Genomic DNA, 57671 nt, shown 5'->3' on the forward strand with positions numbered 1-57671 from the left:
GCGGGCCAGGGAGCGCACCATCCAGCGGTACGGCTCGATCGAGCAGTGCGCCGTGGAGGGGATGCACATGGCCCGCCGGTAGGTGGCCAGCGCTTCCTCGTCCGGCAGCCGCGGCCCGGACCAGTCCCGGATGAGCTCGGCCACCAGCGCCCCGTCGTCCGCGGTGAGCCGGCGCTCGGGGATCCAGGGCCGCTGGAATCCCCAGATGTGCGACAGGGCGGCCGACTGCCTGGCGTCGGAGAGCATCGCCGACCGCCAGCGCCGCGGGTGCGGCATGGACACGACCGCCAGGCGCCGTACGAGCTTGGGGCGCATCGCCGCCGCCGTCCACGCCAGGTAGCCGCCCAGGTCGTGGCCGACCAGCGCGGCGTCCGGCTCCCCGAGGGAGCGGACCACCCCGGTGATGTCCAGCGCGAGGTTGGCCGGGTCGTAACCGCGCGGTGTGCGGTCGCTGCCGCCGACGCCCCGCAGGTCCATGGCGACGGCCCGGAACCCGGCGTCGGCGAGCGCCGTCAGCTGGTGCCGCCAGGTCCACCAGAACTGCGGGAAGCCGTGCAGCAGCAGCACCAGCGGGCCGTCGCCCAGTTCCGCGATGTGGAAGCGGGCGCCGTTGGCGGCGACGTCCCGGTGGGTCACCTCGGCACCACCGGGGATGTCGAGGCGTACGACCGAGGTGGGTTGCGCCGGAGGGGATTGCCCCGAAGGGACGAAGGAGCCCGTCATGAGGACGAGCGTGCCACAGCCTCGATGGCCGGGGGGACCCGGTCCTCCGGCAGCTCGGGGCGCGGGTGCGGCTTGGCCTTCTGCAGCACGCCCGCCGTCTCCTTCATCGAGGCGGCGACCTTCTGCGGCCCCTGGCCCTTCTTGGCCTTCTTCGCGAAGACGACGCCGATCAGCGCGAGGGCCGCCGCGACCAGCACGTTCGCCGCGAAGGAGAGGAGGAAGCAGAGCGCGAGGTTCCAGCCGCTCCAGGTGCGGATGCCGTAGGCCAGGGCGAAGTTCAGCATCGGCAGGGAGAACAGGAGCAGCACGCCGGCCGCCGTGAACGCGCCGCCGCTGGTGGCGCCCCGCTTGACGTCCTGCTTGAGCTGCGCCTTCGCCAGCGCGATCTCGTCGTGCACCAGCGCCGACATGTCCGCCGTCGCCGAGGCGAACAGCTGGCCGATGCTGCGTTCGGCGCCGACCGGGCTGCCGTCGGGTGCGCTCATCGCGGTCTCCCTCTTCTGCGTACTTCTGTGTGCCTGCACGTACGGTTCAGTCTGCCGTCCGACGGTCCGTGTCCGGCCGCTTGCCTCCGGTTGTCCGGGTGCGACTGCCGTGGTTCTGTCTTTTGTACCGTCTCGTCAGATCATGCCGGACCGTCGTGGTCCTCGCCTGCCCTGCCCGGCACTTCGGCAAGCCCGTCCCGCTCGTAGGCCTTCTCCCGGGCGAGTCGCCGGTGCTCGGCGGCCTTGCGCTCGTGGATCTCCGCCATGCGCAGGTGGTACGCCGGGTCGTCCTGCTCGTAGACGTCCGGGACGCCGCTGAGGTCCTCGTCGCGCTCCTCCTCCTCGGCCAGCTTGCGGTACTTGGCGTTCCGTACCTTCAGCAGCACCGTCGCGAGGACGGCGGCGATCAGCGAGCCGGTCAGCACGGCGGCCTTGACGCTGTCGGTCATCGCCGCGTCGCCTTCGAAGGCCAGTTCGCCGATGAGCAGCGAGACGGTGAAACCGATCCCGGCGAGGGCCGACACGGCGAACACGTCCGCCCAGGCGAGGTCCTCGCTGAGCGAGGCCCGGGTGAAACGGGCCGTCAGCCAGGTGCCGCCGAAGATGCCGAACATCTTGCCGACGACGAGTCCGAGCACGACGCCGAGCGTCTCGGGCTGGGCGAACACGTCCACGAGCGCGCCGCCGGAGACGGCCACGCCCGCGCTGAACAGCGCGAACAGCGGGACCGCGAGACCCGCCGAGAACGGCCGGACGAGGTGCTCGATGTGCTCGCCGGGGGACTGCTCCTCGCCCTCGCGGCGGTGGCAGCGCAGCATCAGGCCCATGGCGACACCGGCGATGGTGGCGTGGATGCCGCTGTTGTACATCAGCCCCCACACGACGAGCGCGAGCGGGACGTACACGTACCAGCCGCGCACGCCCTTGCGCAGCAGCAGCCAGAAGACGGCCAGGCCCGCGACCGCGCCGCCGAGCGCGGCGAAGTTCAGGTCGGAGGTGAAGAAGACCGCGATGATCAGGATCGCGAACAGGTCGTCGACGACGGCGAGGGTGAGCAGGAAGGCGCGCAGCGCGCTCGGCAGGGAGGTGCCGATGACGGCGAGCACGGCGAGGGCGAAGGCGATGTCGGTGGCGGTGGGCACGGCCCAGCCGGCCAGCGAGCCGCCCCCGGCGGTGGTGGTGAGCGTGTAGACGAGCGCCGGCGCGGCCATGCCGCACAGGGCGGCGACGACCGGCAGCGCGGCCGCCTTGGGGTCGCGCAGGTCGCCCGCGACGAGTTCACGCTTGAGTTCGACCCCGGCGACGAAGAAGAAGACCGCCAGCAGTCCGTCGGCGGCCCAGTGCGCGACCGACAGGTTCAGCCCGAGGGCCTCGGGGCCGAGGTGGAAGTGGCTGACGCTTTCGTAGCTGTCGCGCAGCGCGGGTACGTTCGCCCAGATCAGCGCGGTGACGGCGGCGAAGAGGAGCAGTACACCGCCGACGGTCTCGGTGCGCAGGGCGTCCGCGACGAACGTCCGCTCGGGCAGGGAGAGACGTCCGAGAGCCTTGCGGGGGGTGCGGGGCGCGGTCACAGGTGGATCCTCAGGTTGTCGGGTAGCACGAATCGCGTGCCGACCAGACTTCCCGGCGCTCCATGAGACGGTTCTTACCGTTTAGCTTACCTAACGTGCTCCTGGGCCGCACCGGAAGATCCCTGGTCACGTCCCCCACGCACGTTCCCCGCACGCCGCACGGGGCATCCGGCACGTGTCGGATGCCCCGTCGGGCGGTGATCGGTCGGGGACCGGTCCGGTGACCGGCCCGCGCCCGCTCAGTCCTCGCTGGGCGTCTGGGGCAGCTTGGACTGGATGAGATCCATGACGGTGGAGTCGGTCAGCGTGGTGACGTCTCCCAGCTGACGGTTCTCCGCGACGTCGCGCAGCAGCCGGCGCATGATCTTGCCGGAGCGGGTCTTCGGCAGCTCGGCCACCGGCAGGATCCGCTTGGGCTTGGCGATCGGGCCGAGCGTGGCGCCCACGTGGCCGCGCAACTCGGCGACCAGGTCGTCGGTCTCCGCCGCCGTACCGCGCAGGATCACGAAGGCGACGATCGCCTGGCCGGTCGTCTCGTCCGCCGCGCCGACCACGGCCGCCTCGGCGACCGACGGGTGGGAGACGAGGGCGGACTCGACCTCGGTGGTGGAGATGTTGTGGCCGGACACGAGCATGACGTCGTCGACCCGGCCGAGCAGCCAGATGTCGCCGTCGTCGTCCTTCTTGGCGCCGTCACCCGCGAAGTACTTGCCCTCGAACCGCGACCAGTAGGTGTCGATGAACCGCTGGTCGTCGCCCCAGATGGTGCGCAGCATCGACGGCCACGGCTCGGTGATCACCAGGTAGCCACCGCCGCCGTTGGGCACCTCGTTCGCCTCGTCGTCGACGACGGTCGCCTCGATGCCGGGCAGCGGGGTCTGGGCGGAGCCCGGCTTGGCCGCGGTCACACCCGGCAGCGGCGAGACCATGATGCCGCCGGTCTCGGTCTGCCACCAGGTGTCCACCACCGGGGTGCGGTCCGCGCCGATGTTCTTGCGGTACCAGATCCACGCCTCGGGGTTGATCGGCTCGCCGACGGAGCCGAGGACCCGCAGCGAGGACAGGTCGAACTTCGCGGGGACGTCGTCGCCCCACTTCATGAACGTCCGGATCGCGGTGGGCGCGGTGTAGAGGATCGTCACGCCGTACTTCTGCACGATCTCCCAGAAGCGTCCCTGGTGCGGGGTGTCCGGCGTGCCCTCGTACATGACCTGGGTGGCGCCGTTGGCGAGCGGGCCGTAGACGATGTACGAGTGCCCGGTGACCCAGCCGACGTCGGCCGTGCACCAGTACACGTCGGTCTCCGGCTTGAGGTCGAAGACGGCCCAGTGCGTGTACGCCGTCTGGGTGAGGTAGCCGCCGGAGGTGTGCAGGATGCCCTTCGGCTTACCCGTCGTGCCCGAGGTGTAGAGGATGAACAGCGGCTGCTCGGCCCCGAACGCCTCCGGGGTGTGCTCGGTGCTCTGCCGCCCGACCATGTCGTGCCACCACACGTCGCGGCCCTCGGTCCAGGCGACGTCCTGGCCGGTGCGGCGGACGACGAGGACGTGCTCGACGTGCTCCACGCGCCCGACGGCCTCGTCCACGGCCGGCTTGAGCGCGGAGGGCTTGCCGCGCCGGTAGCCGCCGTCAGCGGTGATGACGACCTTGGCGTCGGCGTCCTGGATGCGGGTCGCGAGGGCGTCCGCGGAGAAGCCGCCGAAGACGACGGAGTGCGCGGCACCGATGCGGGCGCAGGCCAGCATCGCGATCGCCGTCTCCGGGATCATCGGCATGTAGACGGCGACCCGGTCGCCCTTGCGGACCCCCAGCTCGAGCAGGGCGTTGGCGGCCTGGGAGACCTCGTCCTTGAGCTGGGCGTAGGTGAGGGAGCGGCTGTCGCCCGGCTCGCCCTCGAAGTGGATGGCGACCCGGTCGCCGTGGCCGGCCTCGACGTGCCGGTCGACGCAGTTGTAGGCGACGTTGAGCTCGCCGTCCGCGAACCACTTGGCGAACGGTGGATTCGACCAGTCGAGGGTCTCCGTGGGCTCCTTGGCCCAGGTCAGTCGGCGGGCCTGCTCGGCCCAGAAGCCGAGCCTGTCAGCCTTGGCCTGTTCATACGCCTCTGCCGTGACGTTGGCGTTCGCGGCCAGGTCGGCGGGGGGCGTGAAGCGACGCTCCTCCTTCAGCAGGTTGGAGAGGGAAGAATTCTCGCTCATCGTCCCGCCCCCTCCTTCAGAAGGTTGGCCAGGCTTTCATTGCTCACGGCATCTGCCTTTCCCGGAGTGTCCGTTGTGTCCCAGACCACAGCTCATCAGACCTGGAGTGCGCTGACAAGGGCCGACGGCAAAATGGTTTAGACCTATCGGGTGGAGGTGGACCGCCGTCCGTCGTCCCGGTCAACCGTTCCCACGGACACCGGAGCAAGCCGGTTCAAGGGGTGTAACGCCTCTCACACCCGTACGGGCCCCCTCGCGCCGCCGGACTCCGGGGACGGGCCGGTTCGCCGCGCGCCAGAAGGGCGGCGCCGTGCTGGAACGTGCTGGCGCCCCGCACCCGTGCGGCACGGCGTGGAGCGGTGGGGTGCGTCAACGGTCCGTAAGTGAGCCGTAATTAAGAGTGAAGGTCGAGTCGGGGCTTTCTGTGCAAATGGGCGAGGTGATCATCCTCGCGAGTGAAGCGGTCATTTCATCGGCTTGTCGTACTTATTCCTTCTCGGTTCCGTGCGACGTTGGCGGCGCCGTCGGCCCGGAGCGGCACGGCACCAGACATCGCCCCCATCGGGGCCGGTCCGAGAGAAGGAAGAAGGTGGGCGGATGGCCGCCACCCACAGGATCGCCGCGGGCACCGTGGTCGCCGCGGTGTGCGTCGCCTCGCTCGCCGGCTGCGGAGCCGGAGCCGACGGCACCGGCGAGCGGGAGAGGAGCCGGGAGAAGGCCGAACCGGCTCCCGGGCCGAAGAGCGTCGTCCGGCTGATCGGCGACGGCTCCACCGCGTACACCGGGGCGCAGCCGCACCTGCCCCGGCCCGAACGGCTGGAGCCGGGCGAGAAGCCGCCGCAGTTCGTCGTCTTCTCCTGGGACGGAGCGGGCGAGGACAGCCAGAAGCTCTTCTCCCGCTTCCGCGAGGTCGCCAGGAAGAACGACGCGACCATGACGTACTTCCTGAGCGGTGTGTACCTGCTCCCGGAGGAGAAGCGCGACCTGTACCACCCGCCGCGGCACTCCCCGGGCCGCTCCGACATCGGCTTCAACGACCGGCAGGGCATCGCCGACACCGTGCAGCAACTGCGCCTGGCCTGGCTGGAGGGCAACGAGATCGGCACCCACTTCAACGGGCACTTCTGCGGCAGCGGCGGTGGGGTCGGCGAGTGGTCGGTGGCGGAGTGGAAGGACGAGATCCGCCAGGCCAAACGCTTCGTGAAGACCTGGAAGACCAACACCGGCCTGAAGGACGCGGCTCCGCTGCCCTTCGACTACGACGAGGAGCTCATCGGCGCCCGCACCCCGTGCCTGGAGGGCCAGGAGAACTTCATGGAGGCAGCCCGCGACCTGGGCTTCCGCTACGACACCAGCGGCGTCAACCCCCAGGTGTGGCCGAAGAGGAAGCAGGGCCTGTGGGACCTGTCGCTGCAGCTCGTGCCCTTCCCCGGGCACTCCTTCGAGCAGCTCGCCATGGACTACAACTTCATGGTCAACCAGTCCGGCACCGCCACCCAGGGCGACCCGGCCCAGCACGAGCGGTGGGGCGACCAGATGCGGGACGGTCTGCTCCAGGGGTTCGAGCGGGCCTACCGGGGCAACCGCGCACCCCTGATCATCGGCAACCACTTCGAGTCCTGGAACGGCGGCACCTACATGCGGGCCGTCGAGGAGGTCGTCGAGACGGTGTGCACCAAGTCCGAGGTGCGCTGCGTCTCCTTCCGGCAGCTCGTGGACTGGCTGGACGCCCAGGACCCGAAGACGCTGGCGAAGCTGCGCACCCTGGACGTCGGCGAGGCCCCGCAGCAGGGCTGGAAGTCCTTCCTGTCCGCCGCCCCCGCCCCGGCGCCCAAGGGGGCGCCCGGGGCGCCGGCGAAGAAGAAGCGGTGAGGGTCAGACGGGCGTCGTAGCCCTCTCGCCGAGCACGAAGTCCGGGTCGACCTGCGCCGCCAGGTCGACCCCGGTGCGCTCGTCGCCCCACGACCGGGCGTTCTTCAGGTGGAAGTGCACCATCTGGCGGGTGTAGCGCTCCTCGTCGCGCAGCCGGTACGTCACGTCGGCGGTGGTGTGCAGCAGGCGCAGGGCACGGCGGTTCGGTTCCTCCAGGAGGGAGAAGCGGGGCGGCCGGCCCTTCTCCATGGCCCGGACCCAGTCCGAGTGCCCCACCGTCACGAGCAGGTCGTCCCCGACCTCCGCACGGAGGAAGTCGAGGTCGTCCGGGCCCTGCACCTTGTTGCCGACGACCTTCAGGGTCACTCCGAAGTCGCGGGCGTACTCCTTGTACTGGCGGTAGACGGAAACCCCCTTCCGGGTCGGCTCGGCCACGAGGAACGTGACGTCGAAGCGGGTGAACATGCCGGAGGCGAAGGAGTCCGAGCCGGCCGTCATGTCCACCACGACGTACTCGCCGGGGCCGTCCACCAGGTGGTTCAGGCACAGCTCCACCGCTCCGGTCTTGGAGTGGTAGCAGGCGACCCCCAGGTCGGCGTCGGTGAAGGGGCCGGTGACCATCAGACGGACGGTCCCGCCGTCGAGTTCCACCGGCCGTGCGCAGGCGTCGTAGACCGGGTTGTCCTCGCACACCCGCAGCAGCCGGGAGCCCGCGCCGGGCGGTGTCGTCTTGATCATCGTCTCGGCGGACGCGATGCGCGGGTTGGTGCCGCGCAGGTAGTCCTTGATCAGCGGCAGGTGCTCGCCCATCGCGGGCAGCGCGGCCGCCTCCGCCTCGTCGAGGCCCAGCGCGGCTCCCAGGTGCTGGTTGATGTCGGCGTCGACCGCGACGACCGGGGCACCCTCGGCCGCGAGGTGACGGATGAACAGGGAGGACAGGGTCGTCTTTCCGCTGCCGCCCTTCCCAACGAAAGCAATTTTCATGTTCACCAAGCGTAGTGGATCAATGGCTGCGGGTGAGGGGTGGGCGTGAAGAAGACCACTCCAACGTGGGGCCGGTGCCCGGGGTGCGTAGGGTCGTACTCATGAGTACGAGAGGCGCTACCGCCGACCCCCTCGCGGCCCTGGGCTCCCTGCCCGGCGTGGCCGACTCCGTGGAGTCCGTGCGCAAGGCCGTGGACCGGGTCTACGGACACCGGGTCATGCGGCGGCGCAGCAACGAGATCACCTCCGAGGCGGCGCTGCGCGGCGCCCGCGGCTCGGCGGCGCTCTCGGGCGCCGACTGGGCCCTGGAGGAGGTGCGCCGGCGCAGCGACTTCAGCGGTGACGCCGAGGCGCGCACGATGGGCGCGGCCCTGCGCCTGACCGCCGAGGCGGGCCAGCTGCTGTCGATCTGGCGGCAGTCGCCCCTGAGGGTGCTGGCCAGGCTGCACCTGGTGGCGGCGGCCGACAAGGCCGAGCGGGTCGGGCGGCCCCGGCAGGAGGGCGAGCCGGTCGACGAGCCCCTGATCGGGCTCGGGCTGCCGAGCGCGGCGGAGGCGCACGGCCGGCTGGAAGGGCTCTCCGAGCTCGTCATCGCGGGCGGTTCCGCCCCGGCGCTGGTGACGGCCGCCGTCGTCCACGGCGAGCTCCTCGCCCTGCGCCCCTTCGTCTCCCACAACGGCCTGGTCGCACGGACGGCCGAACGGATCGTCCTGATCGGCAGCGGCCTCGACCCGAAGGCGGTCTGCCCGGCCGAGGTGGGCCACGCCGAACTGGGGCGCGAGGCCTATCTGGCGGCCCTGGAGGGCTATGTCTCCGGCACGCCCGAGGGCGTGGCGGCCTGGATCGTCCACTGCGGGCGCGCGATCGAACTCGGGGCGCGCGAGTCGACGGCGGTGTGCGAGGCGCTCCAGCGGGGAGCGGCGTGACGCGCGCACGGGATGTGACGCGCACGCGGTGACGCGCGTACGGAATGCGGCATGCACGCGATGCGGCACGCATGCGGGGTGAGAAGGAAAAGGGCCCGTGCGGGCGGACAGAAATGCGGCGGTACGAGTTCTCGTACCGCCGCTGGCATGCCCACCGGGTTACCAGGCGTCCTCGATACATGCCCATCAGGTCGGGTACTTTGCCCGTCACCTGGTGCGGCTGGCCCGTAATCGACGGGTCGACGTCGCGTGGGTGCCCGGTGTCCATGCGCGGTCCGTGGGGCCATATGCGTGGTGAAGGTGATCCTCTCGGATGTCCTTGGTCTCGCGGGCCGTCGATTCCTTTGTACTCCAGGACCAAGGGAAGCGGAAGTGCCGGTCTCGCTTCTTTACTTTTAGGTTCAAACAGGTGCGGAACGGGCGCCGATGTGCGCGGGGGACGGCCGGCGATCGGCGGAGTGTTTCCGCAAGGCGGTCAGGCCACCGTCGCGCGGCGCCGGCTGGCGAACCAGACGAGGCCCGCGGTGGCCGCGGCCGCCCCTATGGCGGCCGCCGCGACCAGGGCGGGGCGCGGCGGCACGGAGAACGCCGGGAAGCGCTGCTTGAGCCGGACGGGCCGGTGGAAGTCCAGGATCGGCCACTCGCGCGCGAGGGCCTCCCGGCGCAGCGCGCGGCCCGGGTTCACCGCGTGCGGGTGGCCCACGGCCTCCAGCATCGGCACATCGGTCACCGAATCGCTGTAGGCGTAGCAACGGGCCAGGTCGTAGCCCTCGGACTCGGCCAGTTCCCTGATCGCCTCGGCCTTCGTCGGGCCGTACGCGTAGTACTCCACCTCACCGGTGAAGCACCCGTCGTCCCCCACGGCCATGCGGGTGGCCACGACCCGGTCGGCGCCGAGCAGTTCGCCGATCGGCTCGACGACCTCGGCGCCGGAGGTGGACACGATCACGACGTCGCGGCCCGCGGTGTGGTGCTCCTCGATCAGGGTGGCGGCCTCGTCGTAGATGATCGGGTCGATCAGGTCGTGCAGCGTCTCGGCGACGATCTCCTTGACCTGCTGGACGTTCCAGCCGCGGCACAGTGCGGACAGGTACTTGCGCATCCGCTCCATCTGGTCGTGGTCGGCGCCGCCGGCCAGGAAGACGAACTGGGCGTACGCGGTGCGCAGGACCGCTCTGCGGTTGATCAGACCGCCTTGGTAGAACGACTTGCTGAACGTGAGTGTGCTCGACTTCGCAATGACCGTCTTGTCCAGGTCAAAGAAGGCGGCTGTGCGGGGCGACGAGTGGTTTTCCACGCCCTTGAGCATAGGCGCAGCCCATTCGGCGTAAGGTGGGGCGTGTGGGTTTGCCTGAGAGGGCTCTCGGGTACACCATGGAAGTCACGGATCGTTCGCGACCGTGCTAACCCGGTCCGACTCCTCCCCCCCGAGTCGGCCGTGGGGACGACCCCCGCTCTCCCCCCCGGCGGGGGTCGTCGCATGTCCGGGTGGGTTTTCTTCCTCTCTTCGTAACCAAGGCCCTGTGCCGGTGTGGTGAGCGAGGAGAGATTGTCATGCGCATGAATGATAGCTGTGGGTAGTCGTCGGACTGCTCTGCGGTAATCGCGCAGGAGATGTGCACGGCTCACCGCTATGGGTGACGGCGATATTCACAACGGTCGAGGCGTCCACAGTTTTCCACCAAGATCCACGCGGTTTTTCCGATCGCTGCACCGTGTTTCCAGCGCGTCCCGCTCGTCACGAGTTCACGCCCGGTTCGTCGTTTGCCGGGGCGCGTATGGCCGGTTTCCGTCCGCCTTCCCCCGGGAGGCGGCTCGCCGGCTCTTCACACGTCGGGAATCGCGGGCCGCAGGAGCCCGCGAAAGATGCAGCAAAGAAGGACGACCATGGCTGGAACCGTCACGCGTGATCCGCTGCCCGCCGCCGGAGGCCGCCAGGGCGCACCGCTGATCGTCACCGAGGACGCCGGACTCCTCGACGACCTGCTGCGCCTGTGCGCGGCGGCCGGCGCCACACCGGAGGTCCATCACGGGATGCCGGAGCCGAGGAGCGGCTGGGAGGCCGCGCCGCTCGTCCTCGTCGGCGACGACGCCGCGCGGCGCGTGCGCGGGGCCCCGAGACGACGAGGGGTGGTGCTCGTCGGCCGCGACCAGGACGATTCCGGGGTCTGGCGCAGGGCCGTCGAGATCGGCGCCGACCACGTGCTGATGCTGCCCGACGGCGAGCAGTGGCTGGTGGACCGCATCGCCGATGTGGCGGAGGGCGTCGGACGGCCCGCCCTGACGGTCGGCGTCATCGGCGGCCGGGGCGGGGCCGGAGCGTCCACGCTCGCGTGCGCGCTCGCCGTCACCTCCGCGCGGGAGGGGCTGCGCACCCTCCTGGTGGACGCGGATCCGCTGGGCGGCGGACTCGACGTGGTGCTCGGCGGAGAGACCGCCGAGGGGCTGCGCTGGCCCGCGTTCGCCGCCTCGCGCGGACGGGTCGGCGGCGGGGCCCTGGAGGAGTCGCTGCCCGAGCTGCACTCCCTGCGGGTGCTCAGCTGGGACCGCGGCGACTGCGTCGCCGTACCGCCCCAGGCCGTACGCGCGGTGCTCGCCGCGGCGCGGCGCGGGGGCGGCGTGGTCGTGGTCGACCTGCCGCGCCGCGTCGACGACGGGGTCGCCGAGGTCCTCGCCCAGCTCGACCTCGGACTCCTCCTGGTTCCCGCGGAGCTGCGCGCCGTCGCGGCGGCGGGACGCGTCGCCTCCGCCGTGGGCATGGTCCTGCGCGACCTGCGGGTGGCGGTCCGCGGGCCGTACGCGCCCGGTCTGGACGACCGCGAGGTGGCCCGGCTGCTCGGACTCCCCCTGGCGGGGGACGTGCCCGTCGAACCCTCGCTGCAGCGCCCGCAGGAGACGGGGCGACCGCCCGGGGTGTCGCGCCGGGGTCCCCTGGCCCGCTTCTGCAGGGAGTTCTGGGAGCGGGTGCTGGTGGAGGCGAGGGCGGCATGAGGGGGCCTGCGGTGACCGGGGCGGGCATGCCGCCCGGTCTGCTCGACGGAGTGCGGCGGCGGCTGGCCGAGAGTGGGGCCGAGCCGACGCCCGCGCGGGTGGCGCAGGCGCTGCGGGACCAGGGGCGGGTGCTCGGGGACGCCGAAGTGCTGCGAGCGGCCGAGCAGTTGCGCTCCGAGCTGGTCGGCAGCGGGCCGCTGGAACGGCTCCTCGCCGACGCGTCGGTGACGGACGTGCTGGTGTCCGCGCCGGACCGGGTCTGGGTCGACCGGGGCGGAGGGCTGGAGCTCACCGACGTCTCCTTCCCCGACGCGGTGGCCGTTCGGCGTCTCGCGCAGCGGCTCGCCGCCGTGGCCGGCCGGCGCCTGGACGACGCCCGGCCCTGGGTCGACGCGCGCCTGCCCGACGGGACGCGGCTGCACGCGGTGCTGCCCCCGGTGGCCGTCGGCTGTGCCTGTCTGTCGCTGCGGGTCGTGCGGCCCCGCGCCTTCACGCTCGACGAGCTGGTGGCGGCCGGGACGGTGCCGCCGGGCGGGGACCGCGTGCTGCGGGCGCTGCTGGACGCCCGGTTGTCGTTCCTCGTCAGCGGGGGCACCGGCAGCGGCAAGACGACCCTGCTGAGCGCCCTGCTGGGACTGGTCGGGCCGGACGAGCGGATCGTGCTGGCCGAGGACTCGGCGGAACTGCGGCCCGATCACCCGCACGTCGTGCGGTTGGAGACCAGACCCGCCAACCAGGAGGGCGCGGGGCTCGTCACCCTCGAGGACCTGGTGCGGCAGGCGCTGCGGATGCGGCCGGACCGGCTGGTCGTGGGCGAGGTGCGCGGCGCGGAGGTGGTCCATCTGCTGGCCGCCCTCAACACGGGCCATGAAGGCGGCTCCGGAACTGTTCACGCCAACGCCGCCGCCGACGTGCCGGCCCGGCTGGAGGCGCTCGGTACGGCCGCCGGGCTCGACCGGCTCGCGCTGCACAGCCAGCTGGCGGCCGCCCTCTCGGTGGTGCTGCACCTCGTGCGCGACCGGACCGGGCGGCGGCGGATCGCGGAGGTGCACGTGCTGGAACGGGACCCGTCGGGACTGGTCCGGACGGTGCCGGCGCTGCGGTGGGGCCCGGAGGCCTTCGCGTACGAGCGGGGGTGGGAGCGGCTGCGGGGACTGCTGCGGACCACGGACCGCGGCAGCGGACCACGGGAGGGGACCGGGGCATGAACGGGACGTTCAGGATGCCGGCCGGGATGCCGACGGGCGCGGCCGCGGCGTGCCTGGGGATCGCGGCCTGGCTGTGGGGCGGTGGCCGGGCCGGGGTCCGGCGGGCGCGATCGCTGCTGGCCGGCGGGGCAGCGGCCGGGGACGGGCCGCCGGGATGGTCCCGCGCGACCCGCGAGTGGCGGCGGATCCGCGGGCGGTTGCACGCGGAGTGGTGGTCGCCGGCCGCCGGGGTGGTGCTGGCGGTGCTGGGGGCGTCGGTGCTGCCCGTCGTCGCGGGGGCGGCCGGGGTGCCCCTGCTGCGGCGGGTGCGGTTGGCCGCCCGGGAGCGCCGGGTGCGCGAGAGCCGGGAGGACGCGGTGATCGCGTTGTGCGGCGCGCTCGCCGGGGAGGTGCGTGCGGGGCGGCAACCCGGCGCGGCGCTGCTGACCGCCGTGCGGGACTCCGGCGGGCTCGGTGACGCCCAGGCGGCCGTGCTGGCGGCGGCGCGCTTCGGCGGGGACGTTCCGGAGGCGCTCGCGGCGGCGGCGCAGCCGGGCGCCGAGGGGCTGCGAGGGCTCGCCGCGTGCTGGCGGGTGGCGGTGGACCAGGGTGCCGGGCTCGCGGACGGACTCGACCGGCTGGAAGCGGCGCTGCGGGCCGAACGCGACCGGCGCGCCGACCTGCGCGCCCAGTTGGCCGGTGCCCGTGCCACGGCGGTGATGCTCGCCGGGCTCCCGGCGGTGGGCCTCGCGCTCGGCGCGGCCCTCGGCGCCGACCCGCTGCGGATCCTGCTGCACACACCGTCGGGGCTGGGCTGTCTGGCGGCCAGCGGGGTGCTGGAGGGGCTGGGGCTGTGGTGGGCGCTGCGGATCATGCGGGGCGCCGAGGAGGTGGCGGGGTGAGCGGGGACGTCGTCCACAGGCTGGGGGCAGTGGTGGGGGTGGTCTCGGCGCTGGTGTGGCCGGCGTGGTGGTGGCACCGGAGGCGACACGAGCGGCGGGTGCGGCGGCGACTGGCCGAGGTGCTGGCCCTGGAGCGGGCAGCGGCCGCCCCACGCCTCACGGTGCCGGACGCCGCGCGGATCTGGCTGCCGCACGCCGGCGTGGCGTGTGCCGGATGGGTGCTGGTGGGCGGTCTCGCCGGGGCCGCCGCGGGACTGATCGCCGCGGCCGGACTGTGGCGGTGGCGACGGCGGCGGGCGGCGGACGGTCCGCAGGCGCGCGAGCGGGCGCGCCTCGCGGCCGGGGCGGCGCGTCAACTGCCCCTCGCCGCCGACCTGCTCTCCGCCTGCATCGCGGCGGGCGCCGGTCCGGTGACGGCCGCGCAGGCCGTCGGGGAGGCCCTGGGCGGACCGGTCGGGGAGGCCCTGGCGCGGGGTGCGGCGGAGGTGCGGCTCGGTGGTGAACCGGATGCGGCGTGGCAGCGGCTGGCCTCGGTGCCGGGCGCCGCGGCTCTGGCCCGGCTGCTGGAGCGGGCCGACGTGTCCGGGCTGCCCCTGTCCACCCCCGTGGCCCGGCTCGCCGCCGAGGCCCGCGCGGAGTGGGCCCGCGCGGCGACGGCACGGGCCCGGCGGGCGGCCGTCATGGTCAGCGCGCCGGTGGGGCTGTGCTTCCTCCCCGCGTTCGTCGCGGTCGGCGTGCTGCCCGTGGTGATCGGGCTCGCGGGCGGGGTGCTGGGAGGAGGTGCCTGACGGGGGAGCGACCGGGCGGCCGGTGAGCGGGCCGCGCAGACGAGTGGTGTTTCACATGGTGTTCCGACAGGACCTTTCCTCATGGGGGTTGTGATGTATCAGGCGGTGCGGGCACGGCTGCGTGCCCTGGTGTGCAAGGCGCGTGCGGCGCGGAGGGACGCGGGGATGGTGACCTCCGAGTACGCGATGGGGATCGTGGCGGCGGTGGCGTTCGCCGTGGTGCTCTACAAGGTGGTCACGAGCGGGCCGGTCGGCACGGCCCTGCGCAACATCGTGCAGCAGGCACTCGATGGCCGGATGTGAGCGGGGCCGGGACCGGGGGTTCGTGACGGCGGAGTCGGCCGTGGTGCTGCCCGTGCTGGTGGTGTTCGCGACGGCACTGGTCTACGGGCTGCTGGTGGTGGCGGCACAGATCCGGTGCGTGGACGCGGCACGCACGGGCGCCCGCGCGGCGGCCCGGCAGGACCCGCCCGACGCGGTCACCGAGGTGGCCCGGGAGGCGGCACCGTCCGGCGCGGAGGTCACGGTGCGCAGGGAGGCCGGGCACGTCCGAGTGGTCGTCGTGGCCAGGCCCCCGCTGCTGGACGGACTGCCCTTCGACGTCCGGGAGGAGGCCGTGGCGGCGGTGGAGGAGACGGTGGGGGCGGGGGCATGAGCACCGCCCACCGGGTGCGACGGCCCGGGGTCCCCGGCCGGGGCGTCGCCGACCGGGGTTCCGCGACCGTCTGGAGCGTCGGGGCGATCGCCGTGCTGTGTGTCGTCTTCGGCGTCGTCCTGGCCCTCGGGCACGCGGTGGTGGTCCGGCACCGCGCGGCCGGGGGCGCGGACCTCGCGGCGCTCGCGGCGGCGGACCACTGGACGCGGGGCGGTACGGTCGCCTGTGCCCGGGCGGACCGGGTGGCCCGGGCACAGGGCACGCGGCTCGTGCGGTGCGCGGTCGACGGCGAGGTCTCGGACGTGTCGGTGGCGTCAGGCCGGGGTCCGTTCACGGCGGAGGTCAGGGCACGGGCGGGCCCTCCGGGCTCCCCGGGCCCTCCGGGCTCCCCGGGCCCTCCGGGCTCCCCGGGCCCTCCGGGCCAGGCGGAATCCCCGGACCCGGCCCCGCACCCGGATTCGGCCCCGGATCCGGCCCCGGCGTCGGCTCAGGAGCCGATTCCGTCCCCGAGCCCGGTCCCGTCCCCGAGCCCGGTCCTGCCTCTGACGCCGGTCCCGGAGCCGTCGCGGGCCCCGCCCCGTCCGGCGCCCCCTCCAGCAGCACCGTGAGCAGCCGTACCGCGCCCCGTTTGTGCAGGGGGTCGTTGCCGTTGCCGCACTTGGGGGACTGGATGCAGGAGGGGCAGCCGGCCTCGCACTCGCAGGAGGCGATGGCCTGACGGGTGGCGGTGAGCCAGGCGCGGGCGGTGTGGAAGGCGCGCTCCGCGAAGCCCGCGCCGCCCGGGTGGCCGTCGTAGACGAAGACGGTGGGCAGCAGCGTGTCGGGGTGGAGGGGGATCGAGACGCCGCCGATGTCCCAGCGGTCGCAGGTCGCGAAGAGCGGCAGCATGCCGATCGACGCGTGCTCCGCGGCGTGCAGGGCACCGCCGAGGATCTCCGGATTGATCCGGGCCCGGTCCAACTGGTCCTCGGTGACCGTCCACCACACCGCGCGGGTGCGCAGCGTGCGGGGAGGGAGGTCGAGCTTCGTCTCGCCCAGCACCTCACCGGTGATGACACGCCGGCGCAGGAAGGAGACCACCTGGTTGGTGACCTCCACGGAGCCGTAGCACAGGCGGCCGGCGCCCCACGGGACCTCGGTGTCCGTCTCCAGCACGGAGATCGACGTCGTGTCCCGGGCGACCGTCGTGTACGTCGGGTTCGCCTGCTCGACCAGGGCGACGGAGTCCTCCAGGTCGAGGGACCGGACGAGGTACGTGCGGCCCTGGTGCAGGTGGACCGCGCCCTCGTGGACGCTCGCGTGGGCGGCGCCCGCGTCGACCGTGCCGAGCAGCCTGCCGGTGCCGGACTCGACGACCTGGACCGGCCGGCCGCCCTCCCCGCGGATGTCGGTGAGGTCGGCGGCCCGCTCCCGGCGGGTCCAGTGCCAGGCCCTGGTCCGGCGGCGGAGCAGCTTCGCGGCCTCCAGTTGCGGGAGGAGTCCCTCGGCGGCCGGGCCGAACAGGTCGAGGTCCTCGTCCGTCAGGGGCAGTTCCTCGGCGGCCGCGCACAGGTGCGGGGCGAGCACGTAGGGGTTGTCCGGGTCGAGGACGGTGGACTCCACGGGCTGGTCGAACAGGGCCTCGGGGTGGTGGACGAGGAAGGTGTCCAGCGGGTCGTCGCGGGCGACCAGGACGGCGAGGGCGCCCTGCCCGGACCGTCCCGCGCGGCCGGCCTGCTGCCACAGGGAGGCCCGGGTGCCCGGGTATCCGGCGAGCACCACCGCGTCCAGGCCGGAGACGTCCACGCCGAGCTCCAGCGCGTTGGTCGCGGCCAGGCCGAGGAGTTCGCCGGAGTGCAGGGCCCGTTCCAGGGCGCGGCGCTCCTCGGGGAGGTAGCCGCCCCGGTACGCCGCGACCCGCCGGACCAGTGAGCGGTCGACCTCGGCGAGGCGTTCCTGGGCGATCACGGAGATCAGCTCGGCGCCGCGCCGGGAGCGCACGAAGGCGACCGAGCGGACGCCCTGCACGGTGAGGTCGGTCAGCAGGTCGGCGGCCTCGGCGGTGGCGGTGCGGCGGACGGGCGCGCCCCTCTCGCCGTGCAGCTCGGTCAGGGGCGGCTCCCAGAGGGCGAACACCAGTTCACCGCGCGGTGAGGCGTCGTCGGCGACCTCGACCACCGGCAGGCCGGTGAGCCGGCGGGCGGCGACCGCGGGCTCGGCGGCGGTCGCGGAGGCCAGCAGGAACACCGGCGAGGCCCCGTAACGGGCGCACAGCCGGCGCAGTCGGCGCAGCACCTGGGCGACGTGCGAGCCGAAGACGCCCCGGTAGGTGTGGCACTCGTCGACGACGACGTACTTCAGCGCCTTGAGGAAGGAGGACCAGCGGGGGTGGGACGGCAGGACGCCCCGGTGCAGCATGTCCGGGTTGGTCAGCACGTAATTGGCGTACTGGCGGATCCACTCGCGTTCCTCGAACGGAGTGTCGCCGTCGTAGACCGCCGCGCGCACCGAATGGCCCAGCGGATGTGAAAGTTCCTTCACGGACCGGCACTGGTCCGCCGCGAGGGCCTTGGTGGGGGCGAGGTAGAGGGCGGTCGCGCCGCGGCCGTTCGGGGCCTCGGAGCCGTCCAGGAGCGTCGACAGGACCGGCGCGAGGTACGCCAGGGACTTGCCGGAGGCCGTGCCGGTGGCGACCACGACCGATTCGCCGTCCAGGGCGTGCTCGGCGGCGCGTGCCTGGTGGGCCCAGGGGTGGTCGATGCCCGCGGCCCGCACGGCGGCGACGACCTCCGTACGGATCCGGTCCGGCCAGGGGGCATGGCGGCCCGCGCGCGGGGGCAAGTGCTCCGTATGAGTGATGCGCGAAGCCCGGCTCGGTCCGGACGCGAGCCGGTCCAGGACCGTGCCCGGAGCGGGGCCGGACGCGGTGTCCGTCGGGGATCGATCGGATCGGTGATTCTTGGCCATCGGCACCGAGTGTGTCACCGGCGTGACGGACAATGGGGCCAAGGCGTCGTGCACGCCTGCCGGTAAGTGATTGAATGCCATCGCGGCTGGCGAACCGTCCCGGGGGCTGAGCCGAGATGCCCCAAGGGCGACCGCTCGATAGCTAGGTGCTGGAGGATCCGTGGACCTGTCCCTGTCGACCGAGACCATGGGCGATCGCACGATCGTCAGGGTCGGTGGCGAAATCGACGTATATACCGCGCCCAAGCTGCGCGAGCAGCTGGTCGAGCTGGTGAACGACGGCAGTTTCCACCTTGTCGTCGACATGGAAGGTGTGGACTTCCTCGACTCCACCGGTCTCGGCGTGCTGGTCGGCGGCCTGAAGCGCGTCCGTGCCCATGAGGGCTCGCTGCGCCTGGTCTGCAACCAGGAGCGCATTCTCAAGATCTTCCGTATCACCGGCCTCACCAAGGTGTTCCCGATTCACACCTCGGTCGAGGAAGCGGTGGCGGCCACCGACTGATCACCGGTCCCGGGCCGGCGTGCCCGGGCGGCAGAAGTGAAGCACGAGGGGAGGCCGGGCTCTTCGGCGGCCCGGCCCCTCCACAGCACGCCCGTACTTGCGAGGGGGATGCATGGCCACCGTCGAGCTCCGCTTCAGCGCGTTGCCCGAGCACGTCAGGACCGCCCGGCTCGTGGCGGCGGCGGTGGCGCGCAGGGCCGGAGTGGACGAGGCCGTCCTCGACGAGGTCAGGCTCGCGGTCGGCGAGGCGTGCACACGAGCCGTGGGACTGCACCAGAACGGCGGAATCCCGGCACCCGTGAAGGTACTGCTGATCGAGGAGGAGAAGCAGTTCTCCATCGAGGTCGGCGACGAGGCACCCCACGCGGTCCCCGGCGGGCCCGGTGACGGGCCCGGCGACACGGACGTCGAGATCGAGGAGGACGAGATGGGCCTCGCGGTCATCAGCGGCCTCGTCGACGACGTGGAAGTGAGTGCCGGAGAGAACGGCGGATCGATCCGCATGAGGTGGCCCCTCACGCCGCCGGCCACCCTCCCGGCCTGAGCCGGCTCACCCGAACAGCGCTTCTTCCCGACGAAGGGCCCCACCCGTGGGGCCCTTCGTCGTGTGCGGCCGTCGATGCCCGCGCTTACAGTGGTCACGTGCGCTTGATCGAGTGAATTCATTCACGATCAATCGCGCCGCGGAAAACACGGCTGCGTGAATGCGTCAAAAGCATTACCGATTCGGCTTCCCGGCCATCCGGCGATCATCGGGTGAAGGGTGAGTGCAGGACATTTACATTTCACGCGCTCTGTTTTGATCAGGTTCCGGTACCTACAATCCCGTCCACATCTTGAGCTCAGCCCAAGCGTCAAGGAGGACGAATGGCGGGGCTTTCCATCGCATATGAGTCGGGTCAACCCACATCCCTCGCAGCCGCCGTGCTGACCGACGACAACCGCCTGCTCGTGGTGGTCATCGGCGTCGTGGCACTGGCGGCACTGGTCGTCGCGGGAGTCCTGGTGCGCCAGGTGCTCGCGGCCGGCGAGGGCACCGACGGCATGAAGGAGATCGCGGCAGCGGTCCAGGAGGGCGCGAACGCCTATCTGGCCCGTCAGCTGCGCACGCTCGGCGTATTCGCCGTCGTCGTGTTCTTCCTGCTCATGCTGCTGCCCGCGGACGACTGGAATCAGCGTGCCGGACGATCGGTGTTCTTCTTGATCGGAGCGGCGTTCTCGGCGGCCACCGGCTATATCGGCATGTGGCTCGCCGTGCGCAGTAATGTGCGGGTCGCCGCGGCGGCGCGCGAAGCCACTCCGGCCGAGGGCGAGCCGGAAAAGGATCTCACCGCGGTATCGCACAGGGCGATGAAGATCGCTTTTCGCACGGGTGGCGTCGTCGGCATGTTCACCGTCGGCCTCGGCCTGCTGGGCGCCTCCTGCGTGGTGCTGGTGTACGCGGCCGACGCGCCGAAGGTGCTCGAGGGCTTCGGGCTCGGGGCCGCGCTGATCGCGATGTTCATGAGGGTCGGCGGCGGCATCTTCACCAAGGCCGCCGACGTCGGCGCCGACCTGGTCGGCAAGGTCGAGCAGGGCATCCCGGAGGACGATCCGCGCAATGCCGCGACCATCGCCGACAACGTGGGCGACAACGTCGGCGACTGCGCGGGCATGGCGGCCGACCTCTTCGAGTCGTACGCCGTGACCCTGGTGGCCGCGCTGATCCTGGGCTCGGCGGCGTTCGGCGACGCGGGGCTCGCCTTCCCGCTGCTGGTGCCGGCGATCGGCGTCCTCACCGCGATGATCGGCATCTTCGCGGTGGCACCGAGGCGCGCCGACCGCAGCGGCATGAGCGCGATCAACCGGGGGTTCTTCATCTCCGCGGTGATCTCGCTGGCGCTGGTCGCGATCGCGGTGTTCACCTACCTGCCGTCGTCCTACGCCGACCTCGACGGCGTCACCGACGCGACGATCCAGGGCAAGGACGGCGATCCGCGGATCCTCGCGCTCGTCGCGGTGGCCATCGGCATCGTGCTCGCCGCCCTCATCCAGCAGCTCACCGGCTACTTCACCGAGACGACCCGGCGCCCGGTGAAGGACATCGGCAGGACCTCCCTCACCGGCCCGGCCACCGTCGTCCTCGCCGGTATCTCCATCGGCCTCGAATCCGCCGTCTACACCGCCCTGTTGATCGGCCTCGGCGTCTACGGGGCGTTCCTGCTCGGCGGGACGTCGATCATGCTGGCGCTGTTCGCGGTGGCGCTGGCCGGCACCGGCCTGCTCACCACGGTCGGGGTGATCGTCGCGATGGACACCTTCGGGCCGGTCTCCGACAACGCGCAGGGCATCGCCGAGATGTCCGGCGACGTCGAGGGCGCGGGCGCCCAGGTGCTCACCGACCTGGACGCGGTCGGCAACACCACCAAGGCCATCACCAAGGGCATCGCCATCGCCACGGCGGTGCTGGCCGCGGCGGCGCTGTTCGGCTCCTACCGGGACGCCATCACCAGCGGTGCGAGAGAGGTGGGCGAGCGGCTCAGCGGTGAGGGTGCGCCGATGAGCCTGATGATGGACATCTCGCAGCCCAACAACCTCGTCGGTCTGATCGCGGGCGCGGCGGTCGTCTTCCTGTTCTCCGGGCTGGCGATCAACGCGGTGTCGCGGTCGGCCGGTTCGGTGGTCTTCGAGGTGCGGCGGCAGTTCCGCGAGAAGCCCGGGATCATGGACCACAGCGAGAAGCCGGAGTACGGCAAGGTCGTCGACATCTGCACCAGGGACGCCCTGCGCGAGCTGGCCACACCGGGTCTGCTCGCCGTGATGGCACCGATCTTCATCGGGTTCACGCTCGGTGTCGGGGCCCTGGGCGCGTTCCTCGCGGGCGCGATCGGCGCGGGCACGCTGATGGCGGTGTTCCTCGCCAACTCCGGCGGTGCCTGGGACAACGCGAAGAAACTCGTCGAGGACGGGCACCACGGCGGCAAGGGCAGCGAGGCCCATGCGGCCACCGTGATCGGCGACACCGTCGGCGACCCCTTCAAGGACACCGCCGGTCCCGCGATCAACCCCCTGCTGAAGGTGATGAACCTGGTGGCGCTGCTCATCGCGCCCGCGGTCATCAAGTTCTCCTACGGCGCCGACAAGAGCGTCGGGATGCGGGTGCTGATCGCGGTCCTCGCGCTGGCGGTGATCGTCGGCGCGGTGTACGTGTCCAAGCGGCGCGGGATCGCCGTGGGGGACGAGGACGACGCCGAACCGGAGCCCAAGTCGGCCGATCCGGCGGTGGTTTCCTAGCGGACGCCGGAAAGGACGGGATCAATGTGCGGGCGGGCGGCGCGTCTTGACGCGACGTCCGCCCGCTCCTCGCGGGGCCCTCGCGCGTGAGCCTTCTCTCGCCTGGTGCAAACGGCTTCAAAAGTGTCGTATCGGTCGTACGGCGGGCGGGCGTCGCCCATCCGGCGTGTATGTTCCGGGGCCGAGAGCCATGGAAGGGACCAAACCGGTGAACAAGAAGCTCGCGGCCGCACTGTCCGGCGGTGCGGTACTGGTACTGGCGCTGACGGGGTGCAGCAGCGACGACGGCAACGAGAAGCTGGACGCCTGGGCGAAGGAGGTCTGCGACGCGGTGCAGCCGCAGGCCAAGAAGATCGCGGCGGCCAACGCCGCGATCCAGAAGGAGACCTCGGACAACAGCACCCCGGAAGAGGTCCAGAACGCCGACTCGAAGGCGTTCCAGGACATGTCCGACGCCTACAAGGCGATCGGCACGGCCGTGAACAAGGCCGGGGCGCCGGACGTCGAGAACGGCGAGCAGAAGCTGACGAACGCGGTGAAGGAACTCAACGGCATCTCCGCGTCGTACGCCTCCCTGAAGGAGCAGGTCGACGCCCTCGACACCGAGGACCAGGCGAAGTTCGCCGACGGTCTGAAGGGCATCGCCGCCGAGCTGGACAAGCTGAGCAAGAGCGGCAACGACGCCCTCAACGAACTGGAGGAGGGCGAGGTCGGCGAGGCGATGGCCCGGCAGGCCAGCTGCAGGACGGCCACCGCGCCGGCGTCGGCCGCGGAGAGCTGAGACGTCCGCGGCGGCCGGCCCGACCGCGGCACGCGCGGGCCGGGAGCGGCGGTCACAATGGGGGCGTGAGTAACGCCGGCCTGCCGCCCCCGCCCTCGTCCGACCGCCCCGACGCCGCCGCCCGGCTGCGGGACGCGCTGCTCGGAGCCTCCTTCACCGCCGACGGGCTGCTCGAACTGCTCGGGGCCCCCGCGTACGCGGCGCTGGCCCGCGGCGAGACCGTGCCCGCCCTCCGGGCCACCCGCGGGGACACGCCGCTGGAGGTGCTCGTACGACTGTTCCTGCTGCAGCAGCCCGTGCCGCGCGCGCGGGTGGCGGAGATGCTGCCCGTGGACACCTGCCTGGAGAGCGGGTGGCTGACGCGGGCCGGCGCGGACGAGGTCGCCGCGACCGTGGACGTGCGGCCGTACGGCGGGCCGGACGGCGAGGACTGGTTCATCGTCTCCGACCTGGGGTGCGCGGTCGGCGGCGCCGGGGGCATCGGCCGCCGCGACGAGGGGGTCGTCCTCGGTGTCGGCGGGGCGTCCACGACCCTGGCCGGCATCACCGTCCGCAGGCCCGTCTCCTCCGCGCTCGACCTCGGCACCGGCTCCGGCATCCAGGCACTGCACGCCACCCGGCACGCCACGCGGGTGACGGCCACCGACGTCAATCCGCGCGCGCTGCACATCACCGCGCTCACCCTGGCCCTCTCCGGCGCCCCGGCCGCCGAGCTGCGCGAGGGGTCGCTGTTCACGCCCGTCCGGGACGACGAGACGTACGACCTGATCGTGTCCAACCCGCCCTTCGTGATCTCACCGGGCGCGCGGCTCACCTACCGCGACGGCGGGATGGGCGGGGACGATCTGTGCCGCACGCTCGTTCAGGAAGCGGGGGAACGGCTCAACGAGGGCGGATTCGCGCAGTTCCTCGCCAACTGGCAGCACGTCGAGGGGGAGGACTGGCAGGACAGGCTCAGGTCGTGGGTGCCGCGGGGGTGCGACGCCTGGATCGTGCAGCGCGAGGTGCAGGACGTCACCCAGTACGCCGAGCTGTGGCTGCGGGACGCGGGCGACCACCGCGGGGACGAGGCCGAGTACCGGGCGCGGTACGACGCGTGGCTGGACGAGTTCGAGGCGCGCAAGGTGAGGGCGGTCGGCTTCGGCTGGATCACCCTGCGCAGGTCCGGCGCCGCTGTGCCGTCGGTCACGGTCGAGGAGTGGCCGCACCCGGTGGAGCAACCGCTCGGCGAGACGGTCCGGGCGCACTTCGACCGGCTCGACCACCTGCGGTCGCACGACGACGCGGCGTTGCTCGAGGCACGCTTCCGGCTGGCCGCGGAGGTCGTCCAGGAGCAGGTCGGGCTGCCCGGCGCCGAGGACCCGGAGCACATCGTGCTGCGCCAGAACCGCGGGATGCGCCGGGCCACCAGGATGGACACGGTCGGCGCGGGCTTCGCGGGGGTGTGTGACGGCACGATGAGCGCGGGCCGCATCCTGGACGCCATCGCCCAGCTCCTCGGCGAGGACCCCGTGCTGCTCCGGGACCGCACGCCCGCACAGATCCGGTTGCTGGTGGAGCAGGGATTCCTGGAGCCGGTCGACTGAGGGGCGTGAGACGGTCGGCCCGGGGGTGCGAGGTGGTCGGCCCGGGGATGTGAGGTGGCCGGCCCGTGGGATGCGAGGCGGTCGACCGAGGGGCGTGAGGTGGCCGGCCGGGGGCGTGAGACGGCCGGATCCGCTCCGTGACCGTGCCCTTTCACGTCGATCCGGAATCCCGCCGTCGGGATTCCGGACCGGACCGACCCCGGCTCGCCACCGATCCGCCGCCCCCGCGTTCACCTCCGGTTCGCCCGCGCGCCGCCCGGGCGTGGCAGCGTCACTTCCCGACCGGCACCGGCGGACGGGGAAGAGGGGCTCGCGGGACCATGGAGAGCGGACCGGCGATCTTCGCGGGAATGGTGTTCTGCCTGTTCGGAGGCGGGCTGCTGGCGTGGACCGCGACCCGTGTACGGCAGCACCGCCCCGTCGCCCACGGTGTGAGTCCCGTCGCATCGGCAGCCGTCGCCGGGCTCGCCGCGGTGATCTTCCTGACGGTCGGCGCATGGTGCTTCACCCGCCTCTGAAGAGCGGATGGCCGCCCCCGATCCCGGGTAACCGGTAGATAGCACTCCGCATAAGCGCGGGCAGTACTGGACACTCCGGGCGGCAGGAACGGCGGTAGTCGGGTTACCGTTCGAGTGGCCGTTGCGGGCTTTTCCCGTTTGACACGGGGGCGGGATGTACCGTCACACTCCGCAGCGTCACCATGACCCGACCCCGGGAGGACCGCCTGGGGAGGCCCCAGCGTCGACCGGAGAGAAGAGCGAAGTTGTCCCCGACCAGCGAGACCGCGAAGGGCGGCCGCCGACTCGTCATCGTCGAGTCGCCTGCCAAGGCGAAGACGATCAAGGGCTATCTCGGCCCCGGATACATCGTCGAGGCGAGCGTCGGGCACATTCGCGACCTTCCCAACGGCGCCGCGGAGGTGCCGGAGAAGTACACCGGTGAGGTGCGCCGCCTCGGTGTGGACGTCGACCATGACTTCCAGCCGATCTATGTGGTCAATGCGGACAAGCGGGCCCAGGTCAAGAAGCTCAAGGACCTGCTGAAGGAGTCCGACGAACTCTTCCTCGCCACCGATGAGGACCGCGAGGGCGAGGCCATCGCCTGGCACCTCCAGGAAGTGCTCAAGCCCAAGATCCCGGTCAAGCGGATGGTGTTCCACGAGATCACCAAGGACGCGATCCGCGAGGCCGTGGCCAACCCGCGCCAGCTCAACCAGAAGCTGGTCGACGCCCAGGAGACCCGCCGCATCCTCGACCGCCTCTACGGCTACGAGGTCTCGCCGGTCCTGTGGAAGAAGGTCATGCCCCGGCTGTCCGCCGGCCGGGTCCAGTCCGTGGCGACGCGGCTCGTGGTGGAGCGCGAGCGCGAGCGCATCGCGTTCCGCTCCGCCGAGTACTGGGACCTGACCGGAACCTTCGCGACGGGCCGCGCGGGAGACGCCTCCGACCCGTCGTCGCTGGTCGCCCGGCTGCAGACGGTCGACGGCCGGCGCGTCGCGCAGGGCCGCGACTTCGACTCGCTGGGGCAGCCGAAGAGCGCCACCGTCCTCCACCTCGACGAGGCGAACGCCCGCGCGCTGGCCGCCACCCTGGAGAACACGCGGTTCGCCGTGCGCTCCGTCGAGTCCAAGCCGTACCGCCGCTCGCCGTACGCCCCGTTCCGTACGACGACGCTGCAGCAGGAGGCGAGCCGCAAGCTCGGCTTCGGCGCGAAGGCCACCATGCAGATCGCGCAGAAGCTGTACGAGAACGGCTACATCACCTACATGCGTACGGACTCGACGACGCTGAGCGAGACGGCGATCTCCGCCGCCCGCGCCCAGGTCACGCAGCTGTACGGTTCCGACTACCTGCCCCCGCAGCCGCGCACCTACGCGGGCAAGGTCAAGAACGCGCAGGAGGCGCACGAGGCGATCCGCCCCTCGGGCGACCGCTTCCGCACGCCCGCCGAGACCGGTCTGACCGGCGACCAGTTCAGGCTGTACGAGCTGATCTGGAAGCGGACCGTCGCCTCGCAGATGAAGGACGCCACCGGCAACTCCGTCACCGTGAAGATCGGCGGCACGGCGGCCGACGGACGGGACGTCGAGTTCAGCGCGTCCGGCAAGACGATCACCTTCCACGGCTTCCTGAAGGCCTACGTCGAGGGCGCCGACGACCCGAACGCCGAGCTCGACGACCGCGAGCGCCGGCTGCCGCAGGTCGCCGAGGGCGACGCCCTCGTCGCCGAGGAGATCACGGCCGACGGCCACGCCACCAAGCCCCCGGCCCGCTACACCGAGGCGTCGCTGGTCAAGGAGCTGGAGGAGCGCGAGATCGGCCGCCCGTCGACGTACGCGTCGATCATCGGCACGATCCTCGACCGCGGCTACGTGTTCAAGAAGGGCACGGCCCTGGTGCCGTCCTTCCTCTCCTTCGCCGTGGTCAACCTGCTGGAGAAGCACTTCGGCCGGCTCGTCGACTACGACTTCACCGCCAGGATGGAGGACGACCTCGACCGCATCGCGCGCGGCGAGGCGCAGGCCGTGCCGTGGCTGAAGCGGTTCTACTTCGGCGAGGGCACGCACAACGGCGGCGCGGCCGAGGCGGGCAACGGCGACGGGGACCACCTCGGCGGCCTCAAGGAGCTGGTGACCGACCTGGGCGCGATCGACGCGCGCGAGGTGTCGTCGTTCCCGGTGGGCAACGGCATCGTGCTGCGGGTCGGGCGCTACGGCCCGTACATCGAGCGCGGCGAGAAGGACAGCGAGCGGCACCAGCGCGCCGACATCCCGGCCGACCTGGCGCCCGACGAGCTGACCGTCGAGCTCGCCGAGGAACTGCTCGCCAAGCCGAGCGGCGACTTCGAGCTGGGCACCGACCCGGCGACCGGTCACACGATCGTCGCCAAGGACGGCCGCTACGGCCCGTACGTCACGGAGATCCTCCCCGAGGGCACCCCGAAGACCGGCAAGAACGCGGTCAAGCCGCGCACGGCCTCCCTCTTCAAGTCGATGTCCCTGGACACGGTGACCCTCGAGGACGCGCTGCGGCTGATGTCGCTGCCGCGCGTGGTCGGCACCGACGCCGAGGGCCAGGAGATCACCGCCCAGAACGGCCGCTACGGGCCGTACCTGAAGAAGGGCACCGACTCGCGGTCGCTGCAGTCCGAGGACCAGATCTTCACGATCACGCTGGAGGAGGCGCTGGCGATCTACGCCCAGCCCAAGCAGCGGGGCCGGGCGGCCGCCAAGCCGCCGCTGAAGGAGCTGGGCGAGGACCCGGTCAGCGGCAGGCCGGTCGTGGTGAAGGACGGCCGCTTCGGCCCGTACGTCACCGACGGCGAGACCAACGCGACCCTGCGCTCCGGCGACAGCGTCGAGGCGATCACGCCGGAACGCGGGTTCGAGCTGCTCGCCGAGAAGCGCGCCAAGGGCCCCGCCAAGAAGACCGCGAAGAAGGCCACCACCAAGAAGGCGGCGGCCAAGAAGGCCCCGGCGAAGAAGACGGCGGCCGCCAAGAAGACCGCGGCGAAGAAGACGACGACCACGAAGAAGGCGACCGCGGCGAAGAAGACGACCACCGGGAGGGCGACCGCCCCGAGCGGCGCGGAGGACTGACACCTCCCCGGAACCCGTCCGTCACCCGGGGAGGATCTTCGCCCCGGGTTCGGAATGCGAACGCCCCGGCAGCACTTCGCTGCCGGGGTGTGTGCATGTCAGGCGCGTCGCCCCGTGCTGTCCGCGCGGGCCGATAGGCTGAACGCATGACGCGAGCCGAGCGGCCAACGGCCCACCGACCGGATCCGGACGACGCCCTGATCGCGGACTCCCGTGAGCGCGCCGTCCGCGCCCTGCTGCGCCGACCCCAGCTGAAACGACTGTGGAGCGCGCAACTCGTGGGCGGGGTCGGCGATGTCCTCGCCCTCTTCGTGCTGGTCCTCCTCGCCCTCCAGGCGGCGATCGCCGCGGGCTCCTTCGGCGGCGGCCACCGGGGCGCGGCGTTCGCAGTGGCGACCGTTTTCGGGGTGCGCGTCCTGGCGACCGTGCTGTTCGGCGCCGTCCTGCTCGGCCCGCTCACCGCGCTCACCGCGCCGGACGGCCCGCTGGACCGCCGCTGGACCATGGTCGGCGCGGACGGACTGCGGGCCGCGCTGCTCATCGTGGCGCCGCTGTGGATCGACTGGATGCCCGACGACGCCCTGGCCGTCCTCCTCGTCACCGCCTTCGTGGCGTCGGTCGCCGAGCGCTTCTGGACCGTGTGCCGGGAGAGCGCGGCGCCCGCGCTGCTGCCCGCGCCGCCCCCGGAGGGCGCGACGGTACGGCCGCTGCCCGACCACATGGACGCGCTGCGCCGCCTGTCGCTGCGCACGGGCTTCGTGGCGATACCGCTCGCGGCCGTCACGCTCGTCGTCGCGGCCCTGTTCAACAACCTGCTGGGCACGGCGATCGACTGGTTCGCCGAGCACCAGGCGGCCCTCGCCTCGTACGTCGCGGCCGGGCTGTTCGCCGCGTCGCTGTCCGTGCTGACCTTCCTGGAACTGCCCGACACCCGCACCCCCCGCGCGCGGTCGCCGCTGGAGGGGCTGCGCCGCCCGAAGAGCGCCGCCGGCGCCGACAAGGGCCGCACCGGTGCGCTGCCGCTGCTGGTGCTCGCGTCCGCGTCCGTCGCCGCCGCGGTGGCGGCCGCGGTCGCCGTGGCGGTGCTGCACGCCACGGACCTCGGCGGCGGTCCCGTGCTCTACGGCCTGATGACGGGCGCGCTGACCGGCGGGGTCGTCGTCGGCATCCGTACCGCGCCCTCCCTGCTGCCGTCGCTGTCCCGGCGCCGGCTGCTCGCGATGGCGCTCGCCTTCACCGGCATCGCGCTGCTGGCCGCGGGACTGGTGCCGGACGTCACCAGCGTGCTGCTGATCATGGTGCTGGCCGGCGTCGGCGCGGGCATCGCCGCCCACACCGGGCACGCGCTGCTCGACCAGGAGACCGAGGACCAGCGCCGGGCCCGGACGACCGAGCACCTGCACGCGGTCGTCCGGGTCTTCGTGGCGCTCGGCGCGCTGATCGCCCCGCTGGTGGCCGCGGGCATCGGACCGCACCGGCTGGAGAACGGCCGGTTCGTCTTCGCGCACGGCGGCGCCGCCTTCACGCTGATGCTGGTGGGCGCGCTGCTGCTGCCGGTGGCCGCGCTGGTGCTGGCCAAGGTCGACGACCGTTCCGGGGTGCCGCTGCGGCAGGACCTGCGCGACGCGCTGCTCGGCGGCGACCCCGACCAGACGCCCGCCGCCTCCGGCTTCTTCATCGCCCTGGAGGGCGGCGACGGGGCCGGGAAGTCCACCCAGGCCGAGGCGCTCGCCGAGTGGATCCGGAGCAAGGGCCACGAGGTCGTGCTCACCCGCGAACCCGGGGCGACGCCGGTCGGCAAGCGGCTGCGCTCCATCCTGCTGGATGTCTCCAGCGCCGGTCTGTCGCACCGCGCGGAGGCGCTGCTGTACGCCGCGGACCGGGCCGAGCACATCGACACCGTCGTACGGCCCGCCCTGGAGCGCGGCGCGGTCGTCATCTCCGACCGGTACATCGACTCCTCCGTGGCCTACCAGGGCGCCGGGCGCGACCTGTCGCCGACCGAGATCGCCCGCATCAACCGCTGGGCCACCGACGGGCTGGTCCCGCACCTGACGGTGCTGCTGGACGTGGCGCCGGAGACCGCGCGGGAACGGTTCACCGAGGCGCCGGACCGGCTGGAGTCGGAGCCCGCGGAGTTCCACGCGCGCGTGCGGGCCGGTTTCCTCACGCTGGCCGCGGCCGACCCGGGCCGGTACCTGGTGGTCGACGCCGGCCAGGAGCCGGAGGCCGTCACCACGGTGATCCGGCACCGGCTGGACCAGGTGCTGCCGCTGTCCGAGGCCGAGATCCGGGCCCGCGAGGAGGCGCGCCGCAAGGCCGAGGAGGAGGCCCGCCGCAAGGCCGAGGAGGAAGCGGCCCGCAAGGCGGAGGAGGAGCGCCTGGAGCGCGAGCGCCAGGAGCAGCTGGCGCGGCTGCGCGCCGAGGAGGAGGAGCGCAAGCGGCGCGAGCTGGAGGAGGCGCAGCGGCGCGAGGCGGAACGGCAGGCGGAGGAGGCCCGGCAGCGCGCCGAGGAGGCCCGTCGGCGTGCCGAGGAGGAGCGCCGGCGACTCCTCGAGGAGGAGAAGGCACGCGCCGAGGAGGAGGCCCGCCGCAAGGCCGAGGAGGAACGCCGCCGCAAGCAGGCCGAGGAGGAGGCGCGGCTGCGCGCCGAGGCCGAGGCCCTGCGCCTGGAGAAGCAGCGCAAGGCCGAGGAGGCCCTGCTGCGGGCGGAGGAGGCCCGGCGGGTCGCCGAACAGGCGGCGGCCGCGGCGGAGGCGGGACCGAGGACGACGGGTGCCCCGCCGGCCGCGGACGCCCCCGCGCCCCGGTCCCCCTGGCCGGGGGCGGAGGAGGCGGTGACCGTGCCGACGCCGGTGGTGACGCCGACGAACGCGTCGGGCGGACCGGTGGACGAGACGGCGGTGCTGCCCCGGGTGCGGGACGAGGACGCCGTCCGTGACTCCGGCGGGACGTCCGGGCGGTCCCGGGGCTCCGACGCCGAGGTGACGGCCGAGCTGCCGGTGGTGCCGGATCCGGCCGAGGACACCGCGGTCCTGCCTCCCGTACCGCCGGGCGCCGCCGACGAGACCGCGGTGCTGCCCCCGGTGCGGGGGGAGGACCGGGAGGACCGCACGCGCGAGCTGCCCCGGATCGACCCCGAGGGCACGCCCCACCGGCGCCGGCAGCGCTCCGACTGGGCGGAGGAGACCCCGCTGGACGACCTGCCGACGCTGGCGGACGAGCTGCTCGGCCCGCACGACGAGGACGAGCGGCACGGCGACGAGGACGGCCGGGGCCGGGGCCGCCGGCGCTGACCCGGTCCGGCGTTGTCGGCGCCCACCCCCACAATGGATCCCGCAAGCCGAACGTGACGGAAGGGCGGCGTGACCCATGACCGTGTGGGACGACCTCGTCGGACAGGAACGGGTGAGCGGACAGCTCACCGGGGCCGCCCGGGACGCCGACGCGTTCGTCACCGCGGCGGCGGCCGACGCGCCCCCGCCGGAGGCGTCCCGGATGACGCACGCCTGGCTGTTCACCGGCCCGCCCGGCGCGGGGCGCAACCAGGCGGCGCGCGCCTTCGCCGCCGCGCTGCAGTGCGTCAGCCCCGACCGGGCCCTCGGCGGGGTCCCCGGCTGCGGGTTCTGCGACGGCTGCCACACCGCGCTGATCGGCACCCACGCCGACGTCACCACGGTCGCCGCCGTCGGCTCGGAGATCCTCGTCAAGGACATGCGCGACACCGTGCGCAAGTCGTTCACCGCCCCGGCGAACGGCCGCTGGCAGGTCATCCTCGTCGAGGACGCCGAGCGGCTGAACGAGAAGTCCGCCAACGCCGTCCTCAAGGCCGTCGAGGAGCCCGCCCCCCGCACGGTCTGGCTGCTGTGCGCCCCCTCCCTCGAGGACGTGCTGCCGACGATCCGCTCCCGCTGCCGCCACCTCAACCTGAGCACGCCCTCGGTGGACGCCGTCGCCGACATGCTCGTCCGGCGCGAGGGCATCGAGCCGGACGTCGCCGCGGCGGTGGCCCGCGCCACCCAGGGCCACGTCGACCGCGCGCGCCGCCTGGCCACCGACCCGGCGGCCCGCGAGCGCCGCGCCGCCGTGCTGAAGCTGCCCCTGCGGGTCGAGGACATCGGCGGCGCGCTCAAGGCCGCCCAGGAACTCGTCGACGCCGCCGCCGAGGACGCCAAGCAGCTCGCCGAGGAGATGGACACCAAGGAGACCGAGGAGCTGAAGGCGGCGCTCGGCGCGGCCCAGGGCGGCCGGCTGCCGCGCGGCACGGCCGGCGTGGTCAAGGACCTGGAGGACATGCAGAAGCGCCGCAGGACACGGACCCAGCGCGACAGCCTCGACCTCGCCCTGACCGACCTGACCAGCTTCTACCGCGACGTCCTCGCCCTCCAGCTCGGCTCCCGCATCGCCCTCGCCAACACGGACGCCGAGGACGCGCTCGAGCGCCTGGCCCGGGGCAGCTCACCGGAGTCCACGCTCCGCCGCATCGAGGCGATCGCCGCCTGCCGCCGGGCCCTCGACCGCAACGTGGCCCCGCTCCTGGCGGTGGAGGCGATGACGATGGCCCTCAGAGCGGGCTGACGGGGCCCGGCCGACCGCCCGGCGACCCGTCGCCGTGCCTCGTGCGCGAACTCGTTCGCGGCACGGCGTGCGCGTAGAGCACTCATCCCGTCGCCCAGAGTTACGCTCGCAGCATGCACACAAGGCGTACCACCCGTAGGTTCCGCACCGCAGCCTGCCTGCTCGCCGCCGCCGCGCTGCTGGTGTCCGGCTGCTCCTCCGGAAGCACGTCGAGCACCGCCAGCTCGGCGGCGGAGGAGAAGGGAGCGGCACCGACCGCGCTGCCCCGCTCCACGCCGGCGGCGCTCATGTCGTACTACGAGCAGAAGCCGTCCTGGCGCGACTGCGGAGTCCCCGGCTTCCAGTGCGCCACGGTGAAGGCCCCGCTCGACTACGACGCCCCGTCCGCCGGCGACGTCCGCCTCGCGCTGGCCCGCAAGAAGGCCACCGGGCCGGGGAAGCGGCTGGGCTCGCTGCTGGTGAACCCCGGCGGCCCCGGCGGCTCGGCGGTCGGCTACCTCCAGGCGTACGCCGGGATCGGCTACCCCGCCGAGGTCCGCGCCCGCTACGACATGGTGGCCGTCGACCCCAGGGGCGTGGCCCGCAGCGAACCCGTCGAGTGCCTGGACGGGCCCGGGATGGACGCGTACACGCGGACCGACGTGACGCCGGACGACGCGCGGGAGACGGACGCCCTGGTCGCGGCGTACCGGAAGTTCGCCGAGGGCTGCGGGGCGGACGCGCCGAAGCTGCTGCGCCACGTGTCGACCGTCGAGGCGGCCCGTGACATGGACATCGTGCGGGCCGTGCTGGGCGACAAGAAGCTGAACTACGTCGGCGCCTCGTACGGCACCTTCCTCGGGGCCACGTACGCCGGGCTCTTCCCGTCCCGGACGGGCCGGCTGGTGCTGGACGGCGCGATGGACCCCTCGCTGTCCGCGCGGCAGCTGAACCTGGAGCAGACGGCGGGCTTCGAGACGGCCTTCACCGCCTTCGCGAAGGACTGCGGCCGGCGCGACGACTGCCCGCTCGGCGGCCGGGGCACCGGCCCCGAGCAGGCCGGAAAGAACCTCAAGGCGCTTTTCGCCGACCTCGACGCCCGGCCGATCCCCACCGGTGACGCCGACGGCCGCAGGCTCACCGAGTCGCTCGCGACCATCGGCGTGATCGCGGCGATGTACGACGAGGGCGCCTGGCAGCGGCTGCGCGAGGCACTGACGGCGGCGAAGCGGAACGACGGCGCCGGACTCCTCGCCCTCGCCGACAGCTACTACGAGCGCGACGCCGACGGCGGCTACGCCAACCTGATGTTCGCCAACGCGGCCGTGAACTGCCTGGACCTCCCCGCCGCCTTCGACTCCCCGGACGAGGTGCGGGCGGCGCTCCCCGACTTCGAGGAGGCGTCCCCGGTCTTCGGCGAGGGCTTCGCGTGGATGGCGCTGAACTGCGCGTACTGGCCGGTGCGGGCCACGGGTGAACCGCAGCGCATCGAGGCGAAGGGCGCGGCCCCGATCGTCGTCGTCGGCACCACCCGCGACCCGGCGACCCCGTACCGCTGGGCCGAGGCCCTGGCCGACCAGCTGTCCTCGGCCCGCCTCCTCACCCACGAGGGCGACGGCCACACCGCCTACGGCCGGGGCAGCGACTGCATCGACTCCACGATCAACGCCTACCTGCTCCGCGGCACCCCGCCCGCGGACGGAAAGCGCTGCTCGTAGCCGGTGCCCCACCCCCGGAGGCGGACGCTTCGGCCCGCCTCCGGGGCAGGTACGAAGCACCCTCGGAAACTGTGTAGACTTACCGACGTTGCCGATCGCACCATGGGTGCGGGCAGCGTGCCGCCTTAGCTCAGATGGCCAGAGCAACGCACTCGTAATGCGTAGGTCTCGGGTTCGAATCCCGAAGGCGGCTCCACTGGAACCCCAGGACGGTAAGCATCCGGCCTGGGGTTTTGTCGTTCAGTGGAGGCGGTGACGGTGACGGTGGTGGGCGCCGGTCCGGCCGTGCTCGGCGGGACCGGTCCACGCTGATCGGTACGCGTGGCACGGTCGGCACGCGGGGCCGTCCCGGCGATCACCGAGGACGTCCCGGGCCGTCGGCCCGACAGCACCGGGTGAACGCCCGCCCCGTCCCGCTCCGTAGAAAGGGGTGGGACCGGTGACGCGGTGCGTGGGCGGCCGTGCGGTCTCTCGCGGGAGGCCGGGAAGTGAGCGGTTGGCATCGCGGACGCAGTCGTCGGCCGGAAGGGTGAGGTGAGGACATGGAGCCGCCGAGGATCGCCGTCGCCGTGGTGACCATGGGGAACCGGCCCGCCGAAGTGGACGCGCTGCTGGAGTCCGTGGCCAAGCAGGACGTGCCGCCCGCGCGGATCGTGATCGTGGGCAACGGCTGTCCGCTGCCCGAGTTCGCCCGGCGGCTGTCGCTGCCCGGCGAGGTCACCGCCGTCGAACTGGACGAGAACCTCGGCTGCCCGGGCGGGCGGAACGCGGCGATCGCGCGGCTGCGGGAGTTCGGGGACGTGGACGTCGTCGTCGAGCTGGACGACGACGGTCTGCTCGTCGACGCCGATGTCCTGCGCCGTGTGGGGGAGTTGTACGCCGCCGACGAGCGGCTCGGGATCGTCGGCTTCCGGATCGCCGACGAGCGGGGGGAGACGCAGCAGCGGCACGTGCCCCGGATCGGGCGGTCCGATCCCCTGCGGGGCGGGTACGTCACCGGGTTCCTCGGCGGCGGGCACGCGCTGCGGATGGCGATGCTCGACGAGATCGGCGACTGGCCCGCCGCGTTCTTCTTCGCGCACGAGGAGACCGACCTCGCCTGGCGCGCGGCCGACGCCGGGTGGCGGATCCTGTACGCACCCGAGCTGCTGCTCCAGCACCCGAAGACCTCACCCGCCCGGCACGCCGTCTACTACCGGGTGAACGCCCGGAACCGGGTCTGGCTGGCCCGTCGGCGGCTGCCGTTCGCGCTCGTTCCCGTGCACCTGGGGGTGTGGGTGCTGCTCACCCTGGCGCGGAACCGGTCGGCGAGCGGGTTGCGGGCCTGGTTCGCCGGGTTCGCGGAAGGGGTGCGGGAGCCGGCCGGGGAGCGGCGGGCCATGCGCTGGCGGACGGTGTGGCGGCTGACCCGGCTGGGACGGCCGCCGGTCATCTGACCTGGGGGTGAGAAAGGCGCCGGGGGCGGGGACGAGGGCCCCGGCCGTTCACCTCTGCCGCGCCGAGGTCCGCGTCGACCGCGCCGCACCGGCGGCCCGGTCCGCCACCGGTACGGCCCGCCGCTGTCCGAGCGGGGGCCGTGGGGGAGGCGTACGGGGAGCGAGTCGTGGCGGTCGGCGCGCATCGCCCCGGACGGACGGGCGGATGGACGGGCAGGCAGGGGTGGGGAGGTGCGGGGGCCGCCGGTGGGCGAGGCGCACGGTTCCGCTGATCACTTGGCGTCGGCGTAGCACTCCACCACCGCCGTCGTGAACGGGAAGCGCACCGGTGTCTCCCCGAACGTCAGCCGGCCGGCCAGGTCCGCGGCCTCCCGGATCGCCGCCACCACGTCCCGGGCCTCCTCCTCGGGACAGTGCACGATCACCTCGTCGTGCTGGAAGAAGACCAGCTCGGCCGCCCGGTCCGACAGGGCCCGCCGCAGCGCGGCGAGCAGCAGCAGGGCCCAGTCGGCGGCGCTGCCCTGGACGACGAAGTTGCGGGCGAAGCGGCCCCGGGCCCGGGCGTCGGCCGAGGCGTGGCCCGGCACCCACGGCCGGCCGCCCTCGGCCTCCTCCCCGGAAGCCCCGGAACCCCCGGGATCCCCGGCGACCGGGATGCCCGCCTCCTCCACCGCGTCGTCCGTCGTGCGGGCGGCCGGCGGGCAGGTGCGGCCCAGCCAGGTCCTCACGAGCCGGCCCTCCTCGCCCGCACGGGCGGCCTCGTCGACGTAGGCCACCGCCCGGGGGAAGCGGCGTCTGAGCGCGGCGAGGTTCTTCAGGCCGTCGCCCGAGGTCTGGCCGTAGACCGCGCCGAGGACGGCCAGTTTGGCCCGGTCGCGGTCACCGGAGAACACGCGGTCGGACACCGACTGGTACAGGTCGGTCTCCCGGCCGGCCACCTCCATCAGCCCGGGATCGCGGGAGATCGCCGCCAGCACCCGCGGTTCCATCTGGTCGGCGTCGGCGACGACGAGCCGCCAGCCCGGGTCGGCGACGGCCGCGCGGCGGATCACCTTGGGGATCTGCAGGGCGCCCCCGCCGTGGGTCACCCAGCGGCCGGACACGGTCCCGCCCGCGTGGAACTCGGGCCGGAACCGGCCGTCGCGCACCCAGTCCTGGAGCCAGGACCAGCCGTGGGCGACCCAGATCCGGTACAGCTTCTTGTACTCCAGCAGCGGTTTCACGGCCGGGTGGTCGACGGACTCGATCTCCCAGCGGCGGGTCGAGGAGACCTTGACGCCGGCCTGCGCGAAGGCCTTGACCACGTCGGCCGGCAGGTCGGGCCGCACCCGGCGGCCGAAGGCGGCGGACACCTCGTCGGCGAGCTCGGCCAGCCGGCGCGGCTCGCCACCGCCCGCGTACCGCTCGCCGAGCAGGTCGTGCAGCACCGCGCGGTGCACGTCCGCCCGCCAGGGCAGCCCCGCGCGGTTCATCTCGGCGGCCACCAGCATCCCCGCCGACTCGGCCGCGATCAGCAGCCGCATCCGGTCCGGGTGCGCGGTCGCGCCGGTCCGCCGCTGCTGCTCGGCGTAGACGGCGAGGAGGTCGGCCAGCGGCAGGGGGACGCCCGCGGGTTCGAAGAGGGACGACTGCGCGCCCGGGTCGGCCGGTCGCTGCGGCGGGTCGGGCGGTACGGGGCCGCCGCGCAGCCGGGCCAGGGCGGCCGCGGCCGAACGGGGTTCCCCGTACCGCCCCTCGTGACCGAGCAGGAGCGTCTCGGCGGCCTCGACGTCGTAGCACCGCTCGGCTCGCACCCCCGTGGCGAGCAGGCGCGGGTAGACCTCGGCGGTGGACCGCCACACCCACCGCGTGACGCCGGGACGGCTCCGCACGGCCTCGGCGGGATCCGCCTCCCGCCGCACCGGACCGGCGGGCAGCCCGTCCGGACCGAGGGGGGCGACGTCCACGCCGCCGTCCTCGGCCGGAGCGAGCGCCCACCGGTCGGCCATGTACGCGAGTGTGGCAGGGGGGTCTGACAACGCCCCCGGACCTGGGCCGTTGTCAGACCCCCCAGGGCCGGACCAGTCCTCCCAGGGCCCGGATCAGTCCTCCCAGGGCCCGGATCAGTCCTCCCGCGGGGTCTCCCGCTCCTCGTCGCCCTCCTTCCGCGCTTCCAGGAACTGCGCCAGCAGCTCGGTGACGTACCGCTCGGTGGCGTCCTTGCCGACGCCGAGGCCGCTGAGGACGCCCTCGCCGTTCTCGTGCTCCAGCAGGGCGAGCAGGATGTGCTCGGTGCCGACGTAGTTGTGGCCGAGGCGGAGGGCCTCGCGGAAGGTGAGCTCCAGGACCTTCTTGGCCGCCGGGCCGTACGGCACCAGCTCGGGGGCCTCCTCGGCGGCCGGCGGGAGCGCCGCGGCCGCGGCCTCGCGGACCGCCTCCAGGGTGACGCCCTGCTCGGTGATCGCCTTCGCGGCGAAGCCCTCCGGCTCGGCCAGCAGGCCGAGGACCAGGTGCTCGGGGACGCCCTCGGTGTTGCGCGCGGCCTTGGCCTCGTTGTGCGCGGCCATCACCACGTTGCGGGCGCGGGGCGTGTAGCGGTGGAAGCCCTGGCTGAGGTCGAGGTCGACGTCCTCCTTCGGCACGAAGCGCTTCTGCGCCGCCTGCCGGGTGACGCCCATGCTCCTGCCGATGTCCGTCCAGGAGGCGCCCGAGCGCCGGGCCTGGTCCACGAAGTGGCCGATCAGGTGGTCGGCCACCTCGCCGAGGTGCTCACCCGCGAGCACCGCGTTCTGGAGCTGTTCGAGGGGCTCCTCGTGGACCTTCTTGATGGCCGAGATGAGGTCGTCGAGCCGCACGGATGACGTGATGTCGGGGTTCGCGGTCATGTGTCAACCGTAGGTTGACAGCCCCGAGGTGTCAACCGTTGGTTGACACCTTCGGGTGGTGTTCCGGCATGGCACGATCGGTCCGTGAGCACGTCCAGCACCGTCGACCGCGCCTTCCGCACCGCCCTCCACGACGCCACCGACGAGACCCTCGACGCCGGCGCGTCCCTGCTCGCCGCGGATCCCGCGGCCGACGCCGAACTCGACCGGCGCGGACAGGAGTTCGTGGCGGCGGCCTGGCGGCGCGGCTGGCAGCCGGCCGATGTCGTGCGGATCGTGCGGCGGGAGCTGGACGAGGTGCACGTACGGCTCGTCTCGGCGCTGATCCGGGCCCAGGCGCCGCACGACCGGCCCCGCGGCCCCCGCTGGAAGGCCCAGCTCGCCGGGCTGACGGCCGAGGACGCGCCGCGCACCGACCGCTTCTCCTGCGCCACCGCCGTACTGGAGCTGTACCGGCTGCTGCTGCGCCTGCCCGTCCTGGAACCCCTCGACGAGGCGCCGGCGGGGACGGGCCCGCGGGACCGGCGGCCGGAGTCCCGCATGCTCGGCCGGATCCGCGCGCTGCTGGCGAAGGCGGAGGCGACCGGGTTCCCCCAGGAGGCGGAGGCGCTCAGCGCCAAGGCGCAGGAGCTGATGGCACGGCACAGCATCGACGAGGCGCTGCTCGCGGCGCAGGCGCCCTCGGGCGAGACGCCGGGCGCCTGCCGGATCGGGGTGGAGCCGCCGTACGAGCAGGCCAAGGCGGTGCTGCTGGACGCGGTCGCCGGCGCGAACCACTGCCGGGCCGTGTGGAACGAGTCCCTCGGCTTCTCCACCGTCGTCGGCTTCGCCTCCGACCTGGAGGCGGTCGAACTCCTCTACACCTCACTGCTGGTGCAGGCGACCACGGCGATGACCCGGGCGGAGGCCGCGCTGGGGGTCCCCCCTGCCCGGGCGGAGCCGAGAGCCCGGGGCCGGGCGGGCGGAAGGAAACGGACCAAGACCTTCCGGCAGTCCTTCCTCGCGGCCTACGCCCACCGGGTGGGGACGCGTCTGGCGGCCGCCGCCGAGAGCCGGGTGGACGACGACCTGCTCCCGGTCCTCGCCTCCCGCGAGGCCGCGGTCGCCGACCGGGCGGACCGCCTGTTCCCGGAGACGACGACCACCCGGCTGCGCGGGGTGAGCGACGCGGCGGGCTGGGAGGAGGGCACCCGGGCCGCGGACGACGCACGCGTCGGGAGGCGCCCCCCTCTTCCCTGACGCGGGGAGGGTCAGTCGCCCGCCTGCTGGTAGGCGCTCACGGAGGCCTGGTGCCCGCCCTCGCCGTCGGACGCGACCGGGCCGTACGACCAGCGGAAGCTGCTCGTGCCGGGGTCGCCGGGGAGGACGACGCGCAGGGTCTCGGCGTCGAAGGCGCCGTCGCCGCGCGGACCGCGCACATAGGTGATGCCGAAGGAGGCGGAGTCGCCCTCGGCCAGGGTCAGCTTCTGCGCCGTGGCGCCCTCGGTCGGCGGCAGGTCGAGGGCGGAACCGCCGGGGCCGGCCAGCCGCACCTCGGGGAATCCCTCCAGGGTGCAGGTGGCGCCCCGGTTGGTGAGGCCGACGGGCACCTCGCCGGTGTCGCCGGCGGCCGGGGCGGCGCTCGCGGGGCCCACCTCCACGCTCACCTCGTCGAGCGAACACGCCGTGCTCTCCCGCTTCCCGTCGTCGCCCGTGTCGCTGCAGGCGGTCAGGAGGAGGAGTGCGGCAAGGGCAGAGACAGCGGTCGGCGTGGCGCGCATCGGGGATCCTCTGGAGTCGTGGAGGTACCCCCAGATCATCACGTACGCGGTGCCGGTTCCACCGTCGGCCCCGCCGGTCGGCGGTCCTACGACCCGGGCTCCGCCGTCGGCAGCCCGGTCGGCAGCCTGCCGCCCTCGGCCTTCGTGTACGTCTCGGTGCCGAGGGCGCCCTCCCACGTCACCTTCAGGGAGGAGGCGCTGACGGAGTCGACCGTGCCGTTCGCCCGGTCCTCGCTGCCGTCGGTGCACTTCAGGCGGAGGGTGTGCGTCCCGGCGTCCTCCCGGGCGGTGCCGCTGCACACCACGCCGCCGGTGGCGAAGAGGGCGGCCTGTTCGCCGGTGACCATCAGGGCCACGGCCCTGCCCCCGGCCGTGGCGAGCCAACTGCCCTCGAGCGCGCCGGCCGGGGCCGTGCGCGCGTCGGAACCGCCCGCGCCGCCCCCGGTGCCGGAACCGCCCGCGCCGCCCCCCGTGCCGGGGGTCGCCGTGGCGGGCGGGGCGGGGGCGGCGGAGTCCTCGTCGGATCCGCCGTCGCCGCTGCACGCGGTGAGCACCAGCGCGCCCGCCAGTCCCACGACCGCGGCCACCGTGCGCACCCGTCGGCGGGACGCCGCGCGGGGCGGGCGCGAGGAACCCGAGAAGGTCACCGAAGGCACCGAGGTCACCGAAGTCACTGCAAGCCCCCAAGGTGTGGCCGGCCCCGCGGGCCGGAACGAACGGCAGCCAGCTAACAGGACCCGCCCCGCACCCCACCAGACCCCGTGACACACCTCGCACCGCCCGTGGGGGACGAAGGCGAGGAGAACGCACGCCCGGCGGCATGAGGAGGCGACCCGGGGAAACACGAGGGAACAGGACGGCCCCCGTACGCGTCTCTAGAGGGAGCGGGGAGCGGGTGGAGCGTCCGTCGAAGCGGTCACCGTACGGTCCGTGGGGCTGTAACCGTCGCACCACCCCGCGTGCACGTGCATCTGCTCATGCATCTGCACATGAACGAAGCTATGATCCGGGTCAGTTGACCACTGCATCAATGGCCACACCAGCCAGTGCACCAGCGGGGAGCGACCTGTGGACCACGACGTGTACGACGGTGAGGGGCGCGACGGTGCCGCTGCGTCCGGCGTGTACAACGGCATGGCGGCCACCAGGCTGGACGGCGTGGCCTGGCAGAAGAGCCGGCACAGCAACTCGCAGGGTTCCTGCGTGGAGTTCGCCCGGCTGCCCGGCGGGGAGGTGGCCGTGCGCAACTCCCGCTTCCCCGACGGTCCCGCGCTGGTCTACACCCGCGCGGAGATCGAGGCGATGCTGCTGGGCGTGAAGGACGGCGAGTTCGACCACCTCGTGGCCGGCTGACGCGTCCCCGGGCGGGTGTCCTGGCCCCGGTGCGTCCTGCGCGGCGTCCGGGGGGCGGTGTCCGGCGGGCGGTGCCCCGCGCGGAGGGGCGGCGCCCGGAAGCGCCGCTTCCGGTCACACGGCGGCGCAGGTGGGGCCGGTGGGGCGCCGGAGGCGGAACAGCGCCCAGACCACCTTGCCGCTGAGCGCGCCCGCCATGGGGTGCCAGCCCCAGCCGTCGCTGAAGGAGTCGACCAGGAACAGCCCGCGGCCCGACTCGGCGGAGAAGTCGTCCGAGTCGCGGGTGACGGGGCTGTCGTCGCTGGGGTCGCGCACCGCGCACACCAGCCGCTCGGTCCAGCGCATCAGGTGCAGCCGCACCGGCGGGTCCTGCTCCCTCGGCCGCGGGGTGCCGGCCGGCAGGCCGTGCCGCAGGGCGTTGGTGACCAGCTCGGAGACCACCAGGCACACGTCGTCGAAACGGTCGTCCAGGTTCCACTGCTCGAGGGTCTTGCGGGTGAACCGCCGGGCCTCGCGCACCGCTTCGTACCGGGCGGGAAGGGCGCAGGAGGCGGCGTCGGAGGCGGCCGCGAGGTTCAGCGGCGGAAGGCCCTGCCGTAACGGCTCGAGCATGGTCGATCCATTCGTCCCCATGCGAGGCACTCCCGGAATTCGCGGTCGTAGCGATACGGCGGTGGTGCAAGGGCCATGGTTTCGGATGCGTACGGCAGATGCAAGGGCAGATGCACGTGCAGTTGACCGAAATCGGCCTCCCCGTACCGGTTGTTGGCCAATTTTTCCGTCGGCCCCGTGCCCTCTTCCGGCTGTTCCCCGCCTTCCGGCCGCTCCCCGCCCGGCCCTCCCCGCCTCTCTCCTGCCCCTTCCCGACCGGCCTGCGCGGCCGGATTCCGTTTCCGTAACCGGGCGAGTACTGCTCGAAGTGTTTTAGTGGCAGACTGCGGGCCCGGAAAGACGTTGGGGAGGCTGGCGAACGTGAGCGCGGGAGAGCCGGGATCGGTGGTGCGGCGCATGCTGCTCGGATCACAACTCAGGCGACTGCGTGAGGCGCGGGGGATCACGCGCGAGGCGGCGGGCTACTCGATCCGCGCCTCGGAATCGAAGATCAGCCGGATGGAACTGGGCCGGGTGAGCTTCAAGACCAGGGACGTCGAGGACCTGCTGACGCTGTACGGCATCACCGACGAGCAGGAGCGCGCCTCGCTGATCTCCCTCGCCAAGGAGGCCAATGTCGCGGGCTGGTGGCACAGTTACTCGGACGTGCTGCCCAGCTGGTTCCCCACCTACGTGGGCCTGGAGGGCGCGGCCTCGCTGATCCGGGCGTACGAAGTGCAGTTCGTGCACGGCCTGTTGCAGACCGAGGAGTACGCCCGCGCGGTCGTGCGGCGCGGCATGCGGGGCGCGAGCGAGGACGACGTCGAACGGCGGGTGGCGCTGCGCCTGGAGCGGCAGAAGTACCTGGTCTCGGAGAACGCGCCCGAGTTCCACGTCGTCCTCGACGAGGCCGCCCTGCGCCGGCCGTACGGCGACCGCGAGGTGATGCGCGGCCAGCTCCAGCACCTGATCGAGGTCTCCGAGCGGCCCAACGTCCGGCTGCAGGTCATGCCGTTCAGCTTCGGCGGCCACTCCGGTGAGTCCGGCGCGTTCACCCTCCTCAGCTTCCCCGAGTCCGACCTGTCGGACGTCGTGTACCTGGAGCAGCTCACCAGCGCGCTGTACCTCGACAAGGCCGAGGACGTCGCCCAGTACGAGAGCGCGCTCAAGGAGCTCCAGCACGACGGCCCGGGGCCGTCGGAGAGCCGGGACCTTCTCCGTGGACTCCTTCAACTCTCTTGAAACATCAGTACGATGACGCCTGATCAGACAAGGAAGTCGATCAGTGCTCTGCTGATGCAGCAAGGGATTGAGGGATCACATGTCGTCGTACTTCACCGACCTCGCTCAGCAGTACATCGACGGTGAGTGGCGCCCGGGCACCGGCTCCTGGGACATCATCGACTTCAACCCGTACGACGACGAGAAGCTCGCGTCGATCACCATCGCCACGGTCGACGAGGTCGATCAGGCGTACCGGGCGGCCGCCCGGGCCCAGAAGAAGTGGGCGGCGACCAACCCGTACGCCCGCCGCGCGGTGTTCGAGAAGGCACTGAAGCTGGTCGAGGAGCGCGAGGAGGAGATATCCGAGGCGATCGTCGCCGAGCTCGGCGGCACGCGCCTGAAGGCTGCCTTCGAGCTGCACCTCGCCAAGGAGTTCCTGCGCGAGTCGATCCACCTGGCGCTGCGCCCCGAGGGCCGGATCATCCCCTCGCCGGTGGACGGCAAGGAGAACCGCGTCTACCGGGTGCCCGTCGGTGTCGTCGGCGTGATCAGCCCCTTCAACTTCCCCTTCCTCCTCTCGCTGAAGTCGGTCGCCCCGGCCCTCGCGCTCGGCAACGGCGTGGTGCTCAAGCCGCACCAGAACACGCCGGTCGTCGGCGGCTCGCTGGTCGCGAAGATCTTCGAGGACGCGGGCCTGCCCGGCGGTCTGCTGAACGTCGTCATCACCGACATCGCGGAGATCGGCGACGCCTTCCTGGAGCACCCGGTCCCGAAGGTCATCTCCTTCACCGGCTCCGACAAGGTCGGCCGCCACGTCGCCACCGTCTGCGCCTCCCTCTTCAAGCGCTCGGTCCTCGAACTGGGCGGCAACAGCGCGCTGGTCGTCCTCGACGACGCCGACCTCGACTACGCCGTGGACGCGGCGGTGTTCAGCCGGTTCGTCCACCAGGGCCAGGTCTGCATGGCCGCCAACCGCGTGCTGGTGGACCGCTCGGTGGCCGAGGAGTTCACCGAGAAGTTCGTCGCCAAGGTCACGTCGCTCAGGGCCGGGGACCCGCGCGACCCCGCCACCGTCATCGGCCCGGTGATCAACTCCCAGCAGGCGGACGCCCTGACCGGCGTCGTCGAGCAGGCCCTCGCCGAGGGCGCGACCGCCCTGGTGCGCGGTGCCCGCACCGACAACCTGGTCGAGCCGTCCGTGCTGACCGGACTGCCGGCCGACTCGGCCCTGCTGCGGCAGGAGGTCTTCGGCCCGGTCGTCTTCCTCGTCCCCTTCGACGGCGAGGAGGAGGCCGTGCGCATCGTCAACGACACCCCGTACGGGCTGAGCGGCGCGGTGCACACCGGTGACGTCGAGCGGGGCGTGAACTTCGCCAAGCAGATCGACACCGGCATGTTCCACGTGAACGACGGCACCGTGCACGACGAGCCGATCGTCCCCTTCGGCGGCGAGAAGCACTCGGGCATCGGCCGGCTGAACGGCGACACGATGCTGGACGCCTTCACCACGATGAAGTGGATCTCGGTGCAGCACGACCGGAGCGGCTTCCCGTTCTGAGCCGCGGGACGCCGCGTCCTCCCGCCGCGGTCTCTTCCCGCCGCGGTTCCTTCCCGCCGGACCCTTGCGGACGGAATCCGACCGCAAGGGTCCGTAGCGTCGTCGTCAGGCGGCAGGGACCACCTGCGGCGGAACGACGAAAGGCGGCCGGTCATGGTCACTCACGTGGGACCCGAGGAGCGGGGCGACGAGCGGGGAGCGCTCCTGGCCTTCATCGCCGAGCAGCGCGGCGGCATCCGGCGGGCGCTGCTCGGCCTCACGGAGGAACAGGCGTCCTCCCGTCCCAGTGCCAGTGAGCTGTCCCTGGCCGGACTGCTCAAGCACGTCGCCGAGGTCGAGCAGGGCTGGATCGCCCGCGCCAAGGGCGAGCCGCCGGCCGTCCACCGGGACGAGTCGAACTGGCACGAGAGCTTCCGGCTGGTCGGCGACGAGACGGTGAGGTCCACGCTCGCCCGCTACGAGGAGGTGGCCGCCGGGACGGAGTCGTTCATCCGCTCGGTGCCCAGCCTCGACGACACCTTCCTGATGGCGAAGACGTCCTGGAACCCGAAGGACGAGTGGCTCTCGATGCGCTGGCTCTGTCTGCACCTGATCCGCGAGACCGCCCGGCACGCCGGCCACGCCGACATCATCCGCGAGTCCCTGGACGGCGCCACCGCCTTCGAACTGGTCGCACGGGAGCAGGGCGGCTCCGGGGAGTGACCGTCCGCGGCCTACGCTGGGCCCCATGTCAGTGATCCGTCTCCTCGTGCTCGGCGCGGTGCGCCAGCACGGGCGGGCCCACGGCTACCAGGTGCGCAACGACCTGGAGTACTGGGGCGCGCACGAGTGGTCCCACGCCAAGCCCGGCTCGATCTACCACGCCCTGAAACAGATGGCCAAGCAGGGACTGCTGCACGCGCACGAGACCGCCCCGTCCACGGCCGGGGGCCCGCCGCGCACCGAGTACGAGATCACCGAGCGGGGCACCGAGGAGTACTTCCGGCTGCTGCGGGAGTCGCTGACCTCCTACGACCAGAAGCCGGACGTGCTCTCGGCCGGCCTCGGCCTCATGGTCGACCTCGGCCGCGCGGAGGCCCTCGCCCTCCTGGAGCAGCGGGTGCGGGCCATCGAGGAGTGGCGCAGGTCCGTCACCGAGTACTACACGCCCGAGGGCGGGCCCGGGCAGCTGGGCCACATCGGGGAGATCATGGACTTCTGGGTCCACTCGGCCGACTTCGGCGCCGAATGGACCCGCGGTCTCATCGAGCGCGTCCGGGGCGGCGCCTACACCTTCGCCGGCGAGGGCGAGCCGTTCGTCGGCGTCCTGGCCGAGGGCGAGGAGAACCCCTACGCGACGGGGGAGCGGCACCCCGGGGACGACCGCTGACCGGGGCCGGTCGATGCCGCCGGGGCGGGGCTAGTGGTGGAAGCTGGTGGCCGCGTTCCGGTCGTGGGTGAAGGGGCGCGGCTGCCGGCGCAGTTCCGGCAGCAGCCGGGTCAGGTCCTGCACGAACAGGCCGGCGAGGTCCTCGGAGAAGCCGTTGCGGCACACCACCCGCAGCACCGACAGGTCCTGGCGGTTCGCCGGGAAGGTGTACGCGGGCACCAGCCAGCCCTGCTCCCGCATCCGCCGGGACACGTCGAAGACGTCGTACGCCGTCACGTCGTCGGCGGTCGTGAACGCGAACACCGGCAACTGGTCGCCCCGGGTCAGCAGCCGGAAGTCGCCGAGCGCCTCGATCCGCGCGGCGAGCCCCCCGGCCACGTCCCGCGCGGTCTGCTGCACGGCCCGGAAGCCCTCGCGGCCCAGCCGCAGGAAGGTGTAGTACTGCGCCGCGACCTGCGCGCCCGGCCGGGAGAAGTTCAGCGCGAAGGTCGGCATGTCGCCGCCCAGGTAGTTCACCCGGAAGACCAGTTCCTCCGGCAGCACGTCCGCGTCCCGCCACAGCGCCCAGCCGACGCCCGGGTAGACCAGCCCGTACTTGTGCCCGGACGTGTTGATCGACGCCACCCGCGGAAGGCGGAAGTCCCACACCAGGTCCTCGTCGAGGAAGGGCGCGATCATCGCGCCGGACGCCCCGTCGACGTGCACCGGGACGTCGAGGCCCGTGCGCTCCTGGAGCTCGTCCAGCGCCGCGCACAGCTCCGCGATCGGCTCGTACGACCCGTCGAAGGTGGAGCCCAGGACGCCGACGACCCCGATGGTGTTCTCGTCGCACAGCTCGGCGGCCGCCCGCGGGTCCAGGTGGAACCGCTCGCCCTCCATGGGGACCTGACGGGCCTCCACCTCCCAGAAGTTGCAGAACTTGTCCCAGCAGACCTGGACGTTGACGCCCATGACGAGGTTCGGCCGGGCGTCGCGTGAGGGGTACCGGTCGGCGTTCCTCCGCGCCCAGCGCCGTTTCAGCGCCATCCCGGCGAGCATGCACGCCTCGCTCGACCCGGTCGTCGAACAGCCCACGGCCGCCGACGGGTCGGGCGCGTGCCACAGGTCCGCGAGCATCGCCACACAGCGCCGCTCCAGCTCGGCGGTGCGCGGGTACTCGTCCTTGTCGATCATGTTCTTGTCCCGGCACTCCGCCATCAGGGTGCCGGCCTCCGGCTCCATCCAGGTGGTGACGAAGGTGGCCAGGTTCAGCCGTGCGTTGCCGTCCAGCATCAGCTCGTCGTGCACCAGCTGGTACGCCGTCGAGGGCGCGATGGGGCCGTCGGGCAGCCGGTGCTTGGGCGGTGCCTCGGTCATGCCCCCGACCGGGTTGGCCGGTCCGAGGAAGGGGTTGACGGACAGGGTGTGCTCGTCGGGCTGGGAGCCTTCGTGAAGCGACATGGATGCCTCCGGGTCTCGGGAGCGGACGGGTCGGACGGGTGCGGGGAGCGGAGGGGGGCCGGGACGGACGGGTCGGCGGAGGGGGGCCGGGACGGACGGGCCGGCGGCGGGGGCGGGACGGCGGTCACCGGACCGCCGTCCCGTCCGCGCGCAGCTGCATCTGCGGGCGGCCGGTGACCAGCAGCCAGGCCGGCAGGGAGGCGAGGCACAGGAGGGCGAGGACCCCCGGTGAGGCGACCAGGACGGCGGCGACGAACAGGCTCACCCAGCCCTGCCGGGTGATGGCCAGCAGGATGCCCAGCACGCCCGCCGACACGCCCACCGCCGGATGCACCCCGGGCACGAGCGCGTGCGCGCACAGCCCGAGCGCCGTGCCGACGAACACCGCCGGGAAGACCCGCCCGCCCCGGAAGCCGCAGGAGGTGGCGACGAGCAGCGCGGCCAGTTTCACCACCGTCATCGTGGCGAACTCGCCCGCCGACCAGCCCTCGGGATCGTGCGCCAGCACCGTGATCTCGTCGAGCCCCTTGAACAGCGTCAGATGCCCGCCCAGGGCCGCCAGGGCGCCCAGCACCACCCCGCCGACCGGAAGCATCAGCATCGGGTGCCGCAGCCGCCGGAACGCCCCGTGGACGTACGGGAGGGCGTACACGGCGCAGATGCCGAGCAGCGCGCCCACCGAGGCGATCACGAGCGCCGCCAGCAGGTCGCCCCAGTCGGGCTGTCCGAACGGCGGGAGGTGCAGGTCGAAGCTCGGCCGCGACACCAGCGTGGCGGTGAGCGCACCGGCCCCCGCGGCGGCCAGCGGCGCGAAGAGGCCGTCCCACAGACGTCCCTCGATCCGCCGTCCCGCCAGCGCCTCGGAGATGACCAGCGCGGCGGCCACCGGCGTACCGAACAGCGCGCCGATCGTCGCCGCCTCCGCCAGGGCCACCCAGCCCTGCTCCGGGGCCCGGGGGACCGCCTTCGCGCCCAGCCAGACCGCGAGGGAGACGTTCACGGCGATGATCGGGTTCTCCGGCCCCAGGCTCGGTCCGCCGGCCAGCATGAACGCGGTCGCCAGCAGCAGCCCCGGCAGCACCGCGGGCGGCAGCACGGGCGCGTCGAGACCGGTGGTCGCCGGATCGGGGCCCGCGTGTCCCGGGACCTTCCACACCACCAGCCCGACCGCGATCCCGGTGGCGACCAGCACCACGAACATCCACAGCACGGAGTACCGGCCGACCCCCAGCGCGTCCGGCACGTTCTGCCACAGCACGTCCTGGAGCTGCTCGGCCGCGGCGCTCACGCCCAGCAGGACCAGGCTCGACACCACGCCCACGAGCAGCGCCGGGACGAGGGTCGGCAGCAGGGCGCGTGCCGGGGTCGCCGGGGCGGCGGAGGGTGCCTGCGGGGCGCTGTCCTGGGCCACGCGCACACGATAAGCGGATCAAGCGGACAAAGCAGGCGCAACATCCGGGGAGGGAATCGGCTTGCACCTCACGCGGCGTGAGGGCCCAGGGTGGAGTGCGTACCGAGAAGGGAGCGGAAGTGAGCTACTCCGTGGGACAGGTGGCGGGCTTCGCCGGCGTCACGGTGCGCACCCTGCACCACTACGACGACATCGGCCTGCTCGTCCCGAGCGAGCGCAGCCGCGCGGGCCACCGGCGTTACGGCGACGCCGACCTCGACCGGCTGCAGCAGATCCTGTTCTACCGGGAGCTCGGCTTCCCGCTCGAGGAGATCGCCGCCCTGCTCGACGACCCGGACGCGGACCCGCAGGCGCACCTGCGCCGCCAGCACGACCTGCTGACCGCCCGGATCGAGAAACTGCAGAAGATGGCGGCGGCCGTCGAACACGCCATGGAGGCACGCAGCATGGGCATCAACCTCACGCCCGAGGAGAAGTTCGAGGTCTTCGGGGAGCACGACCCCGACCAGTACGAGGACGAGGTGCGCGAACGCTGGGGCGACACCGACGCCTACCGGCAGTCCCGGCAGCGGACCGCGTCGTACACCAAGGAGGACTGGAAGCAGATCACCGACGAGCTCGACGCGCTCCACCGGCGCGTGGCCGACCTGTTGGCCGCCGGTACGCCGGCGGACTCCGCCGAGGCCATGGACGCGGCGGAGGAGCACCGCCTGTTCATCACGCGCGCGTACTACGACTGCGGGCACGAGATGCACACCTGCCTGGGCGAGATGTACGTCGCCGACCCGCGGTTCACCGAGATGTACGACAGGATCCGCCCGGGGCTGGCCGCCTACCTGCGCGACGCGATCGTCGCCAACGCCGCCCGGCACACCGCGTGAGCCCCTGGCCCGGGGTCACTCCCGGGCCAGGACCACCGCCGTGCCGTACGCGCACACCTCGGTGCCCACGTCCGCCGCGTCCGTCACGTCGAAGCGGAACGCCAGCACCGCGTTGGCGCCCCGCGCGCGTGCCTGCTCGACCAGCCGCTCCATGGCCTGGTTGCGGGTCTGCACGAGCGTCTTGGTCAGCCCCTTGAGCTCGCCGCCGACCATCGACTTCAGACCGGCACCGATCTGGCTGCCGAGGTGCCGGGACCGCACGGTCAGCCCGAAGACCTCACCGATGACCTCCTGCACCCGGTGACCCGGCACGCCGTCCGTCGTGACCACCAGGACGTCGGGCCGGGGCCCCTGTCCGCCGCCGTACTCCTCGATGCCCATGGACCCCAGCTTCACCCCGGGCGGGCCACAGTGCATCCTGGGTACCCCCGTGGAACCCGGGCGGAACCCGGGTTCTGACGGTTGCGTTGATACTTTTGGGCAACCAGCACGGCCCTTATCCCCCAAGCAGCAGGAGCCACAGCCCCGTGACCACCCTTGCGCTCGGCCCCGAGTGGCTGAGCCCGGATTACCTGATCGAGACCTTCAGCCTCCCCGGCATCCTGCTGATCGTCTTCGCGGAATCCGGACTCTTCGCGTTCCTGCCCGGTGACTCCCTGCTGTTCACAGCGGGGCTCTTCGTGGCCGAGGGCAACTACATCAGTCAGCCGCTGTGGCTGGTGTGCACGCTGATCGTGATCGCCGCCGTCACCGGTGACCAGGTCGGCTACACGATCGGCAAGTTCTTCGGCCCGCGGCTGTTCAACCGGCCGAACTCCAAGCTCTTCAAACAGGAGAACCTGGAGAAGGCCCACGAGTTCATGGAGAAGTACGGCCCCAAGGCGATCGTCCTGGCCCGCTTCGTGCCGATCGTGCGCACCTTCGCCCCCATCGTGGCCGGCGCCGGCCGCATGAAGTACCGCACGTTCCTCATGTACAACGTGGTCGGCGGCATCGTCTGGGGGGTCGGCGTCACCGTCGCCGGGTACTGGCTCGGCCAGATCGGGTTCATCAAGTCCAACGTCGAGACGATCCTCATCCTGATCGTCTTCCTCTCCGTGGTCCCGATCATCGTCGAGTACCTGCGGGAGCGCGGCAAGAAGAAGCGCGCCGCCGCCGAGGCCCCGGCCGCCCCGCAGCAGCCGCAGTACGCCCAGCACCCGCAGGCGCCCGTGATGGACGACGCCACGACCCAGCTGCGCCGCATCACCCCCGACCGGCAGCCGCCCCGGCAGGCCGCCCACCAGCCCCACGGCAACCAGGGCTACCCGCAGCAGCAGCCCCCCCGGCCCCAGCAGCCCCAGCAGCCGTACGGCAACGGCCCGTACTACGGCCAGTACCCGCAGGGGCAGAACCCGGGGCAGCACCCGGGGCAGCACCCGGGTCAGGGGCAAGGGCAGGGACAGGGCTACAACCCGCAGCAGCCGTACAACGGCGGTTACTGAACCGGAACCGAACCGGCCCGGAGGACGTGGGCGGCGAGGGACGCGGCGGCTAGAAGCCCCGCGTCCGCTTCGCCGCCCTGCGCTTCTCGGCGGAGCCGATCCGCAGGAACAGCCGCGAGATCTCCGACCCGAGGTTCACCCCGATCGCGATGGCCATGGCCAGCGCCACCGCCTTCGTGAGGAACACCAGCCCCGCGTCGACCTCGTTCTGGGCGAACCCCAGCAGACCGAAGTACGTGGCGGAACCGGGCAGCAGGGGCCCGATCGCCGCCGTGGTGTACGGCAGCGCGGACGCGAACCGGTACCGGGCCAGCAACTGTCCGAACAGGCCCACCAGGCCCGCCGCCGCGGCCGTGGCGGCCACCGGCGAGATGCCGCCCGTGGAGTACATCGCCCCGTACACCACCCAGGCCACCCCGCCGTTCAGGGTCACCAGCAGCACGGTGGACCGCTCCTGCTGGAGCAGCACCGCGAAGGCCAGGGACAGCATCATCGACGCGGCGATCTGCAGCACCGGCCGCGGGGCGCCGCCGAGCGCCTCGTCCGGGTTCAGCTCGGCGCCCAGCTGCACGCCGAAGTACAGCACCACCAGCACCCCGACCACGATGCCCACGAAGAAGTACAGGACCTCCAGCAGACGCGCGGCCGCGGTGATGTAGAAGCCGGTCAGGCCGTCCTGCACACCCGCCACCAGCGCCCGCCCGGGCAGCAGCGCGAACAGCCCACCGGTGATCACCGCGGACGCCTTCACGTCCACGTGCGCCACCGTCAGCGCCACCCCGATCGCGGCCGGCGGCATCGCGGCCGCCGTGAACTGGTAGAACTCCGGCAGCCCGCGCCCCGCGCACAGCCAGGCCAGCCGGTCGCCGAGCATCGCGCCGATCGCGGCGGCGACGAACACGAGGACGCCACCGCCGACGAGCACCGAGGCGGCCCCCGCGAGCAGCCCGCTCGCCCCGGTCAGCACCCAGCCGGGGTACGGGTGCCGGTTGCGGCGGATCTCCGCCAGCCGCCGGTAGGCCTCCTCCAGGGAGACGTGCGTCTCGTCGTCGCTGAGGTCGTCCACCAGCTGGTAGACGGCCGCCAGCCGGGTGTAGTCGGGGCTGCGGCGGCGCACCGTGCGGGAGGCGGTCACCGGGTCGTCGACCAGGGACGGCTGGTAGGAGATCGACAGCAGGGTGAAGGTGACGTTGGGCTCGCAGCGGTCCAGGCCGTAGGAGCGGCACACGGCGAACATCGCCGCCTCCACGTCCTCGGCGCCCTCACCGCCCGCCAGCAGCAGCTCCCCGATCCGCAGGGTCAGGTCGAGGACGCGCGGTACCGCCGGTCCGGCCTCGTCGTGCCGCTGCACCGGCTCCGGCGCCGGCCGCTCGGTCACCGGCATGCGCAGCATCGTGCGCATCCGGTCCTGCCAGGGCACGTCCTTGGTCAGGGTGACGAGCGGAATCCCGGTCGGCGGGGTGAACGCCGGCGGCGGCTGCTTCGCGCTGTAGGTGCGCGGCGGGCTGAACGCCGACCCCTCCGGCTCGGCCGGCTGCGGCGGGGTCACCTCCAGTCCGTCCGGGAGGGCGAACTCGGAGGTCGTCTCGGAGTCCGGATCGCTCCTCGGGACGGCCAGCCCCTCGGGGACGGCGAACTCGGACGTCGGCGACTCGGCATCGGCGGGTGCCACCGCGGCGGGCGGGGCGAAGGCGCTCCTCGCCTCGTCCGACTGCGGCTTGCGGTCCTCCGTGTCCGTCACTTGCCCTGCGCTCCCTGTACGACGTACGGCACCGTCCGTAAGCCTGCCCCCGTAATGATCAGTATGCGCACCACAGCGCGACGGGCCGCACGCGTCCGCGTGCGGCCCGTCGCGACGTGCGCGAGGGTCGGGGCTCAGTGGCCGCCCTGCTCCTTGAAGCGCTTGTAGGACTGCTCGATCTCGGCCTCGGCGTCCACCCGGCCCACCCAGTTGGCGCCCTCGACCGACTTGCCCGGCTCCAGGTCCTTGTAGACCTCGAAGAAGTGCTGGATCTCCAGGCGGTCGAACTCGGACACGTGGTGGATGTCCCGCAGGTGCTCCACGCGCGGGTCGGTCGCCGGCACGCACAGCAGCTTGTCGTCGCCGCCCGCCTCGTCGGTCATGCGGAACATGCCGATCGCGCGGCAGCGGATCAGGCAGCCGGGGAAGGTCGGCTCGTCCAGGATGACCAGCGCGTCCAGCGGGTCGCCGTCCTCGCCGAGGGTGTTCTCGACGAAGCCGTAGTCGGTCGGGTAGGCGGTCGAGGTGAAGAGTCGACGGTCCAGGCGGATCCGACCCGTCTCGTGGTCCACCTCGTACTTGTTCCGCGAACCCTTCGGGATCTCGATCGTGACGTCGAACTCCACCGGTGGCTCCTCCATGATCAGCACATACTTCTGGTGGTTAAGTGTCCCTCACGCAGGTGTGTGATCGCGAAAGGGGCTGGTGGGCGTGCCAGAGCTGAGGCCTTGGCGGGCCGCGGGACCGCACGTCGTGCGGCTCGCGGACGCCGTACGACCGCGTCTCGCCCGGGTCGCGGGGACCGTACGGCCGTATCTGGCGCGCGTCGCCGCGGCCGTCGGGCCGCGGTTCGCGCGACCGGACCGGCCGGGATCACCGCAGGTCGCCCGGGGTGCGCGGTCGAAGACCCGGCGGTTCACCGCGACCGCGGCCACCGCCGGTCTGGCGCTGGCCGCGGGAGTGGCGACCGCCGCCGGTCCCTGGGACTCCACCGGTCAGCGTACGGCCGAGCGGGACCGGGCCGCGGCCCTGGAAGCCACGCGTGGCGCAGATCACGGCAGCGTCCCGGCCCACGCCGGTACGCCGCCCCGCGGTCCCCGGGCGGCCCCGCCGGCCGCCGCCGTGCTCACCGGCCTCGGCGGCACCGCCACCGCCGCGCAGTCGGTGCCCGGCGGCACGGCGCTCACCGGCGTCCTCGACCCGCTGCTGAAGGTCCCGGCGCTCGGCCGCCACTCCGCCGCCGTGGTCGACGTGGCCAGCGGGAAGCGGCTGTACGGCACCGGCTCCGGCGACGCGCTCGTCCCCGCCTCGACCACGAAGATCGCCACCGCCGTCGCCGCGCTCTCGGCGCTGGGCCCCGAGCACCGCCTCACCACCCGGGCCGTCTTCGAACCCGACACCGGGGAGGTCGTCCTGGTCGGCGGCGGCGACCCCACCCTCACCGCCCGCAAGGGGACCGGCGGCCTCGCGAGCCTGCACGACCTCGCCGAGCGGACCGCGGCCGCCCTGTCCGGGCAGGGCGTGCGCGAGGTGACCCTCTCCTACGACACGACCCTCTACCAGGGCACCACGACCCATCCGATCGGGGTCAACGCCAACCTCGCCGCCGTCACCCCCCTGATGGCCGACGAGGCCCGCACCGACGCCTCCGTCAGCGGCCCCGCCCCGCGCGTCGCCGACCCGGCGGCCGACGCCGCGCGGAAGTTCGCCGCGCTCCTCGCGGACCGCGGCATCAAGGCCTCGCCCCCCGGCCCGTCGAAGGCCACCACCCGCGCCCGCACCCTCGCCACGGTCTCCTCGCCGCCGCTGGCCGCCCTCGTCGAGCGGATGCTGACCGAGAGCGACAACGACCTCGCCGAGGCCCTCGCCCGCCACACCGCCCTCGCGAGCGGCCGGCGCGCCGACTTCGCCGGCGCCGGCGCGGCCCTCACCGCCCGGCTGAAGAAACTCGGTCTTCCCGTGGAGGGCGCCGTCTTCAAGGACGGCAGCGGTCTCGACCGGGGCGACCGGCTCAGTGCCGACCTGCTCACCGCCCTGCTCGTGAAGGCCGGCGACCCGGCCCACCCCGAGCTGCGCCCCGTCCTCACCGGCCTGCCCGTGGCGGGCTTCACCGGCACCCTCGCCGGCCGCTACGCCGACGGGGCGGCCGGCACCGTGCGCGCCAAGACCGGCACGCTCACCGGCGTCAACTCCCTGGCGGGCACCGTCGTCGACCGGGACGGCCGGCTGCTGGCCTTCGCCTTCCTGGCGAACGGCACCACCGCCCCGGCGGCGGCCCAGTCCGCCCTGGACAAAGCGGCCACCGCCCTGGCGGCGTGCGGTTGCCGGTGACCGATCGTCCCGGCCACCTCGCCGCCCTGCCCCAACCCCGGCCACTCACGTACCGTTGACGCATGACGAGCATCGGTGGTGCTGCCTCTTCCGGGATGGTCGACTGGAACCTCGCGGTCGCGACCGCGACACGGCTCATGCGACCGGGACCCGACGTGAGCCGCGACGAAGCCCGGGCCGTCGTCGCGGAACTGCGCCGGCACGCGAAGTCCTCGGAGGAGCACGTGCGGGGCTTCACCCGGCTGGGCACCGAGGAGACCCACGACACACCCGTCCTCGTCGTCGACCGCCCCGGCTGGGTCCGGGCCAACGTCGCCGGCTTCCGCGAACTCCTCAAACCACTCCTGGACAAGATGCAGCAGCGCCGCGGCAACAGTCCCGGCAACGCGGTCCTCGGCGCCGTCGGCGGCAAGGTCACCGGCGTGGAACTGGGCATGCTGCTGTCCTTCCTGGCCTCCCGCGTCCTCGGCCAGTACGAGACCTTCGCCCCCGCCACCCGCGACCTCCCGGCAGGGAGCCCCTCCGACGCGTCCGGCGGCGGCCGGCTGCTGCTCGTCGCCCCCAACATCGTCCACGTCGAACGCGAGCTCGACGTGGAGCCGCACGACTTCCGCCTGTGGGTGACCCTGCACGAGGAGACCCACCGCACCCAGTTCACCGCCGTGCCCTGGCTGCGGGACCACCTGGAGGGCGAGATCCAGTCGTTCCTGGCGGAGACCGACGTCGACCCCATGACCGTCCTGGAGCGCGTCCGCGAGGCCGCCCAGTCCCTCGTCGGCGGACGTCCCGAGGGTGAGGAGGGCGAGGACGGGCACTCCCTCGTCGAGCTCGTGCAGACCCCCGCCCAGCGCGAGGTCCTCAGCCGCCTCACCGCCGTGATGTCCCTGCTGGAGGGCCATGCCGACTTCGTGATGGACGGCGTCGGCCCCGACGTCGTGCCGAGCGTCGCCGAGATCCGCGAGAAGTTCCAGCAGCGCCGCGCCAAGGGCGCCTCCCGCCTGGACCTGGCCCTGCGCAAGCTGCTCGGCCTGGACGCCAAGCTCCGCCAGTACCGCGACGGCGAACGCTTCGTGCGCGCCGTCGTCGAGGAGGTCGGCATGGACGGCTTCAACCGGGTGTGGACCTCGCCGAACACGCTCCCCACCAAGGCGGAGATCGCCAAACCGGCGGACTGGATCACACGGGTGCACCGCAAGCCCGACGCATGAGCCCGCGCACGGCACGAACGGATCCGGCCGACGGCAGACGGGCGCCCCTCCAATCACCCTTCCGAGGGACCGTGAGTCATGGATAGGCGTGCGATGCTCGGGTAATGACCCGGTTCTGTCACCATCTACACACTCTGAGTGACCGACATCGGGTACAGCCCCCGAAAACTTCATGAAGGGAACCGGACATGGGTCCCCATCCTGCGGTCGCGGCGATACGCCTGGCGGTCCGCCGCGCCCTCCACGACATCCTCGACGATTACGGCCGAACCCCCGGCCGGGCCCCGGACGAGCGTCCCCCCTCCCCGCTCGTGCTCGCGGCCTGCTCCGGCGGCGCCGACTCCATGGCACTCGCCTCCGCCCTCGCCTTCGAAGCCCCCCGGCTCGGCCTCCGCGCCGGCGGCGTCACCGTCGACCACGGCCTCCAGGCCGGCTCCGACCAGCGCGCCGCCGACGTCGTCCTGCGCCTGCGCGAACTCGGTCTGGACCCCGTCGAATCCGTCGCCGTCAGCGTCGGCCGCGACGGCGGGCCCGAGGCCGCGGCCCGGGACGCCCGCTACGCCGCCCTCGACGCCGCCGCCGAACGGCACGGCGCCGCCGCCGTCCTGCTCGGCCACACCCGCGACGACCAGGCCGAGACCGTCCTGCTGGGGCTCGCCCGCGGCTCCGGCATCCGCTCCCTGTCCGGAATGGCCGCGGTCTCGGGGGCCGGCGGCCGTTACCGGCGCCCCTTCCTCCAGCTCGACCGGCAGACCGCCCGCAAGGCCTGCATGGTCC

Annotated in this window: 47 protein-coding genes, 1 tRNA gene and 1 pseudogene (2 of these 49 running past the window's edge); 32 read left to right on the forward strand and 17 right to left on the reverse strand. The window is 72.9% G+C overall.

Going from position 1 to position 57671, the window contains the following annotated elements; all coding sequences use genetic code 11:
* From CP969_RS21490 to acs, 4 genes are all read right to left on the reverse strand, one after another.
* Nucleotides 1–723 carry the 5' portion of an alpha/beta fold hydrolase gene (locus CP969_RS21490; RefSeq protein ID WP_004985196.1) on the reverse strand. Its footprint begins 243 nt before the window's first position, so only the first 723 of its 966 coding nucleotides appear in the window; it begins with the start codon at nt 721–723; the stop codon falls past the left edge of the window.
* Entirely contained in the window at nt 720–1208 is a 489-nt protein-coding gene (locus CP969_RS21495) for a phage holin family protein (RefSeq protein WP_004985194.1), read from the reverse strand. Before CP969_RS21495 ends, CP969_RS21490 begins: the two co-directional genes overlap by 4 nt.
* A 140-nt stretch (nt 1209–1348) precedes the next feature.
* Nucleotides 1349–2779: a Na+/H+ antiporter NhaA gene (gene nhaA / locus CP969_RS21500; RefSeq protein ID WP_016825248.1), complete on the reverse strand. Its 1431-nt coding sequence runs from the start codon at nt 2777–2779 to the stop codon at nt 1349–1351.
* 239 nt (nt 2780–3018) lie between these two features.
* Nucleotides 3019–4977, reverse strand: a complete 1959-nt coding sequence (gene acs, locus CP969_RS21505) for an acetate--CoA ligase (protein WP_016825247.1) — start codon at nt 4975–4977, stop codon at nt 3019–3021.
* Between the two features lie 597 nt (nt 4978–5574).
* Between acs and CP969_RS21510 the strand changes: the two genes are divergently transcribed.
* Nucleotides 5575–6849, forward strand: a complete 1275-nt coding sequence (locus CP969_RS21510) for a polysaccharide deacetylase family protein (protein ID WP_016825246.1) — start codon at nt 5575–5577, stop codon at nt 6847–6849.
* Nucleotides 6850–6852: 3 nt separating this feature from the next.
* On the opposite strand, the gene CP969_RS21515 is transcribed toward CP969_RS21510, so the two are convergent.
* The gene (locus tag CP969_RS21515; RefSeq protein WP_039831557.1) at nt 6853–7833 is read right to left on the reverse strand and encodes an ATP-binding protein; all 981 of its coding nucleotides are present in this window, start codon (nt 7831–7833) and stop codon (nt 6853–6855) included.
* A 101-nt stretch (nt 7834–7934) separates the two neighbouring features.
* Between CP969_RS21515 and CP969_RS21520 the strand changes: the two genes are divergently transcribed.
* Nucleotides 7935–8759, forward strand: coding sequence for a Fic family protein (locus CP969_RS21520; protein ID WP_016825244.1), 825 nt, complete (start codon nt 7935–7937; stop codon nt 8757–8759).
* 475 nt (nt 8760–9234) lie between these two features.
* Here CP969_RS21520 and CP969_RS21525 read toward each other — a convergent pair whose 3' ends face one another.
* A complete protein-coding gene (locus tag CP969_RS21525; RefSeq protein ID WP_004985180.1) occupies nt 9235–10068 on the reverse strand; it encodes an HAD family hydrolase in 834 nt (277 codons plus the stop codon).
* A 578-nt stretch (nt 10069–10646) separates the two neighbouring features.
* Here CP969_RS21525 and ssd point away from each other — a divergent pair.
* From ssd to CP969_RS21560, 7 genes and pseudogenes are all read left to right on the forward strand, one after another.
* Nucleotides 10647–11750 (forward strand): septum site-determining protein Ssd, encoded by a 1104-nt coding sequence (gene ssd, locus CP969_RS21530; RefSeq protein ID WP_016825243.1) that lies wholly within the window; start codon nt 10647–10649, stop codon nt 11748–11750.
* The gene (locus CP969_RS21535; protein ID WP_039831000.1) at nt 11747–12958 is read left to right on the forward strand and encodes a TadA family conjugal transfer-associated ATPase; all 1212 of its coding nucleotides are present in this window, start codon (nt 11747–11749) and stop codon (nt 12956–12958) included. The genes ssd and CP969_RS21535 overlap by 4 nt, the downstream gene beginning before the upstream one ends.
* The gene (locus CP969_RS21540) at nt 12955–13839 is read left to right on the forward strand and encodes a type II secretion system F family protein (RefSeq protein ID WP_223887092.1); all 885 of its coding nucleotides are present in this window, start codon (nt 12955–12957) and stop codon (nt 13837–13839) included. The genes CP969_RS21535 and CP969_RS21540 overlap by 4 nt, the downstream gene beginning before the upstream one ends.
* Complete coding sequence (locus CP969_RS21545; protein ID WP_016825240.1) at nt 13836–14627, forward strand: type II secretion system F family protein; 792 nt, start codon at nt 13836–13838, stop codon at nt 14625–14627. The genes CP969_RS21540 and CP969_RS21545 overlap by 4 nt, the downstream gene beginning before the upstream one ends.
* Nucleotides 14628–14720: 93 nt before the next feature.
* On the forward strand, nt 14721–14930 hold the full coding sequence (locus CP969_RS21550) for a DUF4244 domain-containing protein (RefSeq protein WP_026084992.1): 210 nt from the start codon (nt 14721–14723) through the stop codon (nt 14928–14930).
* Nucleotides 14917–15282 (forward strand): TadE family type IV pilus minor pilin, encoded by a 366-nt coding sequence (locus CP969_RS21555; protein WP_051044411.1) that lies wholly within the window; start codon nt 14917–14919, stop codon nt 15280–15282. The genes CP969_RS21550 and CP969_RS21555 overlap by 14 nt, the downstream gene beginning before the upstream one ends.
* Nucleotides 15279–15584, forward strand: a pseudogene (locus CP969_RS21560) (Rv3654c family TadE-like protein); the annotation flags it as partial. The gene CP969_RS21555 and the pseudogene CP969_RS21560, both read left to right, overlap by 4 nt.
* Before the next feature lie 40 nt (nt 15585–15624).
* Here CP969_RS21560 and CP969_RS21565 read toward each other — a convergent pair.
* A complete protein-coding gene (locus tag CP969_RS21565) occupies nt 15625–18309 on the reverse strand; it encodes a DEAD/DEAH box helicase (RefSeq protein WP_223887093.1) in 2685 nt (894 codons plus the stop codon).
* A gap of 79 nt (nt 18310–18388) precedes the next feature.
* Here CP969_RS21565 and bldG point away from each other — a divergent pair, with 79 nt between their 5' ends.
* From bldG to CP969_RS21630, 12 genes are all read left to right on the forward strand, one after another.
* Complete coding sequence (gene bldG / locus CP969_RS21570; RefSeq protein WP_003991900.1) at nt 18389–18730, forward strand: anti-sigma factor antagonist BldG; 342 nt, start codon at nt 18389–18391, stop codon at nt 18728–18730.
* Nucleotides 18731–18842: 112 nt separating this feature from the next.
* Nucleotides 18843–19274 carry an ATP-binding protein gene (locus CP969_RS21575; RefSeq protein ID WP_016825237.1) on the forward strand — a complete coding sequence of 144 codons (432 nt, stop codon included), beginning with the start codon at nt 18843–18845 and terminating at the stop codon, nt 19272–19274.
* 323 nt (nt 19275–19597) lie between these two features.
* On the forward strand, nt 19598–22003 hold the full coding sequence (locus CP969_RS21585) for a sodium-translocating pyrophosphatase (protein ID WP_004985163.1): 2406 nt from the start codon (nt 19598–19600) through the stop codon (nt 22001–22003).
* Nucleotides 22004–22193: 190 nt separating this feature from the next.
* The gene (locus CP969_RS21590; protein WP_078495377.1) at nt 22194–22784 is read left to right on the forward strand and encodes a small secreted protein; all 591 of its coding nucleotides are present in this window, start codon (nt 22194–22196) and stop codon (nt 22782–22784) included.
* Nucleotides 22785–22849: 65 nt separating this feature from the next.
* On the forward strand, nt 22850–24370 hold the full coding sequence (locus CP969_RS21595; RefSeq protein WP_016825234.1) for a DUF7059 domain-containing protein: 1521 nt from the start codon (nt 22850–22852) through the stop codon (nt 24368–24370).
* 320 nt (nt 24371–24690) lie between these two features.
* Nucleotides 24691–24888: a hypothetical protein gene (locus CP969_RS21600; RefSeq protein WP_004985157.1), complete on the forward strand. Its 198-nt coding sequence runs from the start codon at nt 24691–24693 to the stop codon at nt 24886–24888.
* Between the two features lie 245 nt (nt 24889–25133).
* Nucleotides 25134–27968, forward strand: coding sequence for a type I DNA topoisomerase (gene topA / locus CP969_RS21605; protein ID WP_016825233.1), 2835 nt, complete (start codon nt 25134–25136; stop codon nt 27966–27968).
* Between the two features lie 146 nt (nt 27969–28114).
* Entirely contained in the window at nt 28115–31264 is a 3150-nt protein-coding gene (gene tmk / locus CP969_RS21610; RefSeq protein WP_150474955.1) for a dTMP kinase, read from the forward strand.
* Nucleotides 31265–31340: 76 nt separating this feature from the next.
* Nucleotides 31341–32546: a DNA polymerase III subunit delta' gene (locus CP969_RS21615; RefSeq protein ID WP_004985148.1), complete on the forward strand. Its 1206-nt coding sequence runs from the start codon at nt 31341–31343 to the stop codon at nt 32544–32546.
* 113 nt (nt 32547–32659) lie between these two features.
* Entirely contained in the window at nt 32660–34243 is a 1584-nt protein-coding gene (locus CP969_RS21620) for an alpha/beta hydrolase (RefSeq protein ID WP_004985144.1), read from the forward strand.
* Nucleotides 34244–34362: 119 nt separating this feature from the next.
* Nucleotides 34363–34439, forward strand: a tRNA-Thr gene (locus CP969_RS21625).
* 346 nt (nt 34440–34785) lie between these two features.
* Nucleotides 34786–35679 carry a glycosyltransferase family 2 protein gene (locus CP969_RS21630; protein ID WP_004985095.1) on the forward strand — a complete coding sequence of 298 codons (894 nt, stop codon included), beginning with the start codon at nt 34786–34788 and terminating at the stop codon, nt 35677–35679.
* A gap of 272 nt (nt 35680–35951) precedes the next feature.
* On the opposite strand, the gene CP969_RS21640 is transcribed toward CP969_RS21630, so the two are convergent.
* Together CP969_RS21640 and CP969_RS21645 are read right to left on the reverse strand one after the other, a co-directional pair.
* Entirely contained in the window at nt 35952–37667 is a 1716-nt protein-coding gene (locus CP969_RS21640) for a bifunctional 3'-5' exonuclease/DNA polymerase (RefSeq protein ID WP_016825229.1), read from the reverse strand.
* 114 nt (nt 37668–37781) lie between these two features.
* Entirely contained in the window at nt 37782–38543 is a 762-nt protein-coding gene (locus CP969_RS21645) for a Clp protease N-terminal domain-containing protein (protein WP_016825228.1), read from the reverse strand.
* An 84-nt stretch (nt 38544–38627) separates the two neighbouring features.
* Here CP969_RS21645 and CP969_RS21650 point away from each other — a divergent pair, with 84 nt between their 5' ends.
* On the forward strand, nt 38628–39782 hold the full coding sequence (locus tag CP969_RS21650) for a DUF2786 domain-containing protein (RefSeq protein ID WP_016825227.1): 1155 nt from the start codon (nt 38628–38630) through the stop codon (nt 39780–39782).
* 11 nt (nt 39783–39793) lie between these two features.
* On the opposite strand, the gene CP969_RS21655 is transcribed toward CP969_RS21650, so the two are convergent.
* Both CP969_RS21655 and CP969_RS21660 read right to left on the reverse strand, forming a co-directional pair.
* On the reverse strand, nt 39794–40303 hold the full coding sequence (locus tag CP969_RS21655) for a DUF4232 domain-containing protein (RefSeq protein ID WP_016825226.1): 510 nt from the start codon (nt 40301–40303) through the stop codon (nt 39794–39796).
* A gap of 86 nt (nt 40304–40389) precedes the next feature.
* Nucleotides 40390–40950 carry a hypothetical protein gene (locus CP969_RS21660; RefSeq protein WP_171817523.1) on the reverse strand — a complete coding sequence of 187 codons (561 nt, stop codon included), beginning with the start codon at nt 40948–40950 and terminating at the stop codon, nt 40390–40392.
* A 421-nt stretch (nt 40951–41371) separates the two neighbouring features.
* Here CP969_RS21660 and CP969_RS21665 point away from each other — a divergent pair, with 421 nt between their 5' ends.
* Nucleotides 41372–41656 carry a DUF397 domain-containing protein gene (locus tag CP969_RS21665; protein WP_016825224.1) on the forward strand — a complete coding sequence of 95 codons (285 nt, stop codon included), beginning with the start codon at nt 41372–41374 and terminating at the stop codon, nt 41654–41656.
* A 114-nt stretch (nt 41657–41770) separates the two neighbouring features.
* On the opposite strand, the gene CP969_RS21670 is transcribed toward CP969_RS21665, so the two are convergent.
* The gene (locus tag CP969_RS21670) at nt 41771–42268 is read right to left on the reverse strand and encodes an ATP-binding protein (RefSeq protein WP_016825223.1); all 498 of its coding nucleotides are present in this window, start codon (nt 42266–42268) and stop codon (nt 41771–41773) included.
* 396 nt (nt 42269–42664) lie between these two features.
* Here CP969_RS21670 and CP969_RS21680 point away from each other — a divergent pair, with 396 nt between their 5' ends.
* The 4 genes from CP969_RS21680 (at nt 42665) to CP969_RS21695 (ending at nt 46398) form a co-directional block, all read left to right on the forward strand.
* Nucleotides 42665–43489: a helix-turn-helix domain-containing protein gene (locus CP969_RS21680; protein WP_050793886.1), complete on the forward strand. Its 825-nt coding sequence runs from the start codon at nt 42665–42667 to the stop codon at nt 43487–43489.
* A 79-nt stretch (nt 43490–43568) separates the two neighbouring features.
* Complete coding sequence (locus CP969_RS21685) at nt 43569–45029, forward strand: aldehyde dehydrogenase family protein (RefSeq protein ID WP_004985061.1); 1461 nt, start codon at nt 43569–43571, stop codon at nt 45027–45029.
* A gap of 153 nt (nt 45030–45182) precedes the next feature.
* Entirely contained in the window at nt 45183–45731 is a 549-nt protein-coding gene (locus CP969_RS21690) for a DinB family protein (protein WP_004985060.1), read from the forward strand.
* A gap of 25 nt (nt 45732–45756) precedes the next feature.
* The gene (locus CP969_RS21695) at nt 45757–46398 is read left to right on the forward strand and encodes a PadR family transcriptional regulator (protein WP_026084991.1); all 642 of its coding nucleotides are present in this window, start codon (nt 45757–45759) and stop codon (nt 46396–46398) included.
* Nucleotides 46399–46428: 30 nt separating this feature from the next.
* Here CP969_RS21695 and CP969_RS21700 read toward each other — a convergent pair whose 3' ends face one another.
* Nucleotides 46429–47838, reverse strand: a complete 1410-nt coding sequence (locus tag CP969_RS21700; RefSeq protein ID WP_016825221.1) for a glutamate decarboxylase — start codon at nt 47836–47838, stop codon at nt 46429–46431.
* Nucleotides 47839–47962: 124 nt separating this feature from the next.
* The gene (locus tag CP969_RS21705; RefSeq protein ID WP_026084990.1) at nt 47963–49249 is read right to left on the reverse strand and encodes an ion channel protein; all 1287 of its coding nucleotides are present in this window, start codon (nt 49247–49249) and stop codon (nt 47963–47965) included.
* Nucleotides 49250–49368: 119 nt separating this feature from the next.
* On the opposite strand from CP969_RS21705, the gene CP969_RS21710 reads away from it, so the two are divergent.
* Nucleotides 49369–50130 (forward strand): MerR family transcriptional regulator, encoded by a 762-nt coding sequence (locus CP969_RS21710; protein WP_004985053.1) that lies wholly within the window; start codon nt 49369–49371, stop codon nt 50128–50130.
* A gap of 15 nt (nt 50131–50145) precedes the next feature.
* Here CP969_RS21710 and CP969_RS21715 read toward each other — a convergent pair whose 3' ends face one another.
* Nucleotides 50146–50511 carry a YbjQ family protein gene (locus CP969_RS21715; protein WP_004985052.1) on the reverse strand — a complete coding sequence of 122 codons (366 nt, stop codon included), beginning with the start codon at nt 50509–50511 and terminating at the stop codon, nt 50146–50148.
* Between the two features lie 146 nt (nt 50512–50657).
* Here CP969_RS21715 and CP969_RS21720 point away from each other — a divergent pair, with 146 nt between their 5' ends.
* Entirely contained in the window at nt 50658–51614 is a 957-nt protein-coding gene (locus tag CP969_RS21720) for a DedA family protein (protein ID WP_016825218.1), read from the forward strand.
* Between the two features lie 49 nt (nt 51615–51663).
* Here the strand turns inward: CP969_RS21720 and CP969_RS21725 are convergent, their stop codons facing one another.
* Nucleotides 51664–53355: a threonine/serine exporter family protein gene (locus tag CP969_RS21725; RefSeq protein WP_004985048.1), complete on the reverse strand. Its 1692-nt coding sequence runs from the start codon at nt 53353–53355 to the stop codon at nt 51664–51666.
* Between the two features lie 134 nt (nt 53356–53489).
* Entirely contained in the window at nt 53490–53981 is a 492-nt protein-coding gene (locus CP969_RS21730) for an inorganic diphosphatase (RefSeq protein ID WP_004985047.1), read from the reverse strand.
* A gap of 79 nt (nt 53982–54060) precedes the next feature.
* Here CP969_RS21730 and dacB point away from each other — a divergent pair, with 79 nt between their 5' ends.
* The 3 genes from dacB to tilS all read left to right on the forward strand — a co-directional run.
* Nucleotides 54061–55686: a D-alanyl-D-alanine carboxypeptidase/D-alanyl-D-alanine endopeptidase gene (gene dacB, locus CP969_RS21735; RefSeq protein ID WP_026084989.1), complete on the forward strand. Its 1626-nt coding sequence runs from the start codon at nt 54061–54063 to the stop codon at nt 55684–55686.
* Nucleotides 55687–55748: 62 nt separating this feature from the next.
* The gene (locus CP969_RS21740; RefSeq protein WP_039830996.1) at nt 55749–56894 is read left to right on the forward strand and encodes a zinc-dependent metalloprotease; all 1146 of its coding nucleotides are present in this window, start codon (nt 55749–55751) and stop codon (nt 56892–56894) included.
* 188 nt (nt 56895–57082) lie between these two features.
* Nucleotides 57083–57671, forward strand: the 5' portion of a protein-coding gene (gene tilS, locus CP969_RS21745; RefSeq protein ID WP_016825216.1) for a tRNA lysidine(34) synthetase TilS. Its footprint extends 437 nt past the window's final position; only the first 589 of its 1026 coding nucleotides appear in the window; its start codon is at nt 57083–57085; its stop codon lies beyond the right edge, outside the window.

Source organism: Streptomyces viridosporus T7A, assembly GCF_008704515.1.
GTDB lineage: Bacteria > Actinomycetota > Actinomycetes > Streptomycetales > Streptomycetaceae > Streptomyces > Streptomyces viridosporus.

Coding starts and splice junctions, on each gene's coding strand:
- CP969_RS21585 (WP_004985163.1), top strand. CDS start 19,598: ATGGCGGGGCTTTCCATCGCATATGAGTCGGGTCAACCCACATCCCTC.
- tmk (WP_150474955.1), top strand. CDS start 28,115: ATGACGCGAGCCGAGCGGCCAACGGCCCACCGACCGGATCCGGACGAC.
- CP969_RS21540 (WP_223887092.1), top strand. CDS start 12,955: ATGAACGGGACGTTCAGGATGCCGGCCGGGATGCCGACGGGCGCGGCC.
- CP969_RS21680 (WP_050793886.1), top strand. CDS start 42,665: ATGCTGCTCGGATCACAACTCAGGCGACTGCGTGAGGCGCGGGGGATC.
- CP969_RS21695 (WP_026084991.1), top strand. CDS start 45,757: ATGTCAGTGATCCGTCTCCTCGTGCTCGGCGCGGTGCGCCAGCACGGG.
- CP969_RS21515 (WP_039831557.1), bottom strand. CDS start 7,833: ATGAAAATTGCTTTCGTTGGGAAGGGCGGCAGCGGAAAGACGACCCTG.
- CP969_RS21550 (WP_026084992.1), top strand. CDS start 14,721: ATGTATCAGGCGGTGCGGGCACGGCTGCGTGCCCTGGTGTGCAAGGCG.
- CP969_RS21640 (WP_016825229.1), bottom strand. CDS start 37,667: ATGGCCGACCGGTGGGCGCTCGCTCCGGCCGAGGACGGCGGCGTGGAC.
- CP969_RS21615 (WP_004985148.1), top strand. CDS start 31,341: ATGACCGTGTGGGACGACCTCGTCGGACAGGAACGGGTGAGCGGACAG.
- CP969_RS21565 (WP_223887093.1), bottom strand. CDS start 18,309: ATGGCATTCAATCACTTACCGGCAGGCGTGCACGACGCCTTGGCCCCA.
- CP969_RS21670 (WP_016825223.1), bottom strand. CDS start 42,268: ATGCTCGAGCCGTTACGGCAGGGCCTTCCGCCGCTGAACCTCGCGGCC.
- CP969_RS21510 (WP_016825246.1), top strand. CDS start 5,575: ATGGCCGCCACCCACAGGATCGCCGCGGGCACCGTGGTCGCCGCGGTG.
- CP969_RS21645 (WP_016825228.1), bottom strand. CDS start 38,543: ATGACCGCGAACCCCGACATCACGTCATCCGTGCGGCTCGACGACCTC.
- CP969_RS21630 (WP_004985095.1), top strand. CDS start 34,786: ATGGAGCCGCCGAGGATCGCCGTCGCCGTGGTGACCATGGGGAACCGG.
- CP969_RS21555 (WP_051044411.1), top strand. CDS start 14,917: ATGGCCGGATGTGAGCGGGGCCGGGACCGGGGGTTCGTGACGGCGGAG.
- CP969_RS21520 (WP_016825244.1), top strand. CDS start 7,935: ATGAGTACGAGAGGCGCTACCGCCGACCCCCTCGCGGCCCTGGGCTCC.
- acs (WP_016825247.1), bottom strand. CDS start 4,977: ATGAGCGAGAATTCTTCCCTCTCCAACCTGCTGAAGGAGGAGCGTCGC.
- CP969_RS21700 (WP_016825221.1), bottom strand. CDS start 47,838: ATGTCGCTTCACGAAGGCTCCCAGCCCGACGAGCACACCCTGTCCGTC.
- CP969_RS21655 (WP_016825226.1), bottom strand. CDS start 40,303: ATGCGCGCCACGCCGACCGCTGTCTCTGCCCTTGCCGCACTCCTCCTC.
- CP969_RS21495 (WP_004985194.1), bottom strand. CDS start 1,208: ATGAGCGCACCCGACGGCAGCCCGGTCGGCGCCGAACGCAGCATCGGC.
- CP969_RS21535 (WP_039831000.1), top strand. CDS start 11,747: ATGAGGGGGCCTGCGGTGACCGGGGCGGGCATGCCGCCCGGTCTGCTC.
- CP969_RS21715 (WP_004985052.1), bottom strand. CDS start 50,511: ATGGGCATCGAGGAGTACGGCGGCGGACAGGGGCCCCGGCCCGACGTC.
- CP969_RS21690 (WP_004985060.1), top strand. CDS start 45,183: ATGGTCACTCACGTGGGACCCGAGGAGCGGGGCGACGAGCGGGGAGCG.
- CP969_RS21575 (WP_016825237.1), top strand. CDS start 18,843: ATGGCCACCGTCGAGCTCCGCTTCAGCGCGTTGCCCGAGCACGTCAGG.
- CP969_RS21740 (WP_039830996.1), top strand. CDS start 55,749: ATGACGAGCATCGGTGGTGCTGCCTCTTCCGGGATGGTCGACTGGAAC.
- CP969_RS21525 (WP_004985180.1), bottom strand. CDS start 10,068: ATGCTCAAGGGCGTGGAAAACCACTCGTCGCCCCGCACAGCCGCCTTC.
- CP969_RS21620 (WP_004985144.1), top strand. CDS start 32,660: ATGCACACAAGGCGTACCACCCGTAGGTTCCGCACCGCAGCCTGCCTG.
- CP969_RS21685 (WP_004985061.1), top strand. CDS start 43,569: ATGTCGTCGTACTTCACCGACCTCGCTCAGCAGTACATCGACGGTGAG.
- CP969_RS21590 (WP_078495377.1), top strand. CDS start 22,194: ATGGAAGGGACCAAACCGGTGAACAAGAAGCTCGCGGCCGCACTGTCC.
- CP969_RS21600 (WP_004985157.1), top strand. CDS start 24,691: ATGGAGAGCGGACCGGCGATCTTCGCGGGAATGGTGTTCTGCCTGTTC.
- ssd (WP_016825243.1), top strand. CDS start 10,647: ATGGCTGGAACCGTCACGCGTGATCCGCTGCCCGCCGCCGGAGGCCGC.